The following is a 57,547-nucleotide window of genomic DNA, read 5'->3' on the forward strand; positions in this document are numbered from 1 at the left end:
CCCCGCACCGCCGGTACCCACCCTCCCCCACCTTTGTGCCCCGCTGGGCCGGCCGGGACCGTTTGCGCGGCGCGCGCCGCGCACGGCGGACGGCGTCCCACACCTCGTCGTCGGACGCCTCCGGCCTTGCGAGGCGCAGATTAGAGAGGATGGTCTCATGGAACAGGTGGCCGTCCTGCGTCACCATGCCCAGGGTGTGCCGCATGGAGACGAAAGTGACTTCGCGGACATCCGTCCCCGCGAGGCGCACGGCGCCGCTGTCGACGTCATACAGGCGCGCGAGGAGCTGGGCAATTGTGGACTTGCCGGCACCGGACGTACCAACGAGGGCAACGGTCTGCCCCGGCTCGATCCTGAAGGACACGCCGTGCAGCACCTCCTCGCCGCCGCGGGTGTCTAGCGTGGAAACTTCCTCGAGAGAGGCGAGGGACACTTTGTCCGCGGACGGGTAGGCGAAGCGGACGTTGTCGAACTCGACGGCCACCTGGCCTTCGGGGACGGCGACGGCGTCGGGCTTCTCCTTGATGAGCGGGTCGAGGTCCAGCACCTCGAAGACGCGCTCGAAGCTGACCACCGCGCTCATGATCTCCACCCGTGCGTTTGCGAGGCTGGTTAGCGGCGCGTAGAGGCGGGTGAGGAGGAGCGCCAGGGTGACCACGTCACCGGTGTTCAGCTGGCCGGCGAGTGCGAGGAAACCGCCGAGCCCATACACGAGCGCGAGGGCAAGAGCGGATACGAGCATCAGGGCGGTGAAGAAGACGAACTGCAGCATCGCGGTCCGGACCCCGATGTCGCGGACGCGGGCGGCGCGGACGCGGAACTCCTCGGCCTCCTCGTCAGGCCGGCCGAACAGCTTGACAAGGGTGGCGCCGGGCGCCGAGAAGCGCTCGGTCATCTGCGTGCTCATGGCGGAATTGTGATCGGCGGCCTCGCGGCGCAGTGCGGCGAGGCGGCTGCCCATGCGGCGCGCGGGTACCAGGAAGATGGGGAGCATGATCACGGCGAGAACCGTCACGAGCCAGGACGTGCTGAGCATGACGATCAGGGTGAGGATCAGCGCCACGAGGTTCGTGACCACGCCGGACAGCGTGCCGCTGAATGCCTGCTGAGCGCCGATCACATCGTTGTTGAGGCGGCTCACGAGGGCGCCCGTCCGCGTGCGGGTGAAGAACGCGATCGGCATCTTCTGCACGTGGTTGAAGACGGCGGTGCGGAGGTCCAGGATCACGCCTTCGCCGATCCGCGCCGAGTACCAGCGCGTCACGAGTGACACGGCGGCGTCGGCCACGGCTACGAGGGCGATGACGACGGCGAGCCAAACGATTGTGGTGACCTCGCCCTGGGCGACGATGACGTCGACCACCTGGCCGGCGAGTACCGGCGTCGCGACCGCGAGGAATGCTCCCACGGTGGAGAGGGCGATGAAGATCAGCAGCTTGGACCGGTACGGCACCGCGAACGTCATGATCCGCCGAACGGACTCACGGGAGAAGCCGTGCTTGCCGTCCTTGGCGGTAGAGATCTTGTACAGCGAGCTCCAGGCCGCGCCTTCCATGCTCATTGAGGTTCCTTCCGTGGGCAGAAGGCCCAGCTTAGTTGGCGACTTGCCCGAGCTCGGGGTTCTCCCCAGTGGCGGCGAGCCGGGGGTGTTTCAGGAAACGGGTCGGCCGGCAACGAACGTGTGGGCGGTATTTGCGACGCGGCTGCCGAGGTGACGTGCGGTGCGCCGATCGGCGTCATGGACGGCGTCGAGTCCGTGGTCCACGACTTCGCGCCGGCTCCGAGGTGGGAGCCAAGACGGTTGTCGTCGTGGTCGGTAGACGTGGTGGTGTTCCAGCCGGGGAGCAGCCCGAGGCTGACCCAATGGATGCCGTGCTGTTCGGCGAGGAGGGGGGAGGTGCTGCAGCGTGTGCAGCGTGTCGCCGCTCGTGGAGCCGGAGAAGGTGAATCGGCGAACTTGTCCTGCCACGTGCGTTGCATCCAGGGCTTGGAGGGGGCCTCAACGAAAGCATGGAATGCGCCTGACGCACTTCCCACGTAGGTCGGGGTTCTGAAGATGATGGCGTCAGCGTCGGCAACAACATGCGCCCGCCAAAAGCGGTTCAAATGGTCATCATTTAGTCATCAGAGATAATTGCAGCCGACCCAAATCGACCGAGTACAATCGGAGGCAGCGAACCGCCCGGTTCCCTGTAAAAACAAGGGAACCCACGAGTTTTCGGAGATGTTCGGCAAAACCCGAGTTAAGGCTAGAACCTTACAAGGGGTCGCAGGTTCGAATCTCCTTTTGGAGTGGGACCGGGGTGAGAGTTAGCTGCCGAGGACCGCGTCAAGGATCTCGGCCGTCACCGGGTCGACCATGTCGGCCGTGACCACGTAGCTGTTCCGGGTGGTCTGCTCGTTGGCGTGGCCGAGAAGTCGCGAGGCCAGTGTGATCCCGACCGCCCGCTCGATCAGCGTGGCGGCCGTGCGCCGATAGATGTGCGTCGTGTACTCGTCCACATCGATGCCCACCTTAACCAGCTGTGTGCGCTCATCCTCCACGAATGCGCGCAGCAGTCGCTCATAGTTGCTGACGTTCAGCGAGCGGCCTGTCTTGGTGGGAAACAGGAACGCCTCCGGATGCGGTTCGGCAAGCGCCAGCCGCCGTCGCACTGCCGCCGCGGCCATAGACGGCAGCGCAATACTGCGCCGTTGCCGCGACCGCTTGGGAGAGTTCTTGCGGTGCGTACCTTGGGCCTTGGTGCTGACGATCGTGCCGCTCACGATGAGGGTTGGCGGCAGAGTCGTCATGTCCACGTCGCAGCGGCGCAGACCAATGCACTCGCCGACGCGCAGCGATGTGCCGACCATAATGTCCATGCCGTCGATCAGGGCACGGTAGTTGGGTCGCGGGCCGTCATCGCGTGTAAGGCGCCATACCTGCATGCGCCCGCGGATGCCGGTGATCTGCGCCGGGGTGAGTGCAGATTCCTTGCGCGCTGACATCGGCAAGCGCTGTACGTCACGCACGGGATTCTGCACCAGAGCGTCGTCTCGCACGGCATAGCCACACACGAGACTAAGCACCGCACGCGCCCGCCGGGCTTTTGAGATGGTCTCTTCCTCCAAGATTCGCTGCAGGATGCGGTCGCAGCGACCGACGGTCAAGTGGTCGAGCCTCACTCCCCCGCACCGCGGAACGATGATTACGCGGGCTGTCGTCTCGTACGACTCGTAGGTCGAGTACGACAGGCTGCCCGCTTTGGCGCGGGTGAATACCTGTTGCAGCCAGAGGTCTAACGCGTCGGCGATCGTGTTCGACGGCGAGAGCGCACCGGCACCACCGGTCGCCATCGCTCGAGCCTGTCGATGGACTTCGGCGCGTGCCTGGTCTTCCGTTTCGGCCGTGACCCCGATGCGATGAAGGCGACCGCTGTCGTCTCGAGTGGATGCACGAGCTCGGTATTTCCCGCTCGGCAGCACGTCGATGACGATGCTTCCCAGCTCCCCGGCGAGTATCTGCGGTCTAACCATGTCGATGCTCACGCACCCAGGTGAGCACGTCCTGCACGTCGTACCGCACGAGCCGGCCGAGCTTGATATAGGGCGGCCCGGTCTGCATTAGGCGCCAGTCCTCGAGCGTGCGCTCGGGCATTCTGAGCAGCTCGGAGAGTTCACGTTGAGTAAGAAACGTGGGAGTGATTTGCGTCGTGGCGTCCATGCACAGGAGGTGCGCCGCTGAAGCCGTGTGCGGTCCGACTGTGCCGTGACGGGACCGTATGGGCCCGGGCATGAGAACGTGTAACCCACCGCGCAGGGGGTTATTGGTTCGTTTCTGGTCACAGAGCCCGTTTCGGGCCGTGTCGACACGGTGGGCGATAGGTGATTTCGCCGCGGAATCTTGCGCCTGTTAGTGCTGGGGTACCTGGACTCGAACCAAGAACAAATGAACCAGAATCATCCGTGTTGCCAATTACACCATACCCCAATGCCTGATCCGAAGGTCGGGCCGAGTAGTAGCCTAGCTCACGGAAGCCGAGGGGGCCAAACCGAGCCGGCCCCCGGCGCGTCGCTGTGGAGCGGGCCGAGCAGGTCGCGGGTGATCGCCGCTGCGGCGGCCGCACCGGTGCCGGCCGCGACCATGAGCTGGGAGGAGCTGAGCCGGGTGGTGTCGCCCGAGGCGTAGAGGCCGGGCACATTCGTACGGCTCCAGTCATCAATCGACACGAAACCGGCGCCATCCAGTGCAACGGGTAGCTCGGCCAAAAAGTCGATCGCCGGGCGGCTCAGGGGCCGAACGAAACCGCCCGAGCGCGCCACGACCTCGCCGTCGACCAGTTGCACGCCGGTCATCGCGCCCCGCTCCCCCACGACGTCCTGAATGGCGCGCCGATCGACCCGCACACCCCGGCTCAGCAGGGCCGCCTCATCGCGCGCGGTGACGGTACCAACACCATTGGTGAACACGATCAGGTCGCTGCTCCACTGGGTCAACACCAATGCGTGGTGGGCGAGGTCGTCGGTCTCGCCGATCAGGGCGAGCGCCGCCCCGGTATTCTCGTAGCCGTCGCAGTCGATGCAACTGTGCAGGTTGGTGCCGTACCAGGCCCTGACACTCGGAAAAGCGGGCAGCGTTTCGATCTGCCCGGTCACCACAAGAACGGCACGAGAACGGATGACGCGGCTCGGTTCACCGCGCAGCCCGCGGGTGGACACCAGCAGGCGCGCGACACCTTCAGCGTCGTCCAGCGCAGTGACCGCGAGCACGAGTCCGGAATGAAACTCCCCGCCCGGGTAGCCCTGAAATTCCTCCCGCCCGAGGCGACGCAGCTCAAGCGGTGGGACGCCGTCGCGGGTGATGAACCCGTGCGAGTGCAGGGTCGGCGCATTGCGCGGCCGGTTGCTGTCGATCATGAGCGTGCGTCGGCGCGCGCGAACCAGGCTCAGCCCGGCGGCAAGGCCGGCCGGGCCGGCACCGATGATGACCACGTCGTAGTGTTCGTCGACGCGGGTGTCCTGCCCGGATCGCGCGGCCGTGTCGGTCACGCTGAGACCGACACCGCCGCCGCACGGTCGAGCCGGGCGAGAGTCTCGGCCTGGCCGAGAATCTCCATGGACTCGAACAGCGGAGGTGAGATCTTACGGCCCGAGACGGCGACGCGCAGGGGTCCGAACGCCACTCGGGGTTTCAGCCCGAGCCCTTCGATGAGCGTGTCGGCCAACGCCGTGTGCACCCGCTCGGTGTTCCATTCTGATTCGGGAATATTCGCGAGCGTCAGGCGACTGGCCTGCAGGATCTCGCTGGCATTCTGCGGAAGCGAGGCGAGAGCATCCGCTTGGTGCACGAGCTCATCGCTCGTGACGAAGAGAAACCCGAGCATGTTGGGTGCTTCGCCGAGCAGGGCGATGCGCTCCTGGACGAGCGGAGCGGCCTGAGCCAGCGTGGCCAGGTCTGCGGCGCTGGCCGGCTCGCTGAGCACGCCGGCAGTTACGAGGTAGGGAACAAGCCGAGCGGCGAAGTCGCCGGCTTCGAGCAGCCGAATCTGGTCGCCGTTTATCGATTCGGCCTTCTTCAGGTCGAATCGGGCCGGGTTCGGGTTGACATCTTTCACGTCGAACGCGGCGATGAGCTCTTCAATCGAGAACACGTCACGATCGTGGGAGAGCGACCAGCCGAGCAGCGCGAGGTAGTTGAGCAGCCCTTCGGGAATGAAGCCGCGATCGCGGTGCAGAAACAGGTTCGACTCGGGGTCACGTTTCGAAAGCTTCTTGTTCTTGTCGCCCATGACATAGGGCAGGTGCCCGAAGCGGGGCACGAACGTGGTCACGCCGATGTCGATGAGGGCGTGGTAGAGCGCGATCTGGCGCGGCGTCGAGCTGAGCAGGTCTTCGCCCCGCAGCACGTGGGTGACGCCCATGAGGGCATCGTCGACCGGGTTGACGAAGGGGTAGAGCGGATGCCCGTTCGGGCGCACCACGACGAAGTCGCTGAACGATCCAACCGGAAAGGTGATCTCGCCGCGTACGATGTCGTCGAAGCTGAGCTCGGTGCCTGGCACGCGCAGGCGGAGGGCCGGACTGCGGCCCTCCGCCCGATAGGCGGCCTTCTGCTCGTCGCTCAGGTCGCGCTCGAAGTTGTCGTAGCCCATTTTCGGGTCGCGACCCAGCGACACGTTGCGGGCCTCGATCTCTTCGCCGGTGACGAAGCTTTCGTAGATGTGGCCGGATGCCTTGAGCTGCTCGATGACGCCCTGGTAGATGTCATAGCGCTGCGACTGCCGGTACGGTTCGTTCGGGCCGCCCGCCTCGACGCCTTCGTCCCAGTCCAGTCGCAGCCAGCGCATCGCCTCGACCAGCTGCACGAAGCTCTCTTCGCTGTCGCGGGCAGCATCGGTGTCTTCGATGCGAAAGATCATCTTGCCGCCGGTGTGCCGGGCGTAGGCCCAGTTGAACATGGCGGTGCGGATCAGGCCGACGTGCGGCGTTCCCGTTGGTGACGGGCAGAATCGCACGCGAACGTCGGTTCCGGTGGCGGTTGAAAACGGGTGCGCAGTGGTGTCAGACATTACTCATGATTCTAGTTGCCCACTCAGTGCACGCAGTGGAGGCCCCTGATCATCGCAGCGAGAACCGGAACCCGCGCGGTTGTTGCATGGTTTCAAAAGGGGCAGTCTGGACTAATGAATATCGCAACACTGACCGTGCCCTACGCCCAGACCCAGTTTGTCGGCGGACGCGGCTACCTCGCCGCCTGCACGCTCGGCCTGCCGACGACCGAAACGATCGCCGCCATGCGCGCCGACGCAGAAGACTGGCAGCGCGGCCAGGCCGGTGCCGTGCACTATGGTCACGTGGTCGAACGGGTGCGGTCCGGCTACGCGCAGCTCGTGCAGGTGGACGTCGACCGGGTCGCGATCGGCTCCCAGACGTCCGTTATGGCGGGCGTCGTGGCGTCGAGCGTTCCCGATGGCGCCGAAGTGCTCTGTGCCGAGGGTGACTTCAGCTCGATGGTGTTTCCGTTTCTCAGTCAGGCCCACCGCGGCGTGACCGTGCGCCAGGTCGCTCTGGCCGAACTCGCAGCGAGTGTCACCGCAAATACCTGGCTCGTAGCGTGGTCGCTCGTGCAGTCCGCGACCGGAACCCGCTGCGACTCCAACGTGATTGTCACCGCAGCGGCGCGTCACGGCGCGTTCACGCTGTGCGACACGACCCAGGCGACCGGGTGGATGCCTGTTACTGCCGGCCTGTTCGACGCGACGATCTGCCATAGCTACAAGTGGCTGTGCGCACCACGCGGGGTCGCGTTCTTCACCGTTGGCGAGCGTCTGGCCACACAGCTGGCCCCGATCAACGCCGGCTGGTACGCCGGGCAGGACGTGTGGGCATCCTGTTATGGCCCGGCAATGCGGCTCGCCGACGATGCCCGCCGCTTTGACGTATCCCCGGCCTGGCCGAGCTGGGTCGGCGCCGAACCGGCCATCGACCTGTTCAATCGGCTCGACCTGGTCGAGGTCGAGCGCCACGCCACGAGCCTCGGCGATGCGCTCTGCGATGGCCTGGGCATCAAACGGCTCGGGCAGGCCATTGTCAGCTGGCCGGATGCCGCTGGCCACGATCTCGCCCGACTCACCAAAGCGGGTCTCACCGCGTCGGGCCGAGCCGGCCGAGCCCGGGTCGCCTTTCACCTCTGGAACGACGAGGACGACGTCGCGGACACCCTCCGCGCGCTCGACCGCTGACCGATGTTCGCCGACTGGCAGCGCTGGATTCAGTCCTGGCGCGCCACGCTCACGCGCACTCCGAGTGCGGAAATCTGAACCGGCACACCGCCTACTGCGCGTCGGTGACTGCGCTGATGATCGCCTCAGCGACGGCAGCAGAGGATGCCGGATTCTGGCCGGTGTAGAGAGTGCGGTCGATCTCCACGTGCGAGGCGAACGATTCGCCGGCAATGAAATCGGCGCCCAGGTCGACCAGTCGACTCTGCACGAGCCACGGGGCCTTCGGGGCCAGCCCGACGAGAACCTCTTCGGCGTCGGTGAAGCCCGTCATTCGGTAGCCGACGAATGGCCAGCTGCCGTCGGCGCGCGTGGCTGCGAGCAGAGCAGCGGGAGCGTGGCAGAGCACACCGACGATGCGCCCGCTGTCGAGGGCTTCGGTCAGGACGCGCCCGGAGACGGCGTCGACGGCGAGGTCTTCCATCGGGCCGTGTCCGCCCGGGTAGAAGACCACGTCGTAGTCGGTAACGGTGATGTCATCGAGACTGAGCGGCTCGTCGAGCTGACCAGAAATGGTTCGGATGTAGTCGATGATCTGCCCCGCGCGGTCTTCTCCGCCGGCCGCATCGGCACGCAGGCTGCCGGCGTCAATGGTCGGAGCTACACCGCCGGGCGTGGCGATGCTGATCTGCCATCCCGCGGCGGTAAACAGGCGGTGCGGTTCGGCGAGTTCCTCAGCCCAGTACCCGGTGGGGTGCAGGCTGCCATCATTGAGGGTCCAGTGGTCAGCGGCGCTGACGACGAAGAGTACGTGGGTCATGGTTCCTCCGGTGCGGTCGTGCTTCGAATCGTGCGTGGAATTGTGCTTGGAATGGTGCGTGGAATCGCGCGCCACAGTGATGGTCGGATCAGACCGTTGTAACAGGCCCGCGCGTGCGCACGACCATCTTGCCGATGTTCTCACCGCGCATGAGACCGAGGAACGCATCGACGGCGTTGTCGATGCCGTCGACGATCGTCTCGTCGAAGACGACCGCGCCAGAGGCAAGCCAGCCGGCCATCTCGGCGGAGAACGCCGGGAGGTGATCCCAGAAGTTGCCGACCGTGAAGCCGGTGAGGGTCAGACCCCGGGTGACGATGTTGGACAAGTTGTTCGGGCCGGCCGGGGCGTCTGTGCTGTTGTACAGGGAGATTGCGCCGCACATGGCCGCCCGACCGCCGTCCCGAAAAGCGGCCAGGGCCGCCTGAAGGTGCTCGCCGCCAACGTTGTCGAAGTACACATCGATGCCATCCGGAGCCGCAGCAGCGAGCTGTTCACTGACCGCCCCGTCCTTGTAGTTGAAGGCGGCATCGAAACCGTATTTGCCGGTGAGTAGGGCAACCTTCTGGGCCGATCCGGCGGAGCCGATTACGCGTTTTGCGCCCTTGAGCCGGGCGATCTGGCCGACCATGCTGCCGACGGCGCCTGCTGCTCCGGACACGAACACGGTGTCGCCCTTCTTCAGCCGGGCGACTTCGAGCAGACCAACGTACGCGGTGAGTGCGGTCATACCGAGTACGCCGAGATAGGCGGACAGCGGTATACCGGGGAGTTCGGGAACGACGCGGAATCCGGCGGCATCTTGCTGCACCAGATCGCGCCAGCCGTATTGGTGGGTGACGACGTCGCCGACGGCGAACGCCTCACTGGCCGAGGCGACGACACGACCGACGGCCCCGCCGGTCATCGTCTCGCCGATGGCGAACGGGGGCACATAGCTTTTGACGTCGTTCATCCGTCCGCGCATGTACGGGTCGACGGAGACGAATTCATTCGCGACACGAACCTGCCCAGCCGAAAGTTCCGGCAGATCGACGGTCACGGTGCGAAAGTCTGCGTGTGTGGGCCAGCCAACAGGACGGTTCACGAGCTGGATCTGCGTACTGAGGGTGGATGACACCACGAGGCTCCTCTGTTAATTTTGGAACAATGGTAAGTGTGGAACGGTTATTTTGCCAGCCTGAGCGCTGAATCAGGCCAGGCGAACCACCGGGTTGACGAGCGTTCCGATACCGGCAATCGACATCGTGATCGTGTCACCGGCGACGATGGCCGCCGCCGTGTCCATCGGGCCGGCCAGAATCACGTCACCGGGCAGCAGGGTGAACACGCTCGAAGCGAACGCGACAAGCGCCGCAACGGTCTCTTCGGTGGGCGTCGCGTTGTCGCTGCCGAGCTCCACTGCCTGAAATTCTTCGTCGTTGATCAGCCCGCTCAGCGGCGTGGCCGCTTCATCGAAGTCGGTCTCGATAATCGGGCCGAGCGGGCAGAAGGTGTCGTAGGCGCCGGCGCGGGTGGGGTCACCGTCGGCAAGGTCCGCCGCGGTGACGACCGTTGCGATGGTGTAGCCAAAGACACGGCTGGGGGCGTCCGTTGCCGAGACGTTTTTGGCGACCTTGCCGATGATGATCGCGAGTTGGCCATCGACCTCGACCCGATCTGACGCGCTGGGCAGCACAATGGCATCGCCCGGACCGACGACCGTGGTGTTGGGTTTCAGCACGAATACCGGCTCGGCAGAAGAACTCATGACGGCGACGATCTTTGAACGAGGAATGACCGGTGCGAGCAGTTTCACATCGGCCAGCGCGACCCGGTCGCCGGTGGTGTCGAATCCGGCAAACATCGGGTCGTTGGTCAGCACGACCAGCTCGTCGTCGTCGACAATGCCGAACGCGATGGCGCCCTCGTGGCTGAATCGCGCAATCTTCATGGTTCTCCGCTCATTCCTGCACAGCTCACTCGTGCACAAGCTCGCTCGTGCACGAGCTCAATCGTGAAAAGGGATCAGTCTACGCGTCGAGCCGCACCATCCAGCCATGACGGTCGGGCAGGCGGCCGTACTGAATATCGGTGAGCTCCTGGCGCAGCGACATGGTGATCTCGCCGGCCGGGGCATCGGGGTCGCCAATCGAGACGTTCTTGCCGACGAGCTGACTGATCGGGGTGACCACGGCGGCGGTACCGCAGGCGAACACCTCGGTGATTTCACCGGATGCCACCCCGTCGCTCCATTCGCCAAGGGTCACCGTGCGCTCCTCCACGGTCATGCCACGGTCGCGGGCCAGCTGCATGATGCTGTCGCGGGTGACACCTTCAAGAATCGAACCGGTCAGGCGTGGGGTCACCAGGGTGTCTGTGCCGTGCACGAAGAACACGTTCATGCCGCCGAGCTCGTCGACGTTGCTACCGGTTTCGCCGTCCATAAATAGCACCTGCGCGCATCCGTTCTCGTTGGCCTCCATCTGGGGCAGCAGCGATGCTGCATAGTTGCCGCCACACTTGGCCGCCCCGGTGCCACCACGGCCGGCGCGCGAGTACTCGGTCGATAGCCAGATCTTCACCGGGGCAACGCCGTTGGCGAAGTAGGCTCCGGCCGGGCTCGCGATGACGTAGAAGCCGACGCGATGCGCCGCGCGCACGCCCAGGAAGCTCTCGTTGGCGATCATGAACGGGCGCAGGTACAGGCTCGTCTCGGGGGCCGACGGCACCCAGTCGCCGTCGATCGCAAGCATCTGCTTGATCGACTCGACGAAATCTTCGACCGACAGTTCGGGCAGGGCAAGCCGGCGCGCTGAACGCTGCATGCGCTGGGCGTTCTTCTCTGGCCGAAAGGTCCAGATCGATTTGTCAAAGTGGCGGTAGGCCTTGAGCCCCTCGAAGATCTCCTGGCCGTAGTGCAGCACCGACGCGGCCGGGTCAAGCTGCAGCGGGCCGTAGGGAATGACTCGGGCGTCGTGCCATCCCTGGTCGAGGGTCCAGTCGATCGTGACCATGTGGTCGGTGAAGTGCTTACCGAAACCCGGGTCCGAGAGAATCTCGTTGCGTTCGGCCTCTGCTCGCGCGCTCGTTGACGGCGTCAGGGCAAAGTTCAGCGGATAGGTAACGGCAGTGCTCATTTCAATACCCTGTCTTTCAAAAGGTTCACGATCGCGTCGCCGATGTCGGCGGTGCTTCTCTGCACCGAGGCCGCCGAGCGCGAGGCCAGGTCGACGGAGACGGCCTCGGTGACCCGCCCCGCCGCATCCGCTAGACCGAGGTGGTCAAGCATGAGAGCGACCGAGAGGATGGCCGCGGTCGGGTCGGCGAGCTGCCGGCCGGCGATGTCGGGAGCCGAACCGTGAACGGGCTCGAACATGCTGGGGAATTCACCGGTCGGGTTGATATTCCCGGAGGACCCCAGACCGATGCCGCCGCTGATTGCCGCCGCGAGGTCGGTGAGAATGTCGCCGAAGAGGTTGTCCGTGACCAAGACATCGAACCTACTCGGATTCGTGACGAAGAATATCGTCGCGGCGTCGATGTGCAGGTAATCAACCGTGACCTGGGGGTATTCGAGCGCCACCTCGTTCACCAGACGCTGCCAGAGGCTGCCGGCGAAGACGAGCACGTTGGTCTTGTGCACGAGGGTGAGGCGCTTGCGGGGGCGACCCTGCGCCGTTTCGAAGGCATAGCGCACAACCCGCTCGACCCCGTAAGCGGTGTTGACCGAGACCTCGTTGGCGACCTCCTGCGGGGTACCGCGGCGAATGGCACCGCCGTTGCCGACGTATGGTCCTTCTGTCCCCTCGCGAACGACGATGAAGTCGACGGCGCCGGGGGCGCTGAGGGGGCTCGTGACACCCGGGTAGATCACGCAGGGACGCAGGTTCACGTAGTGGTCGAGCGAGAAACGCAAGCCGAGCAACAGACCGCGTTCGATGTTCGCGTCTTTCAGGCGAGAATCGCCTGGTACTCCGCCGACAGCGCCGAGCAGAATCGCATCGTGAGTCTTGATCGCCGCAAGGTTGTGGTCGGTGAGCACATCACCGGTCGCCAGAAACCGGGCAGCACCGAGCTCGAAGAAGGTCTGGTCAAAGGTCACATCATCGTGCGCGGTGACGGCATCGAGTACCTTCACTGCTTCGGCAATGACTTCTGGACCGATTCCGTCTCCGGGAATGACGGCGAGCTTGACTGTGCGAGACATGCGACTCCGAGCGCCTAAGAGAAAAAACTTCTAGTCAAACCCTACTGCCGTCGTAGATGTGTCTAGTCTGGGTGCTACCTATCCCCAACCGAAAGTGGGCAATCATGAGTATCGGACTCGGAATCTTCCTGTTCGTCGTCGGTGCCATTCTGGTCTGGGCCCTCAACATCACGGTCGATTGGATCAACCTCGACCTGGTCGGCTACATCTTCATGGGGGCCGGTGCGGTCATCTTTGTTCTCGGCATCGTCCTGATGACGCGTCGGCGCAGCAGCGTCAGCACGACACGCACGATTGCCGACCCGGCGAACGGCGAGCAGGTCACGCGTCGCGAGAACTCCGTCGACGACATTTAGGAGCGGTAACCGGTAAGCGCGGCGCTCAGATACTGCACGCAGCGTCCAGCTCACTGTGATAGGCACAGGTATGGAAATTGAGTACACCGCAAATGCCCACGCGTCCGGCGGTTTCGGTCTCGCCGTTGGGCTGGTCATCCAGGCACCCAACGTGCCCGCCGACCGCCATGCCGAACTGACCCAGGCCACCGACCAGAACTGCGCCTATTCGAACGCAACGAGCGGCAACATCGTCGTCACCCGCACCCGCACCGTCGCCCGAGTCGAGTAGAAAATGGTACCGGAAGCGGTTTCCCCGACCGACGGCGTGACGGCGCCCGTGGACAACCAGCAGGTGAACGACCAGCAGGTGAACGACCAGCAAGCGGTTGGCCGGCAAGCGCTGGAACAGACGCGCGAAGCATTGTGGGCAGTGTGCGAGCCCGTCAGTCCGCCGAAGTTGGCACGCGATTACGTGAACTACTTCAGTTCCCGCATTCGCACCAATGTCGACGCGGTTGCGAAAAACCAGCCGCGGAGGCTGAAATTCTATGACGCCATCGACACGTATCTGCGCGTCTATTCAGCCATGCAGAACGAACTCGAACAAGCCGGATACATCCCGCGGGAGGTGGCAAGCATCCAGAAAGAAGTCCGTTTCTTTGAGGACGTGGTCCGCGAGGTGAAGCAGGCCGCCGGAGAGTCCACCGACTAACGAGTCGACGAGCGGGCCAGGGAACGTCCCCGAATGGGGTCGCCGATCGTTCCGCACACTCCCTATTCGAGCAACGCCTCGCCGCGCAGCTCGGGTAGCGCGAACGCCGCAACGGCAGCGAGCACGAAGACAATGCCGAACACGACGAAGAGCAATATCGGCCCACCGAGAACGAGCAGCGGCGGCACGACGAGCGGCGCCGCAATCGACGCGATGCGGCCGAATCCGGCTGCGGATCCCGAACCGGATCCACGCAAGCGGGTCGGGTAGAGCTCGGGCGTGATCGCGTAGAGGGCGCCCCAGGCTCCGAGATTGAAAAACGACAGCAGCATACCGAACCCGATGATCTGCACGTCGCTAACGTTGACGGCGCCGAAGCCGAACGCCACTGCCGAAACCGCTGAGCCGATCAAGAACGTGGATAAGGTGATGCGGCGTCCCCATTTTTCCACCAGATACGCTGACGCGACGTAACCGGGCAGCTGGGCAACGGTAATGATGAGCGTGAATTCGAAGGACTTCACGAGCGGGAACCCGGCCGCAACGAGCAGGGTCGGCAGCCAGATGAAGGCGCCGTAGTACGAGAAGTTGACCAGAAACCAGACCAGCCAGATCAGGATACTGCGGCGGCGTAATTCTGCCGAGAACAGATCGGCCAAGCGCAGGGCCGTCCGTGCGTTCGGTGCGTGCCCGGCACTCGGCTCACGGTCGACGACGTCACGAGTACTGTCGGACGGTGGCGAGGCGAGGCCAGCCGACGCTTCAAATTGCACCACGATGCGTTCTGCCTCGCGATGTCGCCCCTGGGATTGCAGGAATCTAACGGATTCGGGCAGCCGCAGGCGAACGAACACGGCCCACACCGCTGGCAGCATTCCGATCAGCAGTGCCCAGCGCCAACCGTCGGCGCTGGTAGGAATGACCAGATATCCCACGACGGCGGAGCCCAGCCATCCGATGGCCCAAAATCCTTCGAGCAGCACGACAATTCGTCCGCGGATGCGACGCGGTGCGAACTCGCTCACCAGCGTCGACGCCACCGGAAGTTCTGCGCCGAGGCCCAACCCGACGATGAACCGCAAGACCAACAGGATTCCCACGGACCAGGCCAGAGCGGATGCGCCGGTGGCGGCTCCGTAGAGCAGCAGAGTCAGCGCGAACACCTGTTTGCGCCCGAGCTTATCGGCGAGGAGACCGCCGAGGGCAGCTCCAACGGCCATTCCGGCGAACCCCGCCGACGCAACCCACGACAAGGCCGACGCATCGGCTGCCCACGTGACGGACAGCTGTGCAATCACAAACGAGATCAGCCCCACATCAAAGGCATCAAGGGCCCAGCCAATCCCGGAACCGGCCAGGAGCGAGCCGTGGCGACGAGTGAACGGCAACGCGTCCAATCGCTCGGTGAGCGATTTGCCAGTCGGAATGCGGTCTACATCAGCTGTTAACACAACATGAGCGTGAACTAATTCTCGGCCGTAGTCCAGTGAGGGTTGCCTTACCCGTGTCGATGCCCGGTGTGCCCGATAGGGACAATTTTTTACGACGACGACGTACCCGAAAAGTGGGCGGACGAGTACACCGCCAACGTAAAATTCTTCCACAATATCGATTCCCCCGGCGGTGCGGCCGAGGCGGACGACCATGCCCTGGGGCCACCCCGTTGTCAGCCCACTTTTGCCGCAGACGACCGTCGGACGTCTCGGAACTCAGCTCTGCCGACTTAGTGTCCATTGGCCAGTGCCGCGAAATGGGCGCCGAGTAGCTCCCTGGTGAACGGATGCTGCGGCTTGCTAAACAGGGCCTCGGTGGCACCCTGCTCGACGACCTGCCCGTCTTTCATCACGAGAACTTGATCGCAGAGGCCGCGAACGACCGCGAGATCGTGCGAGATGAACACCATCGCCAGCCCCAGCTGCTGCCGCAGCGACACCAGCAGGTCGAGCACGTGCACCTGAATCAGCACATCGAGCGCCGACACCGGCTCGTCGAGCACGAGAATGCTCGGCCGGCGTGCCAGTGCCCGGGCAATCGCCACCCGCTGACGTTGCCCACCGGAGAGTTGGTGGGCGCGCCGCCCCAGCAGGGTCTCCGGCAGCTCGACCTGGGCGAGCAGCTCCAGGATTCGCCCAGGCCGCGCCGTACGCGACACTGATCGGTCCAGCGCGACGGCCTCGGCCAGGACGCGCCGCATCGAGTGCCGTGGGTCGAACGTACCGAGTGAATCCTGATGGATCAGCTGGATCTGCGCACGCCGAACCCGGCGTTTCGACTCGGGCACATCGCTCCACTGTTCGCCGTGCAACCGCACAGTGCCCGTGTCGGGCCGTTCGATACCGAGCAGCAGGCGCGCGACGGTGGTTTTCCCCGAGCCGGACTCGCCCACGATGCCGACCGTGCCTCCGGCGGCAAGATCGAACGACACGTCGCCGACGGCGCGCACCACGCGCCCTGTGCTGCGGTACGACTTGACCAAAGAATGCGCGGACAATACCGGCGCCGCGGCCTGACTCGGCTCAGTGACCACGGCTGCACGGTGCTGCGCTGCCGCAGCGAGCAGCTCACGGGTGTACGGATGCTGGGGCGCAGTGAGTAACGTCGCAGCCGGGGCGACCTCGACAAAACGACCATGCTGCATGACCGCGATGCGGTCGGCGAGGCTGTGGACGACAGCGAGATCATGACTGATCAGCAACACGGCGATCCCGGATTCCTTCAGCTCAGCCAGCAGGCGCAGGATCCTCGCCTGCACTGTCACGTCGAGGGCCGTCGTCGGCTCGTCAGCGATGAGCAGCGCGGGGCCCGCGGCCAGGGCTGCGGCGATCAGGGCACGCTGACGGAGGCCGCCGGAGAGTTCGTGCGGGTACTGCCGCGCCCGCAGTAGCGGCTCGGGCAATGCCACCCGCGCCAGCAGGAGCTGAACGCGGCGCTCGCGCGCTGCGCGGGGCATCCGTTTCTCGTGTACCTCGATCGGTTCGGCGATTTCACGGCCAATGCGGCGGAGCGGATCGAGGGCGACGAGAGCATCCTGGCTGACCAGGCTCACGACCCCACCGCGGAGGGCTTGCCAGTCTGATTCGCCATAGGCCCGCACGTCGAGGCCGCCGATGGTCAGGCGGTCGGCGGCGACCACGGCGCCGGCCGGGGTCAGGCCGATCAGCGCCCGCGCGAGCATCGACTTGCCGGCCCCTGACTCGCCGACAATGGCCAGGCACTCCCCCGGTGAAATCGAAAATGACACACCGTCGACGGCGGTGCCTGCAGCGCCCGGCAGCTCAACGCGCAGGCTTCGCACCTCGATCATGCGCGCCTGCGCTTCTGCGGCGCGTGCAGGGAACGCCCGACAACGCTCGTCGCGATCACGGTCGCGGTGATCACGAGGCCGGGAAAGACGGCGATCCACCAGGCCGTTGCCAGAAAGTTTCGCCCATCCGACAGGATCAGCCCCCACTCCGGCGTCGGTGGTTTCGGCCCCAGGCCGAGAAAGCTGAGCCCAGCTGCCGCTGCGATGGCCGTACCAACGCCCATGGTTGCCATCGACAGCAGCGGGCCGAGCGTGTTGGGAACGACGTGCCGCAGCAGCGTTGCAGTGCGAGGCACGCCGAGGGTACGGGCTGCCTCGACGTATCCGGCGCGCGTGACGACCAGGGTCTGTACTCGGGCGACCCGGGCGTAGGCAGGCATGACGGCAATGGCTACGGCGACAAGCAGGCTCGCCTCCCCCGGCCCGATGATCGCGATAACGATGAGCGCGAGCAGAAACTCCGGGAAGGCCATCACGATTTCGATGGCACGCGAGAGCACACCGTCGCCGAGCCGGTGCATCGACGCGGCGAGCGCACCGATGGCGAGGCCGACGACGAGCGCGATCGCCGTCGCGCCGAAACCGATGGCGAGCGAGTAGCGCGATCCGTAGAGCACGCGGGCGAAAACATCCCGGCCGGCCTGGTCTGTACCAAACGGATGCGCGAGGCTCGGCGCCTCGAGGGCGGCCGCGAGGTCGGTTTGCAGCGGGTCGGCCGAGGTGAGGAGCGACGGCGCGAGCGTGCACACGACGAGCAGCAGCAGAAATGATGCGGCGATCAGCGCCGATGCCCGCCTCACGAGTACACCGCCGCGGTCATCAGGCGCGGGTCGACGCGGTCGTAGAGCAGGTCTACCAGCAGGTTGATCACCGAAAAGACCACCGCAGCGAGCACGACAATGCCGAGCACGATCGGAATGTCGCGGTTGATGATGGCGTTGAGCGCGACCCGCCCGAGGCCGGGCCTTGCGAAGACGGTCTCGACCAGCACCGAGCCGCCGAGCAGGGAGCCGACGATGTACCCGGTCAGCGTGATGCTGTTGGCAGCGGCATGCCGAAGCGTGTGCCGCAGCACCAGCCGGCTGTGGCTGGCCCCGCGCGCACGAACAGTTTCAACAAACGGAAGAGCGGATGCGGCCTCCAGCCCCTGCCGAAACACCTGGCTGATGATTCCCGCAACGGGGAGCGCGAGGGTCACGGCCGGGAGAATCAGCGCGGCGAGCCCCTCGGTCGACACCACCGGAAACCAGCCCAGCCCGAACCCGAAGACGGTGATCAGCACGAGCCCGGTCCAAAACGTTGGCGACGACACTGCGAACAGCTCCACCAGCGACAGGAGCGCCTTGCTGCGGGGACCGCGGGCGAGCAGGGCCGACCCGAGGGCGAGCAGGAGGGCGAAGACCATCGCGAGCGCCATCAGCTGCACGGTCGGGGCGAGCTGGCCCCCGATGACCTCGCCGACCGGGCTCTGCAGGCGGTATGAGGTGCCGAGGTCACCGCGAAGCAGACGCCCGAGGTAGGCCAGATATTGCACGAACGGTGGCTCGGCGAGGCCCCAGTCGGCGCGCACCTCAGCGCGCACCCGCTCGCTGACCTCGGCGTGGACGCCGAGCATAACGTCGACCGGGTCGCCCGGTACCAGGCGCAGGGCCAGAAACCCGACGGTCGCGGCGCCCCAGACGACGAGAACCATGCCGCCGAGGCGCCCGAACAGGCGCAGTCCCGAGTTCTTCACCGGCCCAACGCAGCGCTTAGCCGGCCGAGGTCAGCGACGCACCATAGAACAGCGGCTGCCCATACAGGTCGAAGGTCAGCCCGGTGATCGCGCTGCTGTGGGCCGTGATCGCCGACGACACCGAGATCGGTACGATCGCGACCTGCTCGGCGTTCCACTGCTGCAGTTGGGCATAGAGACCGGCGCGAACGGCCGGGTCACTCGAGGCGACCGCGCCATCGAGCAGGGCATCAACGGCGGGGTCGCTCACCGACGACCCGTTCTTGTAACCGCCGGAGTGCAGGTGCGCACGCAAGACGTCGGCATCGACGCTTGGAAAGCTCCAGTCCGAGAGGTCGTAACTGCGCTTCTCGAACTCCTTGTAGTACGAGGCGACCTCGAGGTTGTCGCGCACGATTTCGAAGCCGACCTCCTTGAGGTTGGACTGCACGACATCGCCGAGGCTCGCGTTGGCATCCGAGACGGGAGTCCAGGCGAGCCAGCGGGCGCTCAGCCGGGCGCCGTCCTTCACGCGGTAACCGTCTGGGTCCCGCTCGGTCCAGCCCGCCGCGTCGAGCAGAGCGTTGGCCTGGTCGGGGTCGAACGACCAGCTGTTTTCGAGGGTTGCGTCGTAGGCATCCGGTGTCGTCGGTGTCAGGATGCTCCAGGCGCGTTCGACTTGACCCTGGTAGATGGTCTTGACGGCCGGGTCGATGTCGATGGCGAGCGCAAACGCCCGGCGCACGTTGAGGTCGGCAAAGACGCCACCGCCCGGAGCCTGGGTATTGTTCTGGTTGAGGAACAAGGAGTACGGCAGACCGGGCATCGCGATCTTCTCGACCGTGAAGTCATCACCGATCTGGCTGACCGTGTTGGGAGCGATATCACTGGCGATCTGCGCGTCACCGCTCGTGAGCGCGCCGGTGCGCACCGACGACTCGGGCAGAATCCTGAACCTGAGCGTCTCGATCTCGGGCGGGCCCTGGTGGGTGCTGCCCTCTGGTGCCCAGTTATAGTCGGGGTTCGCGGTGAAGACGATCTCCTGATCGGGGGTGTACGACGTGAGCGTGTAAGGGCCGGTTCCGACGGAAATATCGGGACCGCCGGCACCGAGCTGAGCCGCCTTGGTCTTCAAGACTCCGGGCGCGTAGAAGCCCAGCTTGGCCGTACTGACCGCCTGGAGGAACGGAGCGTATGGCTGCGTGAAATCTACGCGCACGGTGTACTCATTGACGGCCTCTGTGCCGGCGTAGTACCCGCCGGTTTCGGCAAAGCCGATCAGGCTGGCCGCGTCGGCTGACGCGGTCTCGGGAGCCACGACGTGCTCGAAGTTCGCTACGACCGCGGCGGCGTTGAACTTTTCGCCGTTTTGAAACGTCACGTCGTCGCGCAGGGTGAACGTATAGTGCAGGCCGTCGTCGGAGACGACCCATGACTTCGCCAGCCACGGTACGAAGGTGCCGTCGGTCTCCTGGTAGACGAGCGAGTCGAAGGAGTTACGCATGACGAGCGCGGTCACCTGGAAGGCGGAGGAGTGAATGTCCATCTTGCCGGAGCTGAGCGTTCCGCCGGAGATCGCGTAGGTGAGCGTCGACGCGTCGCTGGCCGACGGCGCCGGTGAAGTGGAGCATCCGGCGAGCAGTGCGGCCGTGGCGAGAGCCGCAATCGCGGTGAAGACTCGCCCGCGGCGACGAGAGCTGGTGTGCAGGGGGGAACGGTTGCGGGCGCGACTGCGCATGAAAATGATCTCTCTGTGGTCAATACTGTCGTGGTGATTCGTGGTGATTCGTGGTGATTCGTGGTGGACGGCAGCTCCGCACGACCCGGCCTCGGGCGTCTGGACGCGGTCGCCACTGACGCTGGGCCGCGGGCGGGTTAGAACATTCCGAGCTGGAGGCGGGCGGCCTCCGACATGCGGTCCTGACCCCACGGTGGCTCCCACACCAGCTCAACATCGACGTCACTCACTCCGGGGACCCGCTTGACCTCGGCCTGCGCGTCATTCTTGAGCACGTCCCCCATGCCGCAGCCCGGTGCCGTCATTGACATCTTGATGTCTATTCGGTAGGTACCATCTTCGAGGGGCTGCGCTTCACACCCGTAGATCAGCCCCAGATCCACAACATTGATGGGGATCTCGGGATCGAAAACGTTCTTGAGTTGCCCCATGACCTGCTCCATGTCAAAGGGCGCCCCGTCCACAAGCACGGTTTCGGCGACCGGATCCGTCAGTCCGAGCGCTGCAGAATCCTCGGCGCTGATTCGCACAAGGTACCCCATCGAGGTTTGCACTGTCGCGCTTCCCCCCAGAGTCTGCGTGACGACGACCTGCTCCCCCTCTTGGAGGAGCATCGGCTGCCCACCGGGAATGACCGTGGCCTGGCAGCTCTGCGGAAGGTCAAAGATTCTATATCTGCCTGAGTCCATGCGGCTCACTCCGTTCCGTTCTGGAGGTCACCCGTCATGGGTGCGCCCCCTCTTACGGCACCCTCGTGAGGGGCGCCTTCTTTCAGAGCGCTGTGCAAGGCCTGCCAGGACAAAGTTGCACATTTGACCCGTGCCGGGTATTCCCACACGCCCGACAGTACGGCGAGTTTGCCCACACCGTCCGGGGGGCCAGCCCCCTCAGGCTTCGTGGTGAGCATGGTGTGCACACGACGGAAGAGGGCGAAAGCCTCGTCGGTCTGCAGACCCTTCACCGCACTCGTCATGAGCGAAGCGGATGCCTTCGAAATGGCGCATCCGTCGCCCTCGAATGCGATATCGGCGATGCGGTCACCGTCGCGCTGCACATACAGGGTCAGATGATCACCGCACAGGGGATTCAACGCCTCAATGGTCTGGTGCGCTCCCTCCAGCTGGCGAAGATTCCGCGGGCTGTGGGCGTGTTCGATGATCATCTCCTGGTAGAGCCCCGCCATGCTGGTGCCCGTTGCCACGTTGGTACTCATTGCTGAACTCGATGGGCACCGCTTCCGAACCGAGTGGACACGAGCGCCTCCAGCGACGCGCGGAGCGGCTCCAACTCGATTCGATCCACCATCTCCTGCACGAAGGCATACACCAGCAGGCCCCGAGCGCTCTCCAACGGCAGACCGCGCGTGCGCAGGTAGAGCAGCGCCTCATCATCCATTTGGCCGACCGCTGCACCGTGCGTGCACTTCACGTCATCGGTGTAAATTTCCAGTCTCGGCCGGGTGTCCACCTGGGCGCGATCATTGAGCAGAAGGTTCTTGTTCTTCTGGTTGGCATCGGTCCCATCGGCCCCGTGCCGAACCATGATGTGTCCGTTGAAAACGCCGTGCCCACGATCGTCCAGCACACCCTTGTAGAGCTGATGGCTGGTGCAGTTGGTCGCGACGTGATCGACGAAGATCGTGTTGTCGTGAACCTGCTCGCCCTGGGGCAGGTAAATGCCGTCCAAACTTACCTCGGCCTCAACGCCCTCCAGACGCACCCGTATTTCGTGGCGAGCGACACTGGACCCCAGCATCACCGAGCGGGAGGCGAACTGGCTGCCACGAGCCTGGCGCACGTCGAGCAAAGCCAAATGGAAGGCGGTGGTGGGCTCGTTCTGCACCTTGTAGTGATCGATCCGGGCATTCTCAGCCAGAACAACCTCGGTGACGACGTTCGTGCAGTACACATCGCCGTCGAGACCGGCATAGGTCTCAACGATCGTCGCACGACTCCCGGAGTCGGCGATGATGACGGACCGCGGGCTCGTCATCAAGGGAACACCCTCGGTATCGGAGAAGAAGACCAACTGGATCGGTTCATCAACGACCGTGTCGTTCGTGAAGTGAATGAACGCGCCGTCCTCGGCGAAGACGTCGTTGAAGGCAGCGAAGGCGTGGTGCTCTCCCGGCGTATGCCCGAGGAACGGTTTGAGCCGGTCCGGGCTCGTCTCCAGTACGGCTGCCAGAGTCGTGACGACGGCACCGGATGGCAACCCGGTCAGTCGCGAGAACTCAGGCGAGAAGTGACCATTGACGAAGACCAGGCGGGGGCCGCCGAGATCGATCGCGGCCTTGTTGATGAGGTCTAATGTGACCCTGGGGCCAGGCCCCGCCCCGGCAGCCACAAACGGCACGGCCAGGATCCCGTCGAGCGCGGTGTACTTCCAGTCCTCGTCTTTCCGAGACGGAAAGCCATTCTTACCGACCCATTCGAGGGCTTTCAGGCGTGCCTCGGCGAGCCAGCCCAGATCGCGGCCATCACGCCCCGGCGACAGCTCTGAGAGAACACCCCCTGCTGCTCGCACTGGAACTTTCACCGCGGTCATGCTGTCGCCCCGACCCGCGCGGAGCCGGGCGTCAGGCCCGCATACCCATTGGCTTCAAGTTCGAGGGCGAGGTCCTTGTCGCCGGAATGCACGATTTGACCTGCGGCCATGACGTGCACGAAGTCCGGCACGATGTAGTCGAGAAGTCGCTGATGGTGGGTGATGACCAGCATGGTCCTGCCCTCACTGCGCAGGGCATTCACGCCGCTGGCCACGACGCGCAGCGCGTCGATGTCGAGGCCCGAGTCGGTCTCGTCGAGAATGGCGAGTTTGGGCTCCAGAATCGCCATTTGCAAAATCTCATTGCGCTTCTTCTCGCCGCCAGAGAATCCTTCATTCACCGATCGGCTCATGAAGGTCTGGTCCATCTCGACCAGTTTCATGCGCTCCTGGGCCAGGGCGAGAAAGTCCACCGCGTCGAGCTCTTCCTGGCCACGCTGGCGTCGCAGGGAGTTCAGGGCAGTGCGCATGAAGTACATGTTGCCGACACCGGGAATTTCCACCGGATGCTGGAAGGCCAGAAATACGCCGGCCGCAGCTCGTTCCTCGGGTGAGAGCGCGAGTAGGTCCTGTCCTTCGTAGGTAACGCTGCCGGAGACGTCATAGCCGTCGCGGCCGATCAGCACACTGGCCAGCGTGGACTTGCCCGACCCGTTGGGCCCCATGATTGCGTGCACCTCCCCCGGCTTCAGGTCAAGATTCACCCCACGGAGAATTTCTTTGCTGTCGATACTGGCGTGCAATTCCTTGATGTGGAGCATTAGCCAACACTTCCTTCTAGACTCACGGTCAATAATTTTTGGGCTTCGACGGCGAATTCCATCGGCAGCATCTTGAATACTTCACGGCAGAACCCGTTCACAATCATCGAGACGGCTTCTTCCTCGGGAATGCCGCGCTGACGGCAATACAAGAGTTGTTCCTCGCCGATCTTCGACGTTGAGGCTTCGTGTTCGACCTGCCCGGTCTGGTTCTTCACGTCGATATAGGGCAGGGTGTGCGCGCCGCTGTCCTTACCGATCAGCAGCGAGTCGCACTGGGTGAAGTTGCGAGCCCCGACAGCCGAGTGGCGAATGTCTACCAGGCCCCGGTAGGTGTTCTGGCCGTGACCGGCCGAGATCGCCTTCGAGATAATGGTGCTTTTCGTGTTCTTGCCGATGTGCACCATCTTGCTGCCGGTATCGGCCTGCTGGCGCCTGGCGGTCAAGGCCACCGAGTAGAACTCACCGACCGAGTTATCGCCCTTCAGAACCACGCCGGGATACTTCCAGGTGATCGCTGAACCGGTCTCGACCTGGGTCCAGGAGATCTTCGCGTTCTTCCCGGAGGCCATACCCCGCTTGGTGACGAAATTGTAGACACCACCATTGCCATCCGCGTCGCCGGGGTACCAGTTCTGAACGGTCGAATACTTGATCTGCGCATCATCGAGAGCGACGAGTTCGACGACGGCGGCGTGCAGCTGGTTCTTGTCCCGCACCGGAGCCGTACAGCCCTCGAGATAGCTGACATACGCAGCGTCCTCGGCGATGATCAGGGTGCGCTCGAATTGCCCGGTGTCTACGGCGTTGATCCGAAAGTAGGTGGAGAGCTCCATCGGGCAGTGCACGCCCTTGGGAATGTAGCAAAACGACCCGTCGGTGAACACCGCAGAGTTCAGGCAGGCGAAGAAGTTGTCGTTATACGGAACGACCGTGCCGAGGTAGCGTCGCACCAGCTCCGGGTGCTCCTGCACAGCTTCGGAGAAGGAGCAGAAGATCACGCCGACCGCTGCCAGTTTGTCTTTGAAGGTCGTGGCGACCGACACCGAATCAACGATCGCGTCCACCGCGACGCCGCTCAGCCGCTCCTGCTCGCCGAGCGAGATGCCGAGTTTGTCAAACATCTCCCGCAGTTCAGGGTCGACCTCGTCCATACTCGCTACCGTCTTCTTCGGCCGCGGATCGGCGTAGTAGATGATGTCCTGATAATCAACGGGCCCATAGGAGACGTGCTGCCAGGTGGGAGGCGTCAGTGTTGTCCAGTGCCGATACGCCTTCAGCCGCCAGTCGAGGAGCCACTCCGGCTCGTTCTTCTTGGCTGAGATCAGCCGGATGATGTCTTCGCTCAAGCCCCGGGGGGCAACTTCGGTTTCGAGATCCGTGCTGAATCCGTACTGGTACTCCTGGTTGGCGAGCTCACGAACCTCATCGGAAATACCTACCGTGGTCGTAGGTGCACTCATCTTTGTCTCCTTGTCACGTGTTGAAAAAAACCTGGGACTGCGCTTCGCCGACTTCGCCGACTTCGCCGGCGCATGCCGGAAGATCACCCGGCGCCCGGTGCACGGGTGTTGAATTGGGAGAACGCCTAGGGGGCGGGCCCATCCAGTGGCACAACGGTGCGGCACAGGTGTTCCCCGTTGGCCATGGTTGTCACGCGTTCGACGGGTACTCCGAGGAGCCGCGAGAAGGCCTCGGTCTCGGCATCGCAAATCGCCGGGAACTCGGTGGCGACGTGCCGAACCGGGCAGTGTCCCTGGCACAGTTGCATGCCGAGCGTGGGCACAGCCGTTGCCGGCAGGCCCGTTGCCGGCAGGCCCGTTGCCGGCAGGCTACGGGCAGACTGGCTGGGTACCGGCAGTCCGTCGTCGGCGGGTCGAATAGAAGCGGCGAAGCCGTCGGCGGTCAGCGCCGCAGCGAGAGCTTCTGCGCGCGCTGCGGCGTTATCGTCAGCCGAAGCCACGCGGGCGGAATAACGGGCAACGAGCCCGTTAGCGCGTTCGCGGGCGAAGGCGGCGACGGCATCCGCGCCGGCGTGCTGAGCGAGAAAGCGCAGGGCCGAGGCGGCCATCTCGTCGTAGTGGTGTTCCAGGCCGGCATGCCCGGCTTCGGTGAGAACGTAGGCGCGGGCGGGGCGACCACGGCCACGGTTACTGGCTTCGCCGAGGGCCGGGTCGTATTCCTCGATCGCGTTCTGCTCGGTGAGCGCGTCGAGGTGGCGGCGCACCGCGGCCGGCGTCAGCCCGAGGCCGGCGGCGAGGTCGGCGGCGGTGACCGGGCCGTCCTGGGCGAGGGTCAGACGCACCCGGTCGCGGGTGGCGGTCGCAGAGGTGGCGTCACTCTCATTTATTAACACAACACGAGTGTGACCTAATTCACGAGCACTGTCCAGTCAGGGTCACCTAACCTCTGCATCCGGCCGGGCAGCGCCGCCCGTCGATCTAGCGCACAAACCTGTAGTACTCGATGCCGAGGTCGTAGAATCCGGGGCCATCCGCCGTGCCGACCCGATCGATGACGAATTCGTCGTGCGGTACGAGCGGCGGCAGGTCGCTGGGCCGCCCCTCGTGCAGGGCGAGGTAGTGCTCCTGGGTGAGGTCAACAGGGCTGTACAGTGACGCCTCGAAATTGATCTTGGCGGCAGCCTGCTCCCATCCGGCGGCGACACGCATCGGGATCGCCTCGGCGGCATCTCCGCTGCCATACCCGAGGGCGAGCCATTCCTGACCGGCCAGGTCGATGCCGCCCTGCTGGGCTTGGGTGAGCCCGGCGGCCAGCCAGGCCGGCAGCGCGCCGGTGTACAAATTGCCGAGGTCCTTCATCGCCTCGGCACCCAGCGACAACTTGCTCTCAATGAGGCGATCCCAGACCTCGGTGTGCAGAAGGTGCCCACGCAGCTTTCGCGCCCATGGGTAGGCATCGCCGTCCCCGGCCGCTTGCGCCTCGAATGGGTTGTCGGCCCGCAGCTCGGCGAGCACCGCTTCGTCGTCGAGGCCGGCATCCGCGGCGTACTCGCGCAGCTGTGCCTGACCGACCGCACCGTCAGCCGCGAGCTCGAACAGGTACGACATGACCCACCCCGTCGCTGGCATGCGGTGATACGGGCGGTGTATGAACACTGCGTCCACCTCGTCGAAGTAGTCAAGACTCCGGCCCGGGCGTTTCCTCAGCATCGCGGCCATCGCATGATGGGTGGCGTCAATGTAACAGGTCGTGGAGTAGCGACCGTTGAAAACGGGGAGGTCCTGCATCTGACCATCGTCGCGTGGCGGCTGCCGAAAACGGGCAAAGGGTTTTCTGAAGTCGGCTATGCGGTACTGCGAATCGCTGCCGACCGCCGCGAGGTCTACCTCCAGCAGGTCCCCGTCGCCGTTCACGAGCAGGGCTACCGCGCCTGCACCCTGCGTCGGCTCACCGGTGGAACCAATCGCATACTCGGCCACATCGGCGCACACGACAATGGCCTGCCGGCCGACTCCATCCGTCGCCAAATAGCGCAGCGCAGCCTTCACCCCGTACACGCCGCCGAGGCAGGCCTGCTTGAACTCGGGAACCTCGCAGTCCCGAGCCAGCTCGTTCTGGCCGTTGGCGAGCAGGGCGTCATTGATCATGCCCTTGATGATCACAGCACCGGCAGAGTTGTCGGTGGATGATTCCGTGCCGAGAGCCAGAAATCCCACTTGGGCCGGATCGATGTCGTAGTCGGTCATCAACCGCCAGACCGCATTGGCGGCGAGCGTGTAGATGCTGTGCTGCGGGCCGCGCATGCGGAAGGAACGCCCCACCACGGCACGAACTTTGCTCCACGGCTCGTCATTCCACCGACACCAGTCCTCCAACTGCACGCGATACGGCGGCAGATACAGGGACATTCCGCTAATTCCAGGTGCCAACAGTGCCCGTTTCGAGTTGTCTAGATAATCGGTTGAAAGAAAAATATACGCTAAATCAATTTAGCAAGCCGCAGGTTCGAAGGCGAGCAGCGGGAGCCGCTCCTCGCGCCGGGTAGAATCTGATGGACCCGATCGGAGCACAACTGTGGATACACCCGTTGGCGGTCCTACCGGCGCCGCAGCTCGCGCCCACAGCAATATCGCCCTCATCAAGTATTGGGGCAAGCGTGACGAGGCGCTGAACGTTCCTGCCGTTGGGTCGATCTCGATCACACTCGATGCGCTCTCGACCGATACCCGGGTGACGTTTGTTCCCGGCCTCCGTCACGACGAGTTTTGGCTCAATGACCAGCGGACCCAGTCGAAGCGTGTACTCGGGGTGCTCAATCTCGTGCGGGAACGGGCTGGCCTGTCGTTTCGTGCCCGGGTGACTTCGACCAATAACTTTCCAACAGGCGCCGGCCTGGCCTCGTCGGCATCAGGATTCGCAGCCCTCGCAGTGGCAGCGAGCGCGGCTGCAGGGTTGACGCCGAGCACGCGTGAGCTGTCAATACTTGCTCGCCGCGGGTCGGGGTCAGCCGCGCGATCCATCTACGGCGGCTACGTCGAAATGCACACCGGCACTCGTCCCGACGGTATGGATGCTTTCGCCGAGCCCGTTCTGGATACGGACCCCTGGCCGTTGAGCGTGGTCGTGGCCATTACCTCCCACACGGCCAAGACGGTGTCGTCCACGCTCGGTATGGCCGGAAGCCGGGCAACGTCACCGTTCTACCCGGCCTGGGTCGACACAGCGAAGAACGACCTCGCCGACATGCGAGCCGCCATCGCCACACTCGATTTTCCCCGACTGGGCGAGCTGGCCGAATATAGTTGTCTAAAACTGCATGCGCTGATGCTCACCAGCCGCCCACCCCTGATCTACTGGAATGCCGGCACGGTCGCGGCGATGCACACGGTGCACGAGTTGCGTCAGCAGGGCATCGCGGTGTACTTCACGATCGATGCCGGTCCCCAGGTGAAAGCCCTGTGCGCACCCGCGGATGCAGCATTGGTGGCGCGAGCGTTGGCCGAGACACCCGGTGTGCAGGAGACCCGCACAAGTGCCCTCGGGCCGGGCGCGTACCTCATGGGGGCGCAAGAATGATCCACACGTCCGCTCCCGGAAAGCTCTTCCTGCTCGGCGAATATGCGGTGCTGGAGGGTGCACCGGCACTGCTCACAGCGGTTGACCGTCGCGTTCGAGTCCGAATTGAAGAATCAGACTCCGAGCGCTGGCTTCTCGACGCACCCGGCCTCGGAATCCATAACCTCAGCCTGCAGCCCGATGGGGCCCTGCCCCCTGCCCTCGATCGGTCCACCCGCGAGAAATTGCGACTCTTCGACGCGGTGCGCCGAGCGGTCGCCGAGTCGGGCGCCGCCGTGTCAACCGCTGCTCCTCGTGCACTCTCGATCAGCATCGACAGCAGCGAACTCTCGCTGGGCGGCTACAAGCTGGGTCTGGGCTCCAGCGCGGCTGTCTCGGTGGCGCTGACCGCCGGTCTGGCTCACGTTCGATCGCTGAACTTCGACAAAGGAGCCCTGTTCGAGGTGGCCGTTGCGGCCCACCGCCAGGCGCAGGATGGTGTCGGCAGCGGTGCCGACGTGGCCGCCGCGGTGAACGGCGGCCTCATTAGCTATTCGCGGGGAGCCACGGTGACCCAGGCCGCCTCACTGGCCGCCCTCGCGTGGCCGGAGGATCTCACCATGATGGTGGTGGTCACGGGAACCGGCAGCAGCACGCCCGAGCTGGTCGGTCGCGTATCCGAGTACGCGAAGCGCAACGATGCCGGCTACCGCGCCGATCTGGCCCGACTGACCGCTTTGGCCCAACGGGCCACAGCAGCGCTGGGTTCGGCCGATACGTTTCTGACCCTGACCTCGGAGTATTTCGAGGCGTTGGAGACTCTCGATGCACACGCCGGAGCCGGCATCATCAGTGACCGGCACCGCGAGTTGCATGCCCTGGCGGCACAGAGCGGAGGCGTGTTCAAATCGTCCGGGGCCGGCGGCGGGGACGTCGGGCTCGCCTTCGCGCGCCGTGGTGCTCCCGCGCGTGACCTGGCGGCAGCGCTCCTGGCCGCCCAGGCACACATCGTGCCACTCGCTTTCTGCGCCGCCGGGATAAACACGGACGCCGACATTGACTCGATGCGCGGCACAATGGACTTCTTGTGAAAAACACCCACCTGTCCAAGTTCTACCAGCTCACCGTGACGGAACGGCTGCAGCTTCTCCACGACCGCGGAATCATCGGAGACGGTGACTTTGCCGCCCTGACCACGGACAGCTACCGCCTCGATGTGGAAACAGCCGACCGACTCACCGAGAACGTCATCGGGGTGTTTTCAATGCCGATGGGTCTTGGTCTGAATTTTCACATCAACCAACGGGATTATCTGGTTCCCATGGTGGTCGAGGAGCCCTCGGTCATTGCCGCCGTCAGTTCGGCCGCCGCCCTGATTTCGCGCTCCGGCGGGTTCATCAGCGTCGCCGAGACCCCCTTGCTGCTGGGGCAGGTGCAGGTGCTCGACGTTATCGACCCCGAGGCGGCCAGGGACCGCCTGCTGCAGGATAAAAGTGCGATTCTCAATCTGGCCAACGATCAGCATCCGAATATGGTCGGCCGCGGCGGCGGCGCCACGGATCTCGAAGTGTTTCTGCGCGGCGCCACAGCGGAGCACGGCGAGTTACTCGTGGTACATCTCATCGTCGACAGCCGTGATGCCATGGGCGCCAACCTGGTCAACACGATGTGCGAAGCGGTCGCGCCACTCATAGAAAAAATCACGGGCGGGCATGTGTTTCTGCGCATCCTCTCAAATTTCACCGACCGGGCAATGGTGCGCGCACGCGCCGTGATTCCCCTCGCACGGCTCGGTTCAGGCAGGTTCTCGGCCGAGCGGGTTCGAGATGGCATCATTCTGGCCAGCGAATTTGCCGCAATGGATGTCTACCGGGCCACTACTCACAACAAGGGCATCATGAATGGAATCGACGCTGTCGCCATCGCCACCGGCAATGATTGGCGGGCGATCGAGGCTGCCGCGCACGCTTATGCGGCGCGTAGCGGACACTATGCTCCCCTGACGTCCTGGTCAAAGCATGAGCGGGGCGACCTCGTGGGCGAACTGGAAATCCCCCTCAAAGTCGGCATTGTCGGTGGCCAGGTGGAATCCAACGACCTGGTCCGCATTGCACACACAATTCTCGGGGTCGACTCGGCGGCGGAGTTGGCGCAGGTGATGGCTGCTGTCGGCCTGGCCCAAAACCTGGCTGCGCTCAAGGCGTTGTCGACCGACGGTATTCAGTCCGGGCACATGCGCCTACATGCCCGCAGCGTGGCGGTCGCCGCCGGTGCCCAGGGTGTGAGGTTCAACGACGTCGTCGACGCGCTGGTCGCCAGTGGCGAAGTCAAGGTGTGGAATGCGAGGCACATTCTCGAATCGCTCGGCGGTGAATCGCTCGGCCGTGAATCGCTCGGCCGTGAATCGCTCGGCCGTGAATCGCTCGGCCGTGAGTCGCTCGGCGGCGCGGCGAGCCCGGCGCCGGTTGCGAGTGCACCGCCCATCGTGCCTCCCATCGCGCAGCCCATCGCGCAGCCCAGCGCACCCCTGACACTGCCGGTTGCCAGAGCCACGTCTCGCCCCGCCGCCACCCAAGCAGCTTCGGGTTCCGGGGCGGCCGGATTCGGCAAGATCATTTTGTTTGGTGAACACTCCGTGGTGTACGGCTACCACGCCATCGCCGCACCGATCGGGCTGTCGATCAGCGCCCAGGTGACCCGCGCGGCATCGGGAGTTGAACTGATCATTCCCGGCTCAGATTCTCCCGAATCGGCCGATTCCGCCCTTCCTGTTCGCATTGTTGCCCTGATCACCGAGCGACTGGGCATTACCGACACCGGTATGCGCGTCGAGGTGTTCCCCAACCTTCCCCGAGCCAGTGGGCTGGGGGCATCCGCCGCCCTCGCCGTCAGTATCATTCGCGCCATGACCCGCTGCTTCAATATTGCCCTGACCGAGGCCGAGGTAAGTGCGCTCGCGTTCGAATGCGAACAGATCGTGCACGGCACTCCCTCGGGCATCGACAACACCGTCGCGACCTTTGGCCAACCGATTCTGTTCCGCAAGGCCAACGGGGCTCGAGCGGCGGAGTTCTCGGTGGTCTCACCGCCGCATCCGATTCCTGTCATCATAGGGCTGACCGGAGTGCGATCGTTGACCGCGGGTACCGTCAGCATTGTGCGCAGCGCCTGGGCGAAGAACCCCGCGCGGTACGACGCGATTTTCGAGCAGATCGACAGTTTGGCGCTGGCTGGCGTTGGCGCCCTGCAGCGTGGTGATATTGCCGAGCTCGGCGACCTCATGAACATCAATCAAGGCTTGCTGAACGCATTGCAGGTGTCGAGCCCATCCCTTGAAGCGCTGGTCGACATTGCCCGGCGGTCCGGTGCTCTCGGAGCAAAACTCACTGGCGGAGGAGGTGGCGGCGCGATGATCGCCATTGCCGACCCCGACCGCACCACGGCCGTTGCCGCGTCAATGCGCGGGGCCGGGTACACCACGTACCTGACCGAGATTCGCGCGCCGGTCCAACCGCCCGCGACGCGCCTTCAGGCGGGGTAGTCAGCGGATTGTGTTGCTTTCTTGAGAAATATTTTCCGCGAAGACGTGGTAGACATCCCAGAACCAGCCCGTGACGTCTTTGTCCTCGAGCCAGGGTGCGAGCTCCTCCGGACTCGCCGCATGAATATCGGAAACTTCCTCCGGGTTCCACGTCGCGGTTCTCGAGTAGTAGCCAACGATCACATGGTTGAACTCGTGCTCAACAAGGCCGGTCTTGTAGTCTTCGAAACGATAGCTCACCAGCCCCAGCTGTTTGGCTGACCGAACACGAATGCGCAGCTCGTCATAGACGCGGGCAACGGCCTCGTCGATGACCGTTTCAGCGCTCTGCGGATGCCCGCAGCAGGAGTTTGACCACGCGCCGGGCCAGTGGTATTTACTCGCTGCCCGCTTCTGGAGAAGTACCCGACCGGAGTCATCAACCAAGAATACGGAGAAGGCACGGTGTAGTCGGCCCGGGGCTGTGTGGGCGGCTATTTTTTCCAGGCTGCCCTGGTGTTGGCCGTGCTCATCAACGAGTTCGACTAGCTGCAACGTGCACCACCATTTCGTCTGGCCCCTATTTCGTCTCGAGAACTCGCATCCGCAGGTACTCCCGCAAATCGACCAGCGTGGTGCTGTCGGCAAGGATATCATCGCCACGTTCGTGGACGAATTTATGAACGCAACAGTATGCTGAGGCACACGTCCGCCGGCAAAGCGGAACGCAAGAGAGGTGCCTGATGATGAAATCGTCGCTGACTGCCCTGGTGCGTCATGAGTTGGATCATGCTCGGCAAGGGAGCAGTGGTCGTAGCGCGAAGACCGTGTACGGGGGGAATGAGCGTACCCTTCGCCAGACTGTGATCGCGCTCCGTGCCGGTGCCAAGATGGAAGAGCACGAGTGCCCCGGTGAGGCGACCCTGTTTGTTCTCCACGGCCGCGTGATTCTGACCTCCGGTGAGAAGTCCTGGACCGGATCAACGGGCGATCTGCTGATCGTTCCGGAGGATCGTCACGCGCTTGAAGCGGTTGAGGATTCGGCGATTCTGTTCACGGTGGCCAAGATCCGATAACGAGGTCCCGGCTCAAACGAAGCCTGCGGTACTCAATTCTGTGGCGGAAGCGCGACGATCAGGGCGTGATCCTGCGCAAATACTCCCACTTTGGCGGCCCCTCCCGGGGATCCGATGTCTTCGAAGAATTCCACGTTGGCCCGGTAATAATCAGCCCAACGCTCCGGCAGATCGTCTTCGTAATAAATCGCTTCAACCGGGCACACGGGTTCACAGGCACCGCAATCGATGCACTCATCGGGGTGGATGTACAGCATCCGTTCGCCCTCGTAAATACAGTCAACCGGACATTCTTCAATGCAGGCCCGATCCTTCACATCAACGCAGGGAAGAGCAATGACGTACGTCATGGTGGCTGGGCTCCATTCACGCGAGGGGTGGTTTTTCAACCTACAACATCGTACTGATTACAATAACCCCACCACGGGAGCGCGCGCGTTTACTTTGCCTGGCGCTGGCGGTTCCGCACGTGCTGTCCTAGATTTGATACTGCTGCGAACCACTTCGCAGGAAGGCCACTATCGAGAACTTCTCGACGGTGTTCGAGCAAGGAGGCTCCAGTGTCACACAATGTCGCCCAGAAATTAATTGCTTCACATTTGCTCAGCGGCCAGATGACACCTGGTGCCGAAATCGGCTTGCGCATCGATCAGACTCTCACCCAGGATGCCACCGGAACTCTCGTCATGCTGGAGCTCGAGGCGCTCGGCCTGGATCGTGCCCGCACCGAAGTCTCAGTGCAGTACGTTGACCACAACTTGCTGCAGTCCGACAGTAAGAACGCCGAAGACCACGATTTTCTGCGCTCGGCCTGCCAACGCTTCGGCCTGTGGTTTTCCAAGGCCGGTAACGGCGTCTCACACCCGACTCACATGCAGCGCTTCGGCATTCCGGGCAAGACCATGGTCGGCTCCGACAGCCACACCCCGGCGGCCGGGTCACTCGGCATGCTGGCCATTGGCGTAGGTGGTATCGAAGTCGCACTCGCCATCGCCGGAGAACCGCTCTACATTCGGATGCCCGAAATCTGGGGTGTGCGCCTCACCGGCCAGCTCCCACCGTGGACGAGTGCCAAAGATATCATTCTGGAGATGCTGCGCCGTCATGGCGTCAAAGGCGGCGTGAACCGCATCGTCGAATACTACGGTCCGGGCCTGGCGAACCTCACCGCGATGGACCGGCACGTCATCGCCAATATGGGCGCTGAACTCGGTGCGACGACCACGGTCTTTCCCGCAGATGAGCAGGTGCGCGCGTTCCTGACCGCCGAGGCGCGCGCTGGCGACTTCGTCGAACTCCTGGCCGACTCGGACGCCACCTACGACGTCAATGAAGAAATCGACCTGTCCACGATCGTGCCGCTGATCGCGCTGCCCAGTTCGCCCGGCAACGTCGTGCCGGTGAGCGAAGTCGCCGGTCGACCGGTGGCCCAGGTTGTCATCGGCTCGTCGGCGAACCCGGGGCTGCGCGACTTCGCGATCGTCGGCGCCATCGTCAAGGGGCGCCAATCGCACGCGGGGGTCTCGTTCGACGTCAACCCCAGCTCGCGGCAGATTCTGCAGGATTTGACCCTGATGGGATCCACCCTGGACTTGATCGGGGCTGGCGCGCGACTGCACCAGTCGGGTTGCATGGGCTGTATCGGAATGGGTCAGGCGCCCGCGAATGGGAGCATCAGCCTGCGCACAATGCCACGCAACTTTCCCGGCCGCTCCGGCACCAAGGAAGATTCGGTCTACCTGTGTTCACCGGAGACGGCCGCGGCCGCCGCGCTCACGGGTACGATCACTGACCCCCGAGATCTCGAAGAATTGTACGGTCTGACCTACCCAGCGCTCGAATTTCCGGCGACGTCCAGTGTCAACCTGGGCATGTTGGAAGCGCCGTTGCCGCTCGCAGAGGCGATGCAGGTACAGCTGGTCAAGGGCGAGAACATCTCATCACTGCCCATGTTCACGCCCCTGGCCGATACCATCGCGGCCCCCGTCATCCTCAAGGTGGGCGATGACATTTCAACGGATGAGATTCTGCCGGCCGGCGCGCGCGTTCTGCCCTATCGCAGCAACATTCCCCAGCTCGCCCGATTCACGTTCGACCAGGTTGACCCGACCTACCCGACTCGGGCGGAGGAAACCCGGGATGCCACCGGCCACGTCATTGTCGCGGGCGCCAATTATGGGCAGGGCTCCTCACGCGAACACGCCGCCATCACGCCACGATTCTTGGGCTTGCGTGCTGTGCTGGCCGTCTCATTCGCCCGGATTCACTGGCAGAACCTCGCTAACTTCGGCGTGCTCGCCCTTGAATTTGTAGACCCTGCCGACCGAGAGCGCATTCAGCAGGGCGACGTGCTCGTGATCACCGGCATTCGGGAGTCCCTTCTGGCCGGCACCGAGATGTCTGTGCACAATCAGACCCGGAACGAAGAATACTCAGCACGGCAGCGGCTCTCCACACGGCAGATCGAAATGCTGTTGGCCGGCGGCCTCATTCCCTGGTTGCAGCAGCGCCGGGTGGCTGAAGCTGGCACCGGCGCCTGACACCCGCCACCGGGGATACGCCGACTACCGGGCGCGGCGCAGGGAGATGACGGCGACGAGTGCAGCGCTCAACACGAGGGCGACCCCGATCCAGGCTGCCAGGCCGACACCGCTGTCAAAGGCGTGCCGCGCCGACTGGAGCAGCGCCTGGGCGGCACCGGCCGACAGCTGCTCGGCGACGGCCACTGCGCCGCCCAGTGTCTCCCCCGCCGCGTGCTCCTGGGCGCGGGTCAGCGTGTCGGGCAGGGCGACGGCGCTGCGGTACGAGGCGGTGAGGATGGTGCCGAGTACCGCGGTACCGAGCACAGCCCCGAGTTCGTAGGCCGTCTCTGACACAGCGGATGCCGCGCCCGCTTTGTCAGCGGGAGCGTTGGCGATGATCAGCTCGTTCGAGATGGTCTCTGCCGCGCCGATTCCGATGCCCAGCAGCACGAATGCGATCGCGATACCAGCCGCGTCGATCCGACCACCGGTGATGGCAATGAACCCGAAGCCGGCGGCCGAAATGAACAGCCCCACCGGCACCACCCGCGAGGGCCGCACCCGCCGAGCGATCGGCACGATCACGAGCCCCGCGACGATCATCGCGGCGAGCCCGGGCACGAGCACGAGTCCTGCCGCCAGGGGCGACAGGCCGAGCACGAGCTGCAGGTGCTGCGAGACGAAGAACAGGCATCCGACCAGGGCGGTGACGCTGAGCAGGTTGATCACCACGGCGCCACTGAAGGCGCCGAGGCGAAACAGGCTCATGTCCAGCATCGGGTTAGGAAGGCGCAGTTGGCGGCGCACGAACCAGACACCGAGGGCGAGACCGACAACGATCGGGGCGAGGGCCAGGGCAGTCGGCCCGTACTGGGCGACCGATTTGATGCCATAGACGATCGGAAGCATGGTCGCGAGCGAGAGCACAATGCTCACGATGTCGATGCGGCCGGGGTGCGGGTCACGCGATTCAGTCACGAACAGCGGCGCGAGCACGAGCAGCGGCAGCAGCAGGGGCACCGCAAGCAGAAACACCGAACCCCAGGCGAAGTGCTCAAGCAGGATTCCGCCGACGACCGGGCCGAGGGCGCTTCCGGCGGCGAAACCGGTCGCCCAGATGGCGACCGCCAACCGACGCTGGTCGCGATTGGTGAAGGTGGAACGCAGCAGCGACAGGGTCGAGGGCATCAGCATGGCGCCGAAGAAACCGAGCACGGCGCGGGCGACGATGAGCCATTCGATGGTCGGCGAGAATGCCGCCGCAACCGAGACCGCACCAAACCCGGCCGATCCGATGAGCAGCAGGCGACGGCGGCCGATGCGGTCGCCGAAGCTGCCCATGGCCACGAGCAGACCGGCCAGGACGAGCGGGTAGATGTCGACCATCCAGAGCAGCTGCACGCCGGTCGGTTTCGTCGCGGTCGAAATCGCCGGCAACGCGAAGTTCAGCACGGTGTTATCTATCGATACGAGCAGCACCGGCAGCATGAGCACGGCCAGCGCCCACCAGCGGCGGCGGTCGTGCCGCGCCTCTGCGGCGGATGCGCCTGGCGTCGCTCCGGCGCGGACGATACGGGTGCCACTGGGCAATGAAATGGGGGCAGACACGATCTCAGTCGCTTTCTTTGAGTTCCCGGACACCCGGCTGGGCACCAAAAGTGGGAACGTCCCAACTATACCGTCTAGACGGTATAGTTGTCGAATGCCTCCGACTGTTGTTCGTTACCATGACTGCATGCCCGCGACCCTGCCCGCCCGGCCCGCTTCAACCCGGGATCGTCTCCTCGACGCGTTCGAGGAGCTCCTGATCGAGGGCGGCGAGCGGTCAGCGACACTCGATGCCGTCGCTGCCGCCGCCTCGGTCTCCAAGGGCGGTCTGCTCTACCATTTCGGATCGAAAGACGCCCTGGTCGACGGCCAGCTTGAGCGTCTCGACGCTTTCGCGGCAACGGATGCCGAGAATATTCGCTCGGCTCCAGCCGGCCCGGTGGACTATCTCATACGCACCTCAGTGCACGGTGGCAGCCCTCTCGACCGCGCCTACGTGGCGAGCAGCCGGCTCGCCCAGGGGCGGCATCCGCGGGCCATTCAGATTCTCGGCGACATCCGCAGGCGCTGGCTCTCGGTCATCGAAGACACCGTGCACGACCGGGATGTCGCCCAGACGATCATGCTCATCAGCGATGGTCTCTACGTGAACTCGTCCTTGGCCGGGCCGGAGTCACTCACGCCCGAGGCCGCCGACATGGACCGCCTCATCGCCGTGATCTCCCGTCTGCTGCCCTAGCACCCGTCGGTCGAGCCAGCACCCGTCGGTCGAGCCAGCACCCGTCGGTCGAGCCTGTCGAGACCACAAACCCGTCGCGAAATGGTCGGGCCAGCTCGACCAACAAAACTACGGCCCACGCACCTACTCGGTGAGGTCGATCTCCACCATGATCTCGGCGGAGATCGCGGTGCGCACCGCTGCGAGCAACCCGGCCGGAACCTCGGTGTCGACCGTCAGCACGCTCAGCGCCTTGCCGCCGGCCACGTGGCGGGCGATCTGCATGCCCGCGATGTTGATGTTGGCCTCGCCGAACTCGCGACCGTAGACCGCGACGATGCCGGGGCGGTCGGTGTACAGCATGACGATGAGGTTCTTAGCGAACGGAACCTCGACGTCGTAGCCATTGATCTCGACGATCTTCTCGATCTGCTTGGTGCCCGTGAGCGTGCCAGAGACCGATACCTGCGAACCGTCAGCAAGAGCGCCGCGCAGGGTGATCACGTTGCGGTACTCGGGCGACTCGGCATCCGTGATCATGCGCACGTTGATGCCGCGTTGCTCGGCGAGCAAAGGAGCATTGACGTATGACACGGTCTCGCTGACCACGTTGGTGAAGATGCCCTTGAGGGCAGCCAGCTTGAGCACGCTGACGTCGTATTCGACGAGCTCGCCGCGAACCTCGATATCGACGCTCGTGAGCGGGCTGTGGGCGGCCAGGCCAGAGAAGACCTGGCCGAGCTTCTCGACCAGCGGGATGCCCGGGCGCACGTAGGGGTCGATGACTCCGCCGGCGACGTTGACCGCGTCCGGGACGAGCTCGCCGGAGAGCGCGAGGCGCACCGACTTCGCAACCGAGACGCCCGCCTTCTCCTGGGCTTCATCGGTCGATGCGCCGAGGTGGGGCGTCGTGAGGATGTTGTCGAGGCCGAGCAGCGGTGAGCCGGTCGGCGGTTCGCTCACGAAGACGTCGAGCCCGGCACCGGCGATCGTGCCGGCCGTGAGGGCCGCGTGGAGGGCATCCTCGTCAATGAGCCCACCCCGGGCGACGTTGACGACGAACGCGGTCGGCTTCATGAGCTTGAGCTGGGCTTCACCGATCATGCCGGTGGTCTCGGGCGTCTTCGGCATGTGGATGGTGACGAAGTCTGACTGGGCGAGCAGCTCGTCGAGGGTCACCGGGGTGACACCGAGCTGCTGGGCGCGAGCGGAAGTGATGTACGGGTCGTAGGCGATGACGTTGGTGCCGAAGGCCTGCATGCGGGCGGTGATGAGCGCGCCGATGCGGCCGAGGCCGATGATGCCAATGGTCTTTTCGTAGAGTTCAACGCCGGTGTACTTGGAGCGCTTCCATTGGCCGTCGGCCAGTGCGCCGGAGGCGGCCGGGATGTGACGGGCCAGGCTCAGAATGTGGCCGACGGTCAGCTCGGCTGCCGAGATGATGTTCGAGGTGGGTGCGTTGACGACCATGACGCCGGCCGCGGTGGCGGCTTTGATGTCGACGTTGTCGAGCCCAACGCCGGCGCGGGCGATGACCTTGAGGTGCGGCGCAGCCGCGATGGCTTCGGCATCCATCTTGGTGGCGGAACGCACCAAAACAGCCTGTGCGGTGGCAAGTTCGGCGAACAACGCGAAGCGATCCGTGCCATCTACATGATGAATGTCAAAGTCGGGCCCAAGGGCGTCGACGGTGGCAGGTGAAAGTTCTTCGGCAATCAGGACAACAGGCTTCGACACTAAATTAAATCCTTAGATGGCGTGTTTGGTGCCGCGACCGAGGGCGCCACTCACAGCCAGACTACTGGCTGCAGAATAGACGCATGAGCAGTGACGTAATCAACGGACTTCAACTTGCGCTGCGCTTTGTGCTCGCGCTTGTCTTCATCGGTGCCGGAATCATCCATTTCGTGCCCTCGGTGCAGCGCACAATGTCAGCAATGATTCCGCCACGGATGCGCACGGCGGGCCTGGCCAACCCGATTAACCTCGTTCTCTTCACCGGTGTGTGTGAAGTAGCCGGCGGGCTCGGACTGGTCTATCCTCCGACAACGGTCGCCGCCGGCGTCGCCCTCATCATCTTTCTGGCCGCGGTGTTTCCCGCGAACGCCTACGCGGCCGGTCACCGCGAACGCTTCGGACGTGTCGCGATCCCACTAGTTCCCCGGCTAATCGCCCAGCTCGCCCTGATGGCTTTGATCCTCCTCGCCATCCTCTGAGCGGCACATCACCCCGCTGGAATTGATCCGGCGGGTCCGCGGTGTCAGACGATCAGGCGACCAAGGCCGAAGAACTCGATGATGTCGAGGGAGAGCACGGCAACCAGGCAGAGGCCGACGAGCAGGGTGAGCGCCTGCACACCGAATGCGCGGCTGCGGCCGAGCCAATACGCGAGCACGTAGACGACCACCGGAATCAGGATTGCGCCAATGAGCACGATCCAGCCGAGCGCGCTCAGCTGAGTGCCGAGCCTCTGCGCCTGCCCGTTGAGCCCGACCAGGTTGCCGATGGCCTCCCACACGTCGTAGGCGTAGAAGAGGGCGAAAAAACCGGCGATTGTCAGCAGCAGCCAGCGCGGCGGCGTGCGCCGATGGGTGTCGGTTGCGCCGTTGGTTCCGTGGGAGGGCTCGGTGGTTTCACTCATACGCCGACTCCTGCTCCAAAGATTAACGGCAGCGGGACCAGCAGCACGACTCCGGCGAGCAGCCAGAGCAAGCGCGCTCGTTGCCGGCTCGTGGTGAGCCAGAAGGTCACGCCGAACCAGACCAGTGGCGCAGCGACGGCGAGCCAGGCCCCGAGTGAAAACATGAATTCGTTCACCGGATCGGAGACGGGGGTGCCGATGCGGGCCACCCCGATGAACCAACCAATCGTATAGAGCAAGTACATTCCCCCGAGGATGCCCATGCCCACCAGGGCCACTGAGCTCTGCGCGGGCCTTTCGTCGGCTGGGTCATCCACTGCCGCCGAAATCGCGGCGTCAGCCGAACCGGCAGAGCCGGCGATACGAGCAGTATCAGCGGAACGAGCCGAGTCCCGCGTGTACGAGGGCCCCGGCGTCGTCCACCCCTCGGGCAGTTCGACCGGCGCGAGCGTTGGATCATCGTCGCCCGCCCAGCTCACCGCGTCATCATCCCGTTTGCCAACCATGTACTTAGATTACGGCGAGGGAGCACTTTTGGCAGTGCCCGCGCGTGATAACCGCCACGAGTGTCCACGTTTGTGCACCATAACGGCCTCCACAGACGCACCTGAGAATCAGGAGAAAGCTTTGGCGATACTGATCACGGCCGGCGTGAGCAGCACAATGAACAAGACCGGCAGAATACAGAACACCAGCGGAAAAATGACCTTGACCGGCACCTTCATGGCTTGTTCCTCGGCCCGCTGGCGACGCCGCAGCCGCATCTCGCCGGCCTGCACGTGGAGCACGTTGGCGATCGCGATGCCGTAGGTATCAGCCTGAATGACCGACCCGGTGAACCGGCGCAGATCCGTCGATGATGTGCGACCGGCGAGCAACTGGGAGGCGGCCTTGCGTGTGCGACCGATACTCATATCCTGCAGGGTGCGAATGAACTCCTCGACCAACGGACCTTTGCCGTTCGTGGCAGCCTTGGCCATGGCCGCCTCAAAACCGAGGCCGGCCTCAACGGCGATGGTCATCTGATCCAGCGTGTCCGCCAGCGCGTTCTGCATCAGCTGCTGCCGCTCCTGCCCGCGGCTGAGCAGGAGCAGGTCGGGCGTGAAAAAGCACAGGAGGACGAGAAGAGCGCCGAGCGCGACGCGCAGCGGTGCCGGGTCCGCGCTGATCCACAGCCCCGCCAGCAGCCCCCCGGCCACTCCCATCAGGAGTTTGACGATCAGGATCCGGTCAATCTCCCAATCCGTCGGGTGGCCGGCCAGCACACGGCGGCGTTCAAGCCAGCCGAAGTATCCCTGGGGAATCAGGTCCCGGCTTCGAGCGACAACCGACCTGCCCGCCGCGACTTCGCGGAGCGCTGGCGCGCCCGCAAGCTCGGTGACGACCTGTAGCCTGCGCCCGGTCACCAGAATGCCGACGAGCGCTCCGAATCCTCCGGCGATGGCCAGGGCGGCAAGAATAGCGATGAGTGAGACCATGAGGCCGTACTCCACCGCGGTGGCGCCCTCCTCGTCGGTGCGCATGCTGTTGATGAGAGCTTGGATCTGGGTGTAGAACTTCATTTCGCGTTTTCCGTTCTATCTGGAGCCGGTCTGAATTGACCGTGCTTGTGGGGTGACGCGGGTGATCGCAAAACCTATGAACCGTCCCAGGGCGAGCGTGACAAATCTGGGCGTCGACTGTGGGGTGTCCTGTGCTCCACAAACGGGTACAGCGATGAGGCAGCGCTCAAGCGAGCGTGAAACGACGCACCGAGAGTCCTGGGAAACGCGCAGGGCAACGGACGTGTGGTCAATGGCCCACGCGACGGGTGTGCGTGTTACGGGGTGGTGAGCGAGGTCTGAACCAAACCGAACTTGGTGTTCAGGGCGACACCGATTGCGCTGACGGTTCCGATGACGACGACGGCGATGAGAGAAACCATGAGACCGTACTCCACCGCCGTGGCACCCTCTTCGTCGGTGCGAATGTTATTAATGAAAGCCCGGATTCGGGTCACGGTTTTCACGATTATTCCAATCTGTCACTGGCCGGTTCGGGTAGCCAAGCGAGTGAGCACAAACTAGCCGCGACTGAATATTGCTCACGAGCGCCACAACAGGTGCCCCCATTCCGGGGCACCCTCTTGTGGGGTGTACCTTCTGGCACACCACACAGGAGCGCCCAGCTACGCAAAAAGCCCTTTTCGCGCAGCCAGTAGCCGTAGGCAGCCAGGATCATGGTGCCGCATCCGCTCCCGGATAGTCGGGGCTGATTGGGCCGGGGATCCGGTCGGCACCCCACCGTACGTCCCGGCCTCGCCCGCGCGGTCTATGATTCCCGCATGGTGGATCGTGAGCCCGAAACCAATCCCTTCGCCCTGCCCGGGGGTGAACAACCGAGCGCGAACCGGCACGCCGTCAACGGATGCCAGCTGTACGCGGAGTTGCGCGGCACTGGACCGGCGATTCTGATCATCGGCGCGTGCAGCGACGACGCCGAGATGTTCCGGTCCATCGCCGAGCGACTGACCGGGTTCACCGTCGTCACCTACGATGCGCGCGGCACCCTTCGCAGCAGCCGGGACGGCTGGCCCTGCGGCTCGGCGCAGCACGCCGACGACGCCGCCGAACTCCTCCGCACGCTCGGACTCGTTCGCCCGCGGCAAGGTACCGACGTCTTCGGCGCCAGCGCCGGCGGAATCGTGGCGCTGCAGCTGGCCCTGCGACACCCGGAGCTGGTGCGCCGGGTCATCGCGTACGAGCCCGGCTACTTGGAACAGTCGGAGTCCGGACGCGCCCTCTCGGCTCGCTCCGTGGAGTCACTCGACCGGCACCTCGCCTCCCACCCCGGCGATTGGACCGGCGCCATGGCCGCCGTGTTCGCCGGCCTGCTCGATGCCCCTGCGGGGATGGAGTGGTACTCGCGGCGCGGCGCGGCGCTCGCCGAAAACTTCGTGCGCGGGGACATGCCGCTCACGGTCGAAACCGTTGATACCGCACAGCTCGCACGCTCGGACGCCGACATCCGCTTTGCCTGCGGCAGCACGTCGCACCGCGCCTTCCAGGAGATCGTCGAGGAGCTGACCCGGATCCGGAGACGGCCAGGGTCGACCGATCCCGAACGGCACGACGTGATCGACGGCGCGGGCCACGTCTGCTATTTCACGCCGGAACCGGTCGCCAGCTTCATTCGCTTGCAGTTCGCTTAGCAGGGCGGGAATGTTGTGGTTGAGTCGGAAGACGTTGTCCGGCCCCGCCTGCGTTGCTGGGGCGTTATTGCGGGCTATCGCGCAGACTGCGTCAGCGTGCCGGTGGCCGCAATCGTGCGGCAGACGCCGAAGACCCAACCGAGAATGCCGATCAGGCACACCCGCTCGGCGAGCCCCAACAGCCCGGGAAGCACAGTGACGCTCAGGCCGAGAACAAGAATTCCGGCCACGCCAAGGGCGGTGAAACCGGATGCCGCGACGCGCGACCGCGGCAACACCCGGCTTCTCGACAACCACGCGGTAAGCACGCAGATGCCGGCGAGTGCTGCCAGAAACCCGATCGTGGCCACGGTGAGGTGAATCCTACCGGCAACGGATTCCGCCGTCAGGCCCGGTTCGCCCGCCTCGTGAATATCGGTGGGGAAGAAGGCAAGGACCCCGGAGCAAAGTCCTCCGATAAAAAACAGCCCCAGACCGATCCGACGCAGAACCCCGGTGCCCCCGAGAGTCGACAGGGCAACAACCGCAGCGATGCACGTGATCATGCGACCAACGAAATTGAGGTTCATGATCCAGCCGAAGGGACCAACGGCAAGGTTGCTCTCCGCCTCGCTGATCGGGCTGTAGTGCGGCGGGAGAAACTGCAGCACGATATCGACGAGCACATAGACGACGACACCGACCATGGCGACCTGCGCCGCGGTTCGCCCCGTCGACGGGGCGCAGCGCGGGGCGGTCGTGCCGCGCGGGGACGGCTGTGTGACCGTCATGTCGCTCCTGTGTCTCGCCGTAAAAGTGGAATCGGTCAAAGTTCAACCGGTCCCACTCTGTCACGCCCGGACGACAAGAACTACGGGCGAGCGTTTCCGTCGGCGAAGGCTACGGTGCGCGCCGTCCCGTCGTAGCCGCCAGCGGGGGCGGTGAGCCCGAACAATGCCCCCACCGTGGGCGCGACATCAAGTGTGCGGGCGAATTGGGAGGAGACCCCCGTGACCACCCGCGGACTGCCGCCGGCCACGAAGAACGGAATAGGTTCGGTCGCCGGGTGGCCGTGGTTGCCCGGAATGGGATTGGATGCGACGTACGGATCGGAGAAACGCCAGCCGGCCCGGCAGTACGCCACCAGATCACCCGCTTCGACACCCAGCCGGAGGTCGGCCGGGATCGCGATCGACAACACTCCCGGGTGCGCCGCAACGAGTGCGCGAACCTCGGCCACGCCGGCGTCACGGGCCGCTGGCGGCCCGGTCCAGTAGAGCAGGTCGGCCCCGCCGTTCTGGGCGATGGCGACCTGCGCGCGCAGGTCCTTACGTGCGGAGAGGATCTGATCCACGGAGATGACGTTCGCGGGGATGGACCAGTCCATCGAATGATCGGCGAGGATGATGAGCACGCTGCTCTCCCACGCACCGGCAGCGACGAGATGGTCCACGAATCGGCCGACCTGGTTGTCGGTGTCCTTCAGCGCGGCGGTCCGGGCGGCCTGCACCGTCGTGCCGGTGACATCGGCGTGTCCCACCCTGTCGACATCGCCGAGGTTCGTGAACACGAAATCGGGGTCCACTTTGTCGACCATGGCGATCAGCGCGTCCATCGTGGCACTGTCGGGCGCGTGTTGCGTGACGGGGAGAAGTGGGGAGGGCTCCCAGCGATAGGTTGCGCGCTCACCGAAAATACCGAAGAGGTATCTCTTGCTCAGCACCGAGCCCGTCGTGAAGCCCTTCTCCCGGAGCCGGTCCAGCAGTGTCGAGAAGCGCAGGTCGTTCGGTCGGTCCAGGTCCCGCACGACGCCGGCCGCCCGGTCGTAGATCGCATTGGCCGGCACCCCGGAGCGATCGGGTCTGACCCCGGTCATCATCATCACGTGGTTGGGAATGGTCTCCATGACCGGCAGGGAACGGGCACCGGGGAAGTTGGTTCCGCCGGCGCGCAGGGCCGCCAGCCTCGGGGTCAGTCCCGCAGTGATCTCATCGGGTCGGCAGCCGTCCACGACGAGTACGTACACCCGCGTGCGCGCAGTCTGGCTTGGCGTGACGGTCGTCTGCGCAGACGCCGGAACGGCGTCTCCCGCAGCGACGGAGAGCACGACGGAAGCACCGCCGGCCGCGAACAGGGTCAGGAACTGGCGTCGGTCAGAGACCGGGGATCCGGCGCTCACAGCACGCGGCTCACGGACTGGGTTCCCGCGGCAACCTGCCACGACGTGGACAGTGTGCTGGTCGCTGCACGGCTGGTGCGTTCAGAGAGCACGTACCAGTCCATTCGTAGGGCACCCGGCGTGACCTCGAGGACCGAGAATCCGTGCGAGTCGAAGTCCAGGTACTTCACGTGCGGGTTCGCCCCCTTGAAGGCTTCCTCGACGGCAACGGACGCCGTGCGGGGCTGCGTCCCCAGGATGTCGTCCAGATTATCGCTGGTGACAGACGTGCAGACCAGTTCCGCGGCCACGGATGCACCATTCGTCGGGTAGGTCAGCGGGTCGGCGGGAACATCGCACGCCCAGCCGGAGTGGATGTCCCCGGTGAGGAAGACAGCATCCGTGATCGCGTTGTCCCGTAGGTGGCTGATCACCCGGCTCCGGTCGGCCGTGTAGCCGTCCCACTGGTCGACGTTGTAGGGAACGCCGTCGATCGTGGTCGATCCGAGCAGCTGCTGCACCGCGCCGACTTCCTGCGCGCTGAGCGTGGAGGGGAATCGTACCGGCGCGATCATGACGGGATTGCCGATCAGTTTCCACTGCGTCTGCTGCGAGGAGAAGCCGTCGAGCAGCCACGTCATCTGCGCATCACCGGTCAGGGTACGCGCCGGGCTGCCGATCGCCGGGTCCACGATGCTCGACGCCTGCTGACTGCGGTAGGTGCGCAGGTCCAGCATGGAGATGCTGGCCAGGGCGCCGAACTCCAAGCGTCGGTAGATGTGCCCGCCCGGTTCGAATCGCACCGGCATCCACTCCGAATACGCCCGCTGGGACGAGGCCTTGCGGTCCGTCCAGACGCCCTCGGGGCCTTCCGTGTGGTTCTCCGCTCCACCCGACCAGGCGTCGTTGGCGAATTCATGATCGTCCCAGGTCACCACGAACGGCACCACCGCGTGCAGCGCCTGCAGGTCAAGGTCAGTCTTGTACTGGGCGTGGCGGCGCCGGTAGTGCGAGAGCGTGGTCATCTCGACCGCCGGATCGTGCGGTCGCACGACGACGTCCCTGGCCTGATACTCGCCGGGGCCGTACTCGTACAGGTAGTCGCCGAGGTGCAGAACGACATCGAGATCGCCGCGGTCCGCGAGATAGCGGTACGCCGAAAAATACCCGGCCTGCCAGTTGGCGCACGACACCACACCCATGCGCAGTCGATCGACCGCTGTTCCTGCGGCCGGTGCGGTGCGCGTGCGGCCCGTTGAAGACGTCGCGCCGGCCACGATGAAGCGGTACCAGTACGTGGTGCCGGGCCGTAGCCCACCTGGCACGACCTTGACCGTGTGGTCCCTTGCCGGGCCCGTTCGGACGGATCCACGGTCCGCCATCCGGAGGAAGCCCGAATCTTCTGCCACCTCCCAGTTCACGGTGACGTCGGGACCGAACCCGGACCCGGGCACGGCGCCCGGTGTTGGGGTGATTCGCGTCCACAGCAGCACGCTGCTCGGCAGGGGGTCCCCCGATGCGACGCCGTGCAGGAAGCCTGGGACGGCTGCACCCGGTGGTGTGGCGGCCTCGGCCGGCTGGCTGCGCGCGGTCGTGGTGGTGACCCCGGCGAATGCGAGCACGCCGGCGGTGCGTATCAGATCACGTCGATTGAAAAGACTCATGCCTTCCAGTCTGAGGGCACCCATTCGGGGGGCTCAGCACCTTCGGGGCCTGTTCACTCGATGTTCCCCGAGGGTTCGTTGCCCGTCCATTGCGCCGGCAGACGCAACAACAGGGCCGGCCGAGAACGGCTGACCCTGTTGCGGACACGCTCGGTATGACTGCCAGAGGCGTCGGTTAGCGCGAGACCGAGCCGTCGGTGTAGTCGTCGTCGTTTGACGCGTTCCACGCGAAGAGCTTGCGCAGGCTCTGGCCGGTGGCCTCGATCGGGTGCTCCTCGCCCTTCTTGCGCAGGGCAAGAAACTCCACGCCGCCGTTGTCCTGGTCAGCGATGAAACGCGCAGCGAAAGCGCCACTCTGAATGTCAGCGAGAACGGCCTTCATGTTCTCCTTGACACTCGGGTCGATGACCCGCGGGCCGGAGACGTAGTCGCCGTACTCGGCGGTGTCAGAGACGCTCCAGCGCTGCTTTGCGATGCCACCCTCCCACATGAGGTCGACGATGAGCTTGAGCTCGTGCAGCACCTCGAAGTACGCAACCTGCGGCTGGTAGCCCGCCTCGGTGAGAACCTCGAAACCGTACTGAATCAGCTGCGACGTGCCACCACAGAGAACGGCCTGCTCACCGAACAGGTCGGTCTCGGTCTCTTCGGTGAAGGTGGTCTTGATGCCGGCGGCACGCAGGCCACCGATTGCCTTGGCGTAGCTGAGGGTGAGCGGCCAGGCGTTGCCCGACGCGTCCTTCTCCACGGCGACGATCACGGGAACGCCGCGACCGGCTTCGAATTCGCGGCGCACGGTGTGGCCCGGTCCCTTGGGGGCGACCATGACGACGTCGACGCCGTCCGGAGCGGTAATGTAACCGAAACGGATGTTGAATCCGTGACCGAAGACGAGAGCCTTGCCGGCAGCAAGGTTCGGAAGCACGTCGTCCTTGTACAGGTGACGCTGCACCTGGTCGGGCGCGAGGATGACGATGACGTCGGCCCAGGCCGCGGCATCCGCTGTGGTCAATACGGTGAAGCCGGCTTCTTCAGCCTTGGCCTTGCTCGTGGAGCCGTCCTTCAGGCCGATCTTGACCTCCACGCCGGAGTCGCGTAGGTTCTGCGCGTGGGCGTGACCCTGCGAGCCGTAGCCGATGACGGCCACCTTCTTGCCCTGAATGATCGACAGGTCGGCGTCTTTGTCGTAGAAAATCTCAGACACTGTGATGTGCTCCTTGTTGTTGTTTTATTGACGTGGTCTCGACAGGCTCGACCAACGATTTGGGGTGGTGGTCGCGAGAGTGCACGGTGGTCGAGCGTATCGAGACCACTGGCACGGTGGTCGAGCGTGTCGAGACCATTGGTTAGTTTTTGAAGACGCGCTCGGTAATCGACTTCGACCCCCGGCCGATGGCGAGCAGACCCGACTGGGCGAGCTCGCGAATGCCGAACGGTTCGAGCACGCGCAGCAGCGCCTGGGTCTTGCCGCTGTCACCGGTTACCTCGATGACGACCGCATCCGTGGCCACGTCGACGACGCGAGCACGGAACAGGTTGACCGCTTCGAGCACCTGTGAGCGGGTCGTGTTGTCAACCTTGACCTTGATCAGCAGGTGTTCGCGCTGCACCGACTGGGCGACGTCGAGCTCGACGATCTTGATGACGTTGATCAGCTTGTTGAGCTGTTTGGTCACCTGTTCGAGCGGCACGTCCTCGACGTCGACGAGGATCGTGATGCGGGACAGGCCGGGAATCTCACTGTGGCCCACGGCGAGGCTTTCAATATTGAAACCTCGGCGCGCGAACAAGCCGGCGACGCGCGTGAGCAGGCCGGACTTGTCCTCGACGAGCAAACTCAGGACGTGGCTCGTCACGGTTACTCTTCTCCCCAGGTCGGCGCGTGGTCCTTGGCGTACTGGACGAAGCTGTTGCTGACGCCCTGCGGAACCATCGGCCAGACCATGGCGCCGGGGCTCACGATGAAGTCGATGACAACCGGGCGGTCGTTGGTGGCGAGGGCCAGTTTGATGGCGTCATCAACCTGGTCCTTGCTGGTGACCCGAATTCCGAGCGCGCCATAGGCATCCGCCATCTTCACGAAGTCGGGCACCATGGCGGTGCCATGACCGGTGTTCAGGTCGGTGAAGGAATGACGTCCGTCGTAGAACAGCGACTGCCACTGGCGCACCATGCCGAGCGACGAGTTGTTGATGATGGCCACCTTGATCGGAATCTGGTTGATCGTGCAGGTGGCGAGTTCCTGGTTCGTCATCTGGAAGCAGCCGTCTCCGTCGATCGACCAGACCACCCGGTCGGGCTCGGCGACCTTGGCGCCCATCGCGGCGGGGATGGAGTAGCCCATGGTGCCGGCGCCGCCGGAGTTGAGCCAGGAGTTGGGGCGTTCGTACTTGATGTACTGCGCCGCCCACATCTGGTGCTGGCCGACACCGGCCGCGTAGACCGCCTCGGGTCCGGTGAGTTCGCCGATGCGCTGGATCACGTATTGCGGGGCCAGCAGTCCGTCGGTGGGCTCGGTGAAGCCGAGTGGAAACTCCTCCTTCAGGCCGTGCAGGTAGGTCCACCACTCAGCGGTGTCGGGCGCGGCGCCCTGGGCGGCATCTACCCAGGCCAGGGTCAGGTCGGCAATGACATCCTTGGCATCACCGACGATGGGTACATCGGCAAAGCGGATCTTGGAGATCTCCGCCGGGTCGACGTCAACGTGCACGATCTTCGCGTTGGGTGCGAACTCGCTGATCTTTCCAGTCACCCGGTCGTCGAAGCGCGCTCCGAACGAAATGATGAGGTCGCTCTCTTGCAGAGACAGCACGGCCGAAACTGTGCCGTGCATGCCCGGCATGCCGAGGTGCTGCGGGTGCGAGTCGGGAAAAGCGCCGCGGGCCATGAGGGTGGTCACGACCGGTGCGCCGGTCGCCTCGGCGAGCACGAGAAGCTCGGCCGCGGCGTGGGCGCGGATGACGCCACCACCGACATAGAGCACGGGCTTCTTCGCGGCCAGTAGCAGCTGGGCTGCCGCCTGCACCTGCTTGCCGTGGGCCTTGACGATCGGCCGGTAGCCGGGCAGGTCGAGCTTGGGCGGCCAGATGAACGGCGCCAGGTTCTGCTGCGCATCCTTGGTGATGTCGACGAGCACCGGGCCGGGTCGGCCGGTGGAGGCGATGTGATAGGCCGAGGCGATCGCCGCCGGAATTTCTTCTGCGCGGCGGGCGAGGAAGGAATGTTTGGTGATCGGCATGGTGATGCCGATGATGTCGGCTTCCTGGAAGGCGTCTGTTCCCATCGAGGTCGAGAACACCTGGCCGGTGATCGCGAGCAGCGGAACCGAGTCCATGTAGGCATCCGCTATGGCGGTGACGAGGTTCGTCGCGCCCGGGCCGCTGGTAGCGATGGCGACGCCGACGCGACCGGTGGCAGAGGCGTACCCCTCGGCCGCGTGGCCGGCACCCTGTTCATGGCGAACCAGAATGTGGCGAATTTTGGTTTGCGTCATGAGCTCGTCGTAGAGCGGAATAACGGCGCCGCCGGGGATGCCGAAGACGTCGGTGACGCCGAGCAGCTCCAGGGTGCGAATGATCGCACCGGAGCCGGTGAGCATCTCCGGTTCCGCAGACGCGGGAGCGGAGGGCACGGGAGTGGTTTCCGTGGTCATTGTCGTTGAATCCCTACTTCGAAATCGGTCGTTTCGACATCTAACCGTGTGCCCACCGGGCACACGGGCTAGCCGGTGATCGCGCCTTCAGCGGCGGAATGCACGAGCTTGGCGTACTTTGCGAGTACGCCACGGGTATAGCGCGGGGGAAGAGGCGCCCAGCCATCTCGGCGAGCGGCCAGCTCTGCTGGTGCGACCAGTAGGTCAAGCGAGCGAGCTGCGATATCGACCCGTATCAGATCCCCATCGCGCACGAAGGCGATTGGACCTGCGTCCACCGCTTCGGGTGCTATATGGCCGATACACAGTCCGGTTGTGCCGCCTGAGAATCGACCATCCGTTAACAGTAGTACATCGGAGCCGAGGCCTGCGCCCTTGATGGCGGCCGTGATGGAGAGCATCTCGCGCATGCCCGGCCCACCCTTGGGGCCTTCATAGCGGATGATGACCACATCACCCTTGTAGATTTTACCCTCGGTGAGCGCGTCCATCGCGGCGCGTTCCCGTTCGAACACTCGGGCCGGTCCTTCGAACACGGCGGCGTCGAATCCGGCGGTCTTCACCACGGCGCCCTCGGGGGCAAACGTGCCCTTGAGAATGGTGATACCACCGCTCGTGTGAATGGGGTTGTCGAGGGTGCGCAGTACTTCACCGTCGGGGGCAGGCGGATCGATTTCGGCCAGGTTCTCGGCGAGGGTCTTGCCGGTCACGGTGAGCACGTCGCCGTGGATCAGGCCGGCCGCGAGCAGCGCGCGCATGACGACGGGCACTCCACCCTGGCGGTCGACGTCGTTCATGACGTACTTGCCGAAGGGCTTGAGGTCGCCGATGTGCGGAACCTTGTCGCCGATGCGGTTGAAATCGTCGAGGGTGAGCTCGACCTCTGCCTCACTCGCGATGGCGAGCAGGTGCAGCACGACGTTGGTCGAACCGCCGAAGGCCATGGCCACGGCGATGGCGTTCTCGAACGCCTTGCGGGTGAGAATGTCGCGGGCGGTAATGCCGAGCCGCAGCATGTTGACGACGGCTTCACCGGAGCGGTGTGCGAAATAGTCGCGGCGACGGTCAGCGGATGCCGGGCTCGCCGAACCGGGCAGGCTCATTCCCAGGGCTTCCGCGACGCTCGCCATGGTGTTCGCGGTGTACATGCCACCGCAGGCACCCTCACCCGGAGCGAACGCGCACTCGATGCGCTTGGCATCCGCCGCACTCATGCGGCCGGCCTTCACAGCGCCGACGGCTTCAAAGGAGTCGATGATGGTGATGTCTTTTTCGGTGCCGTCACTGAGCTTGACCCAGCCCGGCGCGATTGATCCGGCGTACAAGAACACGCTCGCGAGGTCGAGGCGGGCAGCGGCCATGAGCATGCCGGGCAGCGACTTGTCACAGCCGGCCAGCAACACCGAGCCGTCGAGGCGCTCGGCCTGCATGACGACCTCGACCGAGTCGGCGATGACCTCACGGGAGACGAGCGAAAAATGCATGCCTTCATGGCCCATCGAGATGCCGTCAGAAACGGAGATAGTGCCGAACTGCAGCGGGTATCCACCGCCGGAATGCACGCCCTCTTTGGCTGCCTGGGCCAGGCGGTCGAGCGACAGGTTGCACGGTGTGATCTCGTTCCACGAGCTCGCAATTCCGATCTGGGGCTTGTCCCAGTCGGCGTCGCCCATCCCAACGGCACGGAGCATTCCACGAGATGTGGTGGCTTCGATCCCATCGGTGACATCGCGGCTACGGGGTTTCACATCGATCTCAGACATGCCCTTTAGTCTAGAACCTCGGCGGGCAACTCAGCTCCAGGATCAGAGCGACTGGCCCGCTCGCAGTGCGGCAATGCGCACCAGGACCTGGGTGACCTCGTGCGGGCTGCGCACCCGGTAACCGGCGAGGGTGGCGCCCTGGCCGATTTTGAGTCCGACGTCGTCGTCACGCAAGGCCGCGAAGGCATCCTCGTCGGTCACGTCGTCGCCGGCGTAGAACACGCGATCGGCGCCGGTGTAATCGCGCAGCGTGGCGAGGGCGTCGCCCTTGGTGCTCGAGCGCACCGAGAACTCGAGCACGTTCTTGCCTTCTCGAACGGTCAGCCCGGGCAGCTGATCATCGAGTTGCTCGCGCGCCTGGCGTCGTGCGGTCTGGCCGTCTTTCTCGGTCGCGAGGCGAGTGTGCAGGGCCAGACCGGCGGGCTTGCGCTCAATCGTGGCGCCGGCAATCGTTCCGGAGATGCTCTCGAGCACGCGGGCGAGGGTATCGAGTTGCTCGAGCTCGGTGGAGAGCAGGTTCAGCTCAATCTCGGGGGTGTCCAGCTGCACCTCGATGCCGTGCGAGCCGGTGAGCAGCACCGAACTCTGCGGCTGCGCGACGTGTTGCAGGCTCACCAGGGCGCGGCCGGAGACGAAGGCGACGCGCACGCCCGGCAGGTCGAGCAGGACCTGCACGGCTTCCCGGGTGCCGGCGATGGCACGGGCATCTTCTGGATGGTCGACGTGCGGGGCCAGGGTGCCGTCGAAGTCGAGGGCGATGAGCAGGTTCTCGGCGCCGGCAATGCTCTGCAGGGCCAGGTCGAGGTCGTCGGGGATTCCGGCGGGCACGGCGGCGCCGCCGGTGAGGGCGCGCAAAAACGAGGCCGACCAGGCGGCGACATCGTTTTCGGCCACCTTGCGGCGCAAGGACCGCATACGCCGGGTGCGCTCCCGCTTGGGCATCTCCACCGCACGCACGATGGCGTCCTTGGTGCCGTCGATGTCGTGCGGGTTGATCAGAATCGCCTGCTTGAGTTCGTCGGCGGCGCCGGCGAACTCGCTCAACACCAGCACACCGTCGACGTCGAAGCGCACGGCCACGTATTCCTTGGCAACGAGGTTCATGCCGTCGCGCAGGGCCGTGACCAGCATGACGTCGGCGGCGAGATACATCGCGACCATTTCTTCGCGCGGATAACTGTGGTGGTGATAGCTGATGGCGGTGTGACTGATCGTGGAGAAGTCGCCGTTGAGCCGGCCGACAGCGAGTTCGATCTCGTCGCGCAGGGCCATATAGGTACCCACGCGTTCGCGGGACGGGCTGGCAACCTGCACCAGGGTGACGTCTTCGATGCTCAGGCGACCTTCGGCGAGCAGTTCGCCGAAGGCCTTGATGCGATGGCCGATGCCCTTGGTGTAATCAAGCCGGTCGACGCCGAGCATGAGGGTTTTGGGGCTGCCGAGGTCTTCGCGAATCTGGCGTGCGCGGGCCTGAATGTCGGGACGCCGGGCGAGTCCTTCGAAGGCGGCGGCGTCGATCGAGATGGGAAAATGTTTGGCGATGACGCGACGCGTGTCGGCGTTCTCGCCGGTCGGCACGTCGATGACGACGCCGCGGGTCGTGTAGCCGCAGAGACGACGCACCGCCTGGGAGAAGTTGCCGGCATCCGCCAGCCGTTGAAAGCCGATGACGTCGGCACCGAGCAGCCCGTGCAGAATCTGTTTGCGCCAGGGCAACTGCGCGAAGATTCCATAGGGCGGAAATGGAATGTGATTGAAGAAGCCGATGACGAGGTCGGGGCGGGCCCCGCGCAGCATGCGCGGAACCAGCTGCAGCTGGTAATCGTGCACCCAGACCGTGGCACCCGGGGCAGCGACCGCGGCGGCGGCCGCCGCGAATCGACGGTTGACGGCGACGTAGGCGTCCCAGGTCTCGCGATGAAAGCTCGGCGGCGCAATAACGTCGTGGTAGAGCGGCCACAGTGTGTCGTTGGAGAAGCCCTCGTAGTAGTCCTCGATGTCGGCTTCATTCAGCCGTACCGGAACGAGCGAGATCCCGTCATTCTCAAAGGGCTCGAAATCACGATCGGCGACACCCGGCCAGCCGACCCAGGCACCGTGCGAAGAACGCATCAGGGGTTCCAGCGCGGTGACCAGCCCGCCGGGCGAGGTGCGCCAGGCGGCGGTACCGTCTTCGGCTTCTTCATAGTCGACCGGCAGTCGGTTCGAGACGACCACCAGCGTAAACGTGCCGGCCGGGGCATCGGCGGGCACGACGGGGGCCGTCTTGGACCGTGTGGATTCGGCTAAAGAGGTAATGGATCATCCGTTCCGGGCACACCCGAGGTGCACACCTGCGTTGCCCTCTTAGGGTACCAGTCGGGCCCACACCCGTTCGGGGTCCGTTTCGCGCCCCACTGGCGCACGTGTTCGTTCACGGGTTTCTCCCAGCAAATGCCGGTTGAGAGCATCGCCGTGCTCGCGCCTGTGCCGGGTAACCTGATGCCGGAGGTTCACATGCGAAAGTTCGTGTTCAGCAGTGCAATGATCGGCGTTATCGCCGGAGGATGGAACACCGTGCAGGCCACGCGGCACGGTCCGCGCGACTGGCGCCTCGTGATGCTGTGGCTCGGCTGGGCGCTGAGCGCCGCCGTCGCCATCGGCACGGTCATTGAAGACGCCAATAAACGTCAAGTCGAGAGCTGAATTCGGCTCCCAATCGGTGTGTCCGGCGGCGTGTCCCCCGGCGACTCGGCGACTTATCACCGAGACTGAACAGGGCGGCCGATTGTGGTCGTCCGCTTCGCATCTGAAAAGGGGCTAGTCATGTTTGGTCGTCGACGTCGACGTTTGGCCGCGAGTGCGGCGTTGACCGTCGCCCCAGCTCCGGTGCTGAGCGACGAGCAGATTTTTGAGCTTCTGCACGACAAGCTCAGAGCTCTGGTCGGCGAGCACGGCGCCTGGACTCTGGTGGCCCGCAGCACGCACGACACCGAGGTCATCTTTCACGGGTTGAAGGCGCGCGAGATCGCGACCGAACTGACCTCGGCGCTCACGACCGAGCAAGCCGCCCTGCGCGGCGAGACCAGCGGTGAGCCCACCGCACTGTCCTGGACGCCCGCGCCGATCACGACCTGGAACGAACCGGCCGCGACCGAGGCCCCATTTGCTGACGCCACGCTACTGGAGACCACGCGGGTCGAGACTGCGGACACGAGCGATGACGATCTGGCCGCGGCATCCGCTGCCTGGATCGAGAAAGCGTCGGCGACGCTCGCATCTGCTCGTCTCGTCGCCTGATCGCATTCGCTGAGTCGGCTGCCGCCGATAGAGAGCAAATTCTCACCCTGCTGCTGACAGGATGGCCGGATGGCACTCCCTATCGAGGACTACGCACTGATCAGCGACTGCCACTCGGCTGCGCTCGTGGGGCGAAACGGCAGCATTGACTGGCTGTGCCTGCCGCGATACGACTCCGCCTCGATGTTCGGCGCCCTGCTCGGCGATGAAAACCACGGCCGTTGGCTGCTCGCCCCGGCGGATGCTTCAGCCACCGCCACCCGCAGTTATCGGGGCGACACCTTTGTGCTGTCGACCATCTGGTCAACGCCCACCGGTCAGGTTGAGGTTCTCGACTTCATGCCGCACGGCGACGGCAGAGCCGACCTGATGCGGCGCGTGCGCGGCATCAGCGGCACCGTGCATATGATCCAGGACCTGCGCTTTCGCTTCGGTTATGCCACGACAATGCCGTGGGTGCGCCAGCTGACGGGCGAGCCCGTTCGCGGCCTCGTTGCGATCGCCGGTCCCGACGCCATAGTGGTGCGCGGCCCGGCGCTGCGCGCCGCCGACCACCGCCACGTGTCGCACTTCGATGTGGCAGCCGGCGACGCGGTCGATGCGCAGATGACGTGGTACCCCTCGCACCGCGCAATTCCGCCAGCCGTCGACATTGATGCCGCGTATGCCACGACCTGCACCTGGTGGCAGAATTGGGCGTCGAGTTGCAGCCATGAAGGAGCCCTGCGCGCCGAGGTTGTGCGTTCCCTGCTCGTGCTGCGAGCGCTGACCCATGAGCGCACCGGCGGCATCGTGGCCGCGGCGACAACCTCACTGCCCGAGCAGTTCGGCGGATCCCGCAATTGGGACTACCGCTACGTCTGGCTGCGCGACGCTTCGCTCACCCTCGAGGTGCTGCTCAGCCACGGCTACGAGCTGGAGGCCGACGATTGGCGCGCCTGGCTGCTGCGCGCGATTGCCGGCGACCCCAACGACGTGCAAATCATGTACGGACT

Annotated in this window: 54 protein-coding genes, 1 tRNA gene and 1 pseudogene (1 of these 56 cut by a window edge); 16 read left to right on the forward strand and 40 right to left on the reverse strand. The window is 64.7% G+C overall.

The window, feature by feature from the left end; all coding sequences use genetic code 11:
• From LH475_RS02175 to gltX, 7 genes are all read right to left on the reverse strand, one after another.
• The coding region (locus LH475_RS02175) for an ABC transporter ATP-binding protein (RefSeq protein WP_297412757.1) at window positions 1-1,561 on the reverse strand (1,561 nt) is incomplete at its 3' end.
• A complete protein-coding gene (locus LH475_RS14480) occupies window positions 1,558-2,037 on the reverse strand; it encodes a hypothetical protein (RefSeq protein WP_366145580.1) in 480 nt (159 codons plus the stop codon). The genes LH475_RS14480 and LH475_RS02175, both read right to left, overlap by 4 nt.
• A gap of 273 nt (window positions 2,038-2,310) precedes the next feature.
• Window positions 2,311-3,516: a tyrosine-type recombinase/integrase gene (locus LH475_RS02180; RefSeq protein WP_297412758.1), complete on the reverse strand. Its 1,206-nt coding sequence runs from the start codon at window positions 3,514-3,516 to the stop codon at window positions 2,311-2,313.
• Window positions 3,509-3,703, reverse strand: a complete 195-nt coding sequence (locus LH475_RS02185; protein WP_134554200.1) for a helix-turn-helix domain-containing protein — start codon at window positions 3,701-3,703, stop codon at window positions 3,509-3,511. The genes LH475_RS02180 and LH475_RS02185 overlap by 8 nt, the downstream gene beginning before the upstream one ends.
• Before the next feature lie 195 nt (window positions 3,704-3,898).
• Window positions 3,899-3,970: transfer RNA gene (locus LH475_RS02190), tRNA-Gln, on the reverse strand.
• A 38-nt stretch (window positions 3,971-4,008) separates the two neighbouring features.
• Window positions 4,009-5,028, reverse strand: coding sequence for an NAD(P)/FAD-dependent oxidoreductase (locus LH475_RS02195; RefSeq protein WP_297412759.1), 1,020 nt, complete (start codon window positions 5,026-5,028; stop codon window positions 4,009-4,011).
• Complete coding sequence (gene gltX / locus LH475_RS02200) at window positions 5,025-6,548, reverse strand: glutamate--tRNA ligase (protein WP_196842571.1); 1,524 nt, start codon at window positions 6,546-6,548, stop codon at window positions 5,025-5,027. The genes LH475_RS02195 and gltX overlap by 4 nt, the downstream gene beginning before the upstream one ends.
• 114 nt (window positions 6,549-6,662) lie before the next feature.
• On the opposite strand from gltX, the gene LH475_RS02205 reads away from it, so the two are divergent.
• Entirely contained in the window at window positions 6,663-7,721 is a 1,059-nt protein-coding gene (locus LH475_RS02205; protein WP_196842570.1) for an aminotransferase class V-fold PLP-dependent enzyme, read from the forward strand.
• A gap of 91 nt (window positions 7,722-7,812) precedes the next feature.
• Here the strand turns inward: LH475_RS02205 and LH475_RS02210 are convergent, their stop codons facing one another.
• The 5 genes from LH475_RS02210 to LH475_RS02230 form a co-directional block, all read right to left on the reverse strand.
• Window positions 7,813-8,520 (reverse strand): type 1 glutamine amidotransferase domain-containing protein, encoded by a 708-nt coding sequence (locus tag LH475_RS02210; RefSeq protein WP_297412760.1) that lies wholly within the window; start codon window positions 8,518-8,520, stop codon window positions 7,813-7,815.
• 88 nt (window positions 8,521-8,608) lie between these two features.
• Window positions 8,609-9,640, reverse strand: a complete 1,032-nt coding sequence (locus LH475_RS02215) for an NADP-dependent oxidoreductase (RefSeq protein WP_196842568.1) — start codon at window positions 9,638-9,640, stop codon at window positions 8,609-8,611.
• Window positions 9,641-9,712: 72 nt separating this feature from the next.
• Complete coding sequence (locus LH475_RS02220) at window positions 9,713-10,453, reverse strand: fumarylacetoacetate hydrolase family protein (protein ID WP_196842567.1); 741 nt, start codon at window positions 10,451-10,453, stop codon at window positions 9,713-9,715.
• Window positions 10,454-10,532: 79 nt separating this feature from the next.
• Complete coding sequence (locus tag LH475_RS02225) at window positions 10,533-11,639, reverse strand: branched-chain amino acid aminotransferase (protein WP_196842566.1); 1,107 nt, start codon at window positions 11,637-11,639, stop codon at window positions 10,533-10,535.
• Window positions 11,636-12,709: a 3-isopropylmalate dehydrogenase gene (locus tag LH475_RS02230; protein ID WP_297412761.1), complete on the reverse strand. Its 1,074-nt coding sequence runs from the start codon at window positions 12,707-12,709 to the stop codon at window positions 11,636-11,638. The genes LH475_RS02225 and LH475_RS02230 overlap by 4 nt, the downstream gene beginning before the upstream one ends.
• Before the next feature lie 104 nt (window positions 12,710-12,813).
• Between LH475_RS02230 and LH475_RS02235 the strand changes: the two genes are divergently transcribed.
• From LH475_RS02235 to LH475_RS02245, 3 genes are all read left to right on the forward strand, one after another.
• On the forward strand, window positions 12,814-13,065 hold the full coding sequence (locus LH475_RS02235) for a DUF6458 family protein (RefSeq protein ID WP_196842564.1): 252 nt from the start codon (window positions 12,814-12,816) through the stop codon (window positions 13,063-13,065).
• Window positions 13,066-13,135: 70 nt separating this feature from the next.
• Window positions 13,136-13,336: a hypothetical protein gene (locus LH475_RS02240; protein WP_297412762.1), complete on the forward strand. Its 201-nt coding sequence runs from the start codon at window positions 13,136-13,138 to the stop codon at window positions 13,334-13,336.
• Window positions 13,337-13,339: 3 nt separating this feature from the next.
• Entirely contained in the window at window positions 13,340-13,759 is a 420-nt protein-coding gene (locus LH475_RS02245) for a hypothetical protein (RefSeq protein ID WP_196842562.1), read from the forward strand.
• Between the two features lie 62 nt (window positions 13,760-13,821).
• Here the strand turns inward: LH475_RS02245 and LH475_RS02250 are convergent, their stop codons facing one another.
• On the reverse strand, window positions 13,822-15,210 hold the full coding sequence (locus LH475_RS02250) for an MFS transporter (RefSeq protein ID WP_297412763.1): 1,389 nt from the start codon (window positions 15,208-15,210) through the stop codon (window positions 13,822-13,824).
• Between the two features lie 63 nt (window positions 15,211-15,273).
• On the opposite strand from LH475_RS02250, the pseudogene LH475_RS14485 reads away from it, so the two are divergent.
• Window positions 15,274-15,486, forward strand: a pseudogene (locus LH475_RS14485) (hypothetical protein); the annotation flags it as partial.
• On the opposite strand, the gene LH475_RS02255 reads toward LH475_RS14485, so the two are convergent.
• The 11 genes from LH475_RS02255 to LH475_RS02305 form a co-directional block, all read right to left on the reverse strand.
• The gene (locus tag LH475_RS02255) at window positions 15,483-17,063 is read right to left on the reverse strand and encodes an ABC transporter ATP-binding protein (protein ID WP_196842561.1); all 1,581 of its coding nucleotides are present in this window, start codon (window positions 17,061-17,063) and stop codon (window positions 15,483-15,485) included. The pseudogene LH475_RS14485 and the gene LH475_RS02255 sit on opposite strands and share 4 nt — an antisense overlap.
• Entirely contained in the window at window positions 17,060-17,863 is an 804-nt protein-coding gene (locus tag LH475_RS02260) for an ABC transporter permease (protein ID WP_297412764.1), read from the reverse strand. The genes LH475_RS02255 and LH475_RS02260 overlap by 4 nt, the downstream gene beginning before the upstream one ends.
• On the reverse strand, window positions 17,860-18,798 hold the full coding sequence (locus LH475_RS02265; protein WP_297412765.1) for an ABC transporter permease: 939 nt from the start codon (window positions 18,796-18,798) through the stop codon (window positions 17,860-17,862). Before LH475_RS02265 ends, LH475_RS02260 begins: the two co-directional genes overlap by 4 nt.
• Before the next feature lie 16 nt (window positions 18,799-18,814).
• The gene (locus LH475_RS02270; RefSeq protein WP_297412766.1) at window positions 18,815-20,515 is read right to left on the reverse strand and encodes an ABC transporter substrate-binding protein; all 1,701 of its coding nucleotides are present in this window, start codon (window positions 20,513-20,515) and stop codon (window positions 18,815-18,817) included.
• 137 nt (window positions 20,516-20,652) lie between these two features.
• Window positions 20,653-21,204, reverse strand: a complete 552-nt coding sequence (locus LH475_RS02275) for an iron-sulfur cluster assembly protein (RefSeq protein ID WP_196842559.1) — start codon at window positions 21,202-21,204, stop codon at window positions 20,653-20,655.
• 5 nt (window positions 21,205-21,209) lie between these two features.
• On the reverse strand, window positions 21,210-21,728 hold the full coding sequence (sufU, locus tag LH475_RS02280) for a Fe-S cluster assembly sulfur transfer protein SufU (RefSeq protein WP_196842558.1): 519 nt from the start codon (window positions 21,726-21,728) through the stop codon (window positions 21,210-21,212).
• The gene (gene sufD, locus LH475_RS02285) at window positions 21,725-23,053 is read right to left on the reverse strand and encodes a Fe-S cluster assembly protein SufD (protein WP_297412767.1); all 1,329 of its coding nucleotides are present in this window, start codon (window positions 23,051-23,053) and stop codon (window positions 21,725-21,727) included. Before sufD ends, sufU begins: the two co-directional genes overlap by 4 nt.
• Before the next feature lie 5 nt (window positions 23,054-23,058).
• Complete coding sequence (sufC, locus tag LH475_RS02290; RefSeq protein ID WP_196842556.1) at window positions 23,059-23,823, reverse strand: Fe-S cluster assembly ATPase SufC; 765 nt, start codon at window positions 23,821-23,823, stop codon at window positions 23,059-23,061.
• A complete protein-coding gene (gene sufB, locus LH475_RS02295; protein ID WP_196842555.1) occupies window positions 23,823-25,286 on the reverse strand; it encodes a Fe-S cluster assembly protein SufB in 1,464 nt (487 codons plus the stop codon). Before sufB ends, sufC begins: the two co-directional genes overlap by 1 nt.
• A gap of 125 nt (window positions 25,287-25,411) precedes the next feature.
• Window positions 25,412-26,179, reverse strand: a complete 768-nt coding sequence (locus LH475_RS02300) for a helix-turn-helix domain-containing protein (protein ID WP_297412768.1) — start codon at window positions 26,177-26,179, stop codon at window positions 25,412-25,414.
• Between the two features lie 85 nt (window positions 26,180-26,264).
• Entirely contained in the window at window positions 26,265-27,695 is a 1,431-nt protein-coding gene (locus LH475_RS02305) for a hydroxymethylglutaryl-CoA synthase family protein (RefSeq protein WP_196842554.1), read from the reverse strand.
• A 166-nt stretch (window positions 27,696-27,861) separates the two neighbouring features.
• On the opposite strand from LH475_RS02305, the gene mvaD reads away from it, so the two are divergent.
• The 3 genes from mvaD to LH475_RS02320 are packed head-to-tail and all read left to right on the forward strand — an operon-like array spanning window position 27,862 to window position 32,383.
• Window positions 27,862-28,863: a diphosphomevalonate decarboxylase gene (mvaD, locus tag LH475_RS02310; protein ID WP_297412769.1), complete on the forward strand. Its 1,002-nt coding sequence runs from the start codon at window positions 27,862-27,864 to the stop codon at window positions 28,861-28,863.
• Window positions 28,860-29,933, forward strand: a complete 1,074-nt coding sequence (locus LH475_RS02315; protein ID WP_297412770.1) for a hypothetical protein — start codon at window positions 28,860-28,862, stop codon at window positions 29,931-29,933. The genes mvaD and LH475_RS02315 overlap by 4 nt, the downstream gene beginning before the upstream one ends.
• Window positions 29,930-32,383 (forward strand): hydroxymethylglutaryl-CoA reductase, degradative, encoded by a 2,454-nt coding sequence (locus LH475_RS02320; RefSeq protein WP_297412771.1) that lies wholly within the window; start codon window positions 29,930-29,932, stop codon window positions 32,381-32,383. Before LH475_RS02315 ends, LH475_RS02320 begins: the two co-directional genes overlap by 4 nt.
• Here the strand turns inward: LH475_RS02320 and idi are convergent, their stop codons facing one another.
• Window positions 32,384-32,917: an isopentenyl-diphosphate Delta-isomerase gene (idi, locus tag LH475_RS02325; protein WP_297412772.1), complete on the reverse strand. Its 534-nt coding sequence runs from the start codon at window positions 32,915-32,917 to the stop codon at window positions 32,384-32,386. It abuts the gene before it with no gap.
• 188 nt (window positions 32,918-33,105) lie between these two features.
• On the opposite strand from idi, the gene LH475_RS02330 reads away from it, so the two are divergent.
• Window positions 33,106-33,438: a cupin domain-containing protein gene (locus LH475_RS02330; RefSeq protein WP_196842549.1), complete on the forward strand. Its 333-nt coding sequence runs from the start codon at window positions 33,106-33,108 to the stop codon at window positions 33,436-33,438.
• A 32-nt stretch (window positions 33,439-33,470) separates the two neighbouring features.
• On the opposite strand, the gene fdxA is transcribed toward LH475_RS02330, so the two are convergent.
• A complete protein-coding gene (gene fdxA, locus LH475_RS02335) occupies window positions 33,471-33,788 on the reverse strand; it encodes a ferredoxin (protein ID WP_196842548.1) in 318 nt (105 codons plus the stop codon).
• Between the two features lie 210 nt (window positions 33,789-33,998).
• Here fdxA and LH475_RS02340 point away from each other — a divergent pair, with 210 nt between their 5' ends.
• Entirely contained in the window at window positions 33,999-35,978 is a 1,980-nt protein-coding gene (locus tag LH475_RS02340) for an aconitate hydratase (protein WP_196842547.1), read from the forward strand.
• A gap of 24 nt (window positions 35,979-36,002) precedes the next feature.
• Here LH475_RS02340 and LH475_RS02345 read toward each other — a convergent pair whose 3' ends face one another.
• Window positions 36,003-37,532 carry an MFS transporter gene (locus LH475_RS02345; RefSeq protein ID WP_297412783.1) on the reverse strand — a complete coding sequence of 510 codons (1,530 nt, stop codon included), beginning with the start codon at window positions 37,530-37,532 and terminating at the stop codon, window positions 36,003-36,005.
• A 163-nt stretch (window positions 37,533-37,695) separates the two neighbouring features.
• Here LH475_RS02345 and LH475_RS02350 point away from each other — a divergent pair, with 163 nt between their 5' ends.
• Window positions 37,696-38,247: a TetR/AcrR family transcriptional regulator gene (locus tag LH475_RS02350; protein ID WP_196842546.1), complete on the forward strand. Its 552-nt coding sequence runs from the start codon at window positions 37,696-37,698 to the stop codon at window positions 38,245-38,247.
• A gap of 123 nt (window positions 38,248-38,370) precedes the next feature.
• Here the strand turns inward: LH475_RS02350 and serA are convergent, their stop codons facing one another.
• A complete protein-coding gene (gene serA, locus LH475_RS02355; RefSeq protein ID WP_297412773.1) occupies window positions 38,371-39,963 on the reverse strand; it encodes a phosphoglycerate dehydrogenase in 1,593 nt (530 codons plus the stop codon).
• An 83-nt stretch (window positions 39,964-40,046) separates the two neighbouring features.
• On the opposite strand from serA, the gene LH475_RS02360 reads away from it, so the two are divergent.
• Entirely contained in the window at window positions 40,047-40,442 is a 396-nt protein-coding gene (locus LH475_RS02360; protein ID WP_196842544.1) for a DoxX family protein, read from the forward strand.
• 44 nt (window positions 40,443-40,486) lie between these two features.
• Here LH475_RS02360 and LH475_RS02365 read toward each other — a convergent pair whose 3' ends face one another.
• The 4 genes from LH475_RS02365 to LH475_RS02380 form a co-directional block, all read right to left on the reverse strand.
• A complete protein-coding gene (locus LH475_RS02365) occupies window positions 40,487-40,867 on the reverse strand; it encodes a hypothetical protein (RefSeq protein WP_196842543.1) in 381 nt (126 codons plus the stop codon).
• Entirely contained in the window at window positions 40,864-41,373 is a 510-nt protein-coding gene (locus LH475_RS02370) for a hypothetical protein (protein WP_196842542.1), read from the reverse strand. Before LH475_RS02370 ends, LH475_RS02365 begins: the two co-directional genes overlap by 4 nt.
• 108 nt (window positions 41,374-41,481) lie before the next feature.
• Window positions 41,482-42,429 (reverse strand): type II secretion system F family protein, encoded by a 948-nt coding sequence (locus LH475_RS02375; protein ID WP_297412774.1) that lies wholly within the window; start codon window positions 42,427-42,429, stop codon window positions 41,482-41,484.
• Between the two features lie 257 nt (window positions 42,430-42,686).
• Window positions 42,687-42,875 (reverse strand): Flp family type IVb pilin, encoded by a 189-nt coding sequence (locus tag LH475_RS02380; RefSeq protein WP_297412775.1) that lies wholly within the window; start codon window positions 42,873-42,875, stop codon window positions 42,687-42,689.
• Between the two features lie 315 nt (window positions 42,876-43,190).
• Here LH475_RS02380 and LH475_RS02385 point away from each other — a divergent pair, with 315 nt between their 5' ends.
• On the forward strand, window positions 43,191-44,057 hold the full coding sequence (locus LH475_RS02385) for an alpha/beta hydrolase (RefSeq protein WP_196842540.1): 867 nt from the start codon (window positions 43,191-43,193) through the stop codon (window positions 44,055-44,057).
• Window positions 44,058-44,131: 74 nt separating this feature from the next.
• Here the strand turns inward: LH475_RS02385 and LH475_RS02390 are convergent, their stop codons facing one another.
• From LH475_RS02390 to LH475_RS02425, 8 genes are all read right to left on the reverse strand, one after another.
• Complete coding sequence (locus LH475_RS02390; protein WP_196842539.1) at window positions 44,132-44,827, reverse strand: DUF998 domain-containing protein; 696 nt, start codon at window positions 44,825-44,827, stop codon at window positions 44,132-44,134.
• 80 nt (window positions 44,828-44,907) lie between these two features.
• Window positions 44,908-46,215: a nucleotide pyrophosphatase/phosphodiesterase family protein gene (locus LH475_RS02395; protein WP_297412776.1), complete on the reverse strand. Its 1,308-nt coding sequence runs from the start codon at window positions 46,213-46,215 to the stop codon at window positions 44,908-44,910.
• Entirely contained in the window at window positions 46,212-47,858 is a 1,647-nt protein-coding gene (locus tag LH475_RS02400) for an alkaline phosphatase D family protein (protein WP_196842537.1), read from the reverse strand. The genes LH475_RS02395 and LH475_RS02400 overlap by 4 nt, the downstream gene beginning before the upstream one ends.
• Window positions 47,859-48,033: 175 nt before the next feature.
• Complete coding sequence (gene ilvC, locus LH475_RS02405) at window positions 48,034-49,062, reverse strand: ketol-acid reductoisomerase (RefSeq protein WP_196842536.1); 1,029 nt, start codon at window positions 49,060-49,062, stop codon at window positions 48,034-48,036.
• A gap of 142 nt (window positions 49,063-49,204) precedes the next feature.
• Window positions 49,205-49,714 carry an acetolactate synthase small subunit gene (gene ilvN / locus LH475_RS02410; RefSeq protein WP_196842535.1) on the reverse strand — a complete coding sequence of 170 codons (510 nt, stop codon included), beginning with the start codon at window positions 49,712-49,714 and terminating at the stop codon, window positions 49,205-49,207.
• A 2-nt stretch (window positions 49,715-49,716) separates the two neighbouring features.
• Window positions 49,717-51,510, reverse strand: a complete 1,794-nt coding sequence (locus LH475_RS02415) for an acetolactate synthase large subunit (protein ID WP_196842534.1) — start codon at window positions 51,508-51,510, stop codon at window positions 49,717-49,719.
• Window positions 51,511-51,578: 68 nt separating this feature from the next.
• Window positions 51,579-53,273, reverse strand: a complete 1,695-nt coding sequence (gene ilvD / locus LH475_RS02420; protein WP_297412777.1) for a dihydroxy-acid dehydratase — start codon at window positions 53,271-53,273, stop codon at window positions 51,579-51,581.
• 42 nt (window positions 53,274-53,315) lie between these two features.
• A complete protein-coding gene (locus tag LH475_RS02425) occupies window positions 53,316-55,526 on the reverse strand; it encodes a bifunctional alpha,alpha-trehalose-phosphate synthase (UDP-forming)/trehalose-phosphatase (RefSeq protein WP_297412778.1) in 2,211 nt (736 codons plus the stop codon).
• 243 nt (window positions 55,527-55,769) lie between these two features.
• On the opposite strand from LH475_RS02425, the gene LH475_RS02430 reads away from it, so the two are divergent.
• From LH475_RS02430 to LH475_RS02440, 3 genes are all read left to right on the forward strand, one after another.
• The gene (locus LH475_RS02430) at window positions 55,770-55,958 is read left to right on the forward strand and encodes a hypothetical protein (protein WP_196842532.1); all 189 of its coding nucleotides are present in this window, start codon (window positions 55,770-55,772) and stop codon (window positions 55,956-55,958) included.
• Window positions 55,959-56,078: 120 nt separating this feature from the next.
• On the forward strand, window positions 56,079-56,552 hold the full coding sequence (locus LH475_RS02435; RefSeq protein ID WP_196842531.1) for a hypothetical protein: 474 nt from the start codon (window positions 56,079-56,081) through the stop codon (window positions 56,550-56,552).
• 69 nt (window positions 56,553-56,621) lie between these two features.
• Window positions 56,622-57,547: the 5' portion of a glycoside hydrolase family 15 protein gene (locus LH475_RS02440; protein ID WP_297412779.1), read on the forward strand. Its footprint extends 877 nt past the window's final position; only the first 926 of its 1,803 coding nucleotides appear in the window; it begins with the start codon at window positions 56,622-56,624; its stop codon lies off the right edge, out of view.

The organism is Cryobacterium sp. (assembly GCF_026786305.1).
Taxonomy (GTDB): Bacteria; Actinomycetota; Actinomycetes; order Actinomycetales; family Microbacteriaceae; genus Cryobacterium.

What these genes read in the sequence shown, in the direction of transcription:
- LH475_RS02180 (WP_297412758.1), bottom strand. Translation starts at nt 3,516, where the DNA reads ATGGTTAGACCGCAGATACTCGCCGGGGAGCTGGGAAGCATCGTCATC.
- LH475_RS02185 (WP_134554200.1), bottom strand. Translation starts at nt 3,703, where the DNA reads ATGGACGCCACGACGCAAATCACTCCCACGTTTCTTACTCAACGTGAA.
- gltX (WP_196842571.1), bottom strand. Translation starts at nt 6,548, where the DNA reads ATGTCTGACACCACTGCGCACCCGTTTTCAACCGCCACCGGAACCGAC.
- LH475_RS02205 (WP_196842570.1), top strand. Translation starts at nt 6,663, where the DNA reads ATGAATATCGCAACACTGACCGTGCCCTACGCCCAGACCCAGTTTGTC.
- LH475_RS02210 (WP_297412760.1), bottom strand. Translation starts at nt 8,520, where the DNA reads ATGACCCACGTACTCTTCGTCGTCAGCGCCGCTGACCACTGGACCCTC.
- LH475_RS02220 (WP_196842567.1), bottom strand. Translation starts at nt 10,453, where the DNA reads ATGAAGATTGCGCGATTCAGCCACGAGGGCGCCATCGCGTTCGGCATT.
- LH475_RS02225 (WP_196842566.1), bottom strand. Translation starts at nt 11,639, where the DNA reads ATGAGCACTGCCGTTACCTATCCGCTGAACTTTGCCCTGACGCCGTCA.
- LH475_RS02230 (WP_297412761.1), bottom strand. Translation starts at nt 12,709, where the DNA reads ATGTCTCGCACAGTCAAGCTCGCCGTCATTCCCGGAGACGGAATCGGT.
- LH475_RS02235 (WP_196842564.1), top strand. Translation starts at nt 12,814, where the DNA reads ATGAGTATCGGACTCGGAATCTTCCTGTTCGTCGTCGGTGCCATTCTG.
- LH475_RS02240 (WP_297412762.1), top strand. Translation starts at nt 13,136, where the DNA reads ATGGAAATTGAGTACACCGCAAATGCCCACGCGTCCGGCGGTTTCGGT.
- LH475_RS02245 (WP_196842562.1), top strand. Translation starts at nt 13,340, where the DNA reads ATGGTACCGGAAGCGGTTTCCCCGACCGACGGCGTGACGGCGCCCGTG.
- LH475_RS02255 (WP_196842561.1), bottom strand. Translation starts at nt 17,063, where the DNA reads ATGATCGAGGTGCGAAGCCTGCGCGTTGAGCTGCCGGGCGCTGCAGGC.
- LH475_RS02270 (WP_297412766.1), bottom strand. Translation starts at nt 20,515, where the DNA reads ATGCGCAGTCGCGCCCGCAACCGTTCCCCCCTGCACACCAGCTCTCGT.
- LH475_RS02275 (WP_196842559.1), bottom strand. Translation starts at nt 21,204, where the DNA reads ATGGACTCAGGCAGATATAGAATCTTTGACCTTCCGCAGAGCTGCCAG.
- sufU (WP_196842558.1), bottom strand. Translation starts at nt 21,728, where the DNA reads ATGAGTACCAACGTGGCAACGGGCACCAGCATGGCGGGGCTCTACCAG.
- sufC (WP_196842556.1), bottom strand. Translation starts at nt 23,823, where the DNA reads ATGCTCCACATCAAGGAATTGCACGCCAGTATCGACAGCAAAGAAATT.
- sufB (WP_196842555.1), bottom strand. Translation starts at nt 25,286, where the DNA reads ATGAGTGCACCTACGACCACGGTAGGTATTTCCGATGAGGTTCGTGAG.
- LH475_RS02305 (WP_196842554.1), bottom strand. Translation starts at nt 27,695, where the DNA reads ATGTCCCTGTATCTGCCGCCGTATCGCGTGCAGTTGGAGGACTGGTGT.
- LH475_RS02315 (WP_297412770.1), top strand. Translation starts at nt 28,860, where the DNA reads ATGATCCACACGTCCGCTCCCGGAAAGCTCTTCCTGCTCGGCGAATAT.
- LH475_RS02330 (WP_196842549.1), top strand. Translation starts at nt 33,106, where the DNA reads ATGATGAAATCGTCGCTGACTGCCCTGGTGCGTCATGAGTTGGATCAT.
- fdxA (WP_196842548.1), bottom strand. Translation starts at nt 33,788, where the DNA reads ATGACGTACGTCATTGCTCTTCCCTGCGTTGATGTGAAGGATCGGGCC.
- LH475_RS02350 (WP_196842546.1), top strand. Translation starts at nt 37,696, where the DNA reads ATGCCCGCGACCCTGCCCGCCCGGCCCGCTTCAACCCGGGATCGTCTC.
- LH475_RS02360 (WP_196842544.1), top strand. Translation starts at nt 40,047, where the DNA reads ATGAGCAGTGACGTAATCAACGGACTTCAACTTGCGCTGCGCTTTGTG.
- LH475_RS02365 (WP_196842543.1), bottom strand. Translation starts at nt 40,867, where the DNA reads ATGAGTGAAACCACCGAGCCCTCCCACGGAACCAACGGCGCAACCGAC.
- LH475_RS02370 (WP_196842542.1), bottom strand. Translation starts at nt 41,373, where the DNA reads ATGGTTGGCAAACGGGATGATGACGCGGTGAGCTGGGCGGGCGACGAT.
- LH475_RS02375 (WP_297412774.1), bottom strand. Translation starts at nt 42,429, where the DNA reads ATGAAGTTCTACACCCAGATCCAAGCTCTCATCAACAGCATGCGCACC.
- LH475_RS02385 (WP_196842540.1), top strand. Translation starts at nt 43,191, where the DNA reads ATGGTGGATCGTGAGCCCGAAACCAATCCCTTCGCCCTGCCCGGGGGT.
- LH475_RS02390 (WP_196842539.1), bottom strand. Translation starts at nt 44,827, where the DNA reads ATGACGGTCACACAGCCGTCCCCGCGCGGCACGACCGCCCCGCGCTGC.
- LH475_RS02400 (WP_196842537.1), bottom strand. Translation starts at nt 47,858, where the DNA reads ATGAGTCTTTTCAATCGACGTGATCTGATACGCACCGCCGGCGTGCTC.
- LH475_RS02415 (WP_196842534.1), bottom strand. Translation starts at nt 51,510, where the DNA reads ATGACCACGGAAACCACTCCCGTGCCCTCCGCTCCCGCGTCTGCGGAA.
- ilvD (WP_297412777.1), bottom strand. Translation starts at nt 53,273, where the DNA reads ATGTCTGAGATCGATGTGAAACCCCGTAGCCGCGATGTCACCGATGGG.
- LH475_RS02430 (WP_196842532.1), top strand. Translation starts at nt 55,770, where the DNA reads ATGCGAAAGTTCGTGTTCAGCAGTGCAATGATCGGCGTTATCGCCGGA.
- LH475_RS02435 (WP_196842531.1), top strand. Translation starts at nt 56,079, where the DNA reads ATGTTTGGTCGTCGACGTCGACGTTTGGCCGCGAGTGCGGCGTTGACC.